The following is a 57671-nucleotide window of genomic DNA, read 5'->3' on the forward strand; positions in this document are numbered from 1 at the left end:
GATGAAGTAATAGATAATCGAGTTCATCTGCTGATATTGGACTTTTTTCGATGGTCTGTTTAATAGATTTAGCCACGTCTCGAATTGCAAAGTCAAAAACTGCTCTCCCATCCATTTTCAAGAAAACATCTGGTTCTTCTTGAATCGAAAATGGTGAAATCAATCCTGTCTGTCCATATGTGAGACACTCACCACGAGAACCATCGCTATTGAGACTTTCAGCTAAGAAATGTTCTTGGTCACTCGCCTCTAGTAGTACACCACCAGCTCCATCTCCAAACAAGACAGCTGTTGAGCGGTCAGACCAATCCAAAGATTTTGACATGGTCTCACTACCGATAACCAGACCCTTGCGATATGTTCCTGAAGAAATGAACTTTTCTGCAGTTGATAGGGCAAAGACAAATCCACTACAAGCAGCTGTTAAATCATAAGCAAAAGCCTTATGAGCGCCAATTCTTGCCTGAACACGAGCTGCTGTAGAAGGCATCATCGAGTCAGGTGTCATAGTAGCCAGAATAATAAAATCTAACTCTTCAGCAGAAATCCCTGCCTTGTCCAGAAGTTGTCTTGCAACCTCTGTAGCCAAATCTCCTGTTGATTCTGTTTTAGAAATATGACGTTCTTTAATCCCTGTCCGACTTGAGATCCATTCATCACTCGTATCCATGACCTGAGCCAAGTCTTCGTTAGTGATAATCTGCTCTGGAGCATAATGAGCGACCTGGCTTATTTTTGCAAAAGCCATTACTTCAAATCCTCCAAAAAGTGATAAAGATTAGTCAACCCTTTACCCATAACTTCCATCTCTTCAGGACTCATGCCTTCGATAATTCTTTCGACCATGGCCTTATGGAAACGTTTATGAACACGGTGAACGAGACGACCTTTCTTTGTCAAATGCAGATGTACTACACGACGATCTTGATCTGAACGGATACGTTCGATGTATCCTTTTCTCTCCAAATTGTTTAAACTCGTTGTCACAGTCCCTAGAGTTACCATCAACTCTTTGGAAACTTGGCTCGGAGTCACTTCTGGATACTTGCCGATAACATCAATCGTGTGCATTTCTTTGATAGAGATATCCTTGAAACGACTACCTCGCAAACTTACTTCCTCGATTACTAGGACGTTGTTAAAAATTGATGTTAAATAGTCATTGACTTGTTGGTAGTCCATTTCTCTTCCCTCCTTTACCAAAAAAAGTTTAATAATCAAAACATTTGACAAGAAAAGTATATCAAACTTCAAAGAATAGTGCAAGTATTTTTTATTTCCCGACAAATTTTGGACGTCTTCTTTCAGAATGTGCCCGAACACCTTCTTTAAAATCTTCTGTGTAGGATAGTGATTCTTGCAATTCTAATTCAAGTTTAGCGTATTCATGCCACTGTTTAAACTCACTTTCCCAAACAAGTTTCTTAATTGCTGCATAAGAATTTGAAGAACCACGTCTCAACTTCTTCAACAATTGTTCTCTTGTTTTTTCTAATTGTTCACTAGTACATAGACGATACAAAGCCCCTGCTTCAAAGGCCTTTTCAGCGGTAAAGGCTTCGCCTGTCATAGCCAATTGCGTTGCACGAGTTGCACCTAATGAACGAGTCAACAAGAATAATCCACCAGCATCAGGAGCTAAGCCCACACCAACAAAAGCCTGGATGAATTTAGCTTTGTCAGATGCAATACAGAAATCAACTGCCAAAGCCATATTTGCTGCAGCACCAGCAACTGCTCCGTCAACTTCCATGATAACTGGCTTAGGAATCTGTTTAATCTTATAAGAAATTGTATTAACCAATTCAGCAATTCGTGCAAGAGAAGCAATATCATCTTCATCGACAGCACGTTTCATCTCAACTAAGTCTCCACCGACAGAAAATACTTTTCCTGCAGCATTGATGAGAATATATGAAACAGAATCGTCTTTTTCAGCTAATTCCAGTGCTTCTAAAATTTCTTCACACATAGGAATATGGAAACCATTTGCCACCTCGGGACGATTTAAAGTAATCGTTGCTAAATCGTCTTGAATTTGAAAGATAATATGATTCATAGCCACTCCTTTAATTTAAAAAGCTGATTAAATTATTTTATCTTCAAAGTATATCTTTTTCTTTTTATTTATACAAGCAAAAATCGATTAAAAGTGTATCGGCCGATTTCGAAAGAAAAGTTTCTAACCTTATGGATACAGCTCTCTTATAAGATAACCCATTCGTATTCCAGATTGAAAAAAGCCCTTCTTTCTGCTATAATCGTATAAAATACTAACTGAGGAGTTTTTATGAAGGTTGTAAAATTTGGAGGAAGTTCACTCGCCTCTGCAAGCCAATTGAAAAAGGTTTTAAACATTGTAAAAAGTGACCCTGAACGTCGTTTTGTAGTTGTATCTGCACCAGGAAAGCGCGATGCTAAAGATACCAAAGTTACGGATGCTTTGATTAAATATTATCGTGATTATGTAGCAGGAAATGATATCAGTGCTAGTCAAAATTGGATTATCGATCGTTACGCTGCAATGGTTAGCGAACTAGGGCTTAAACCTGCTGTTTTAGAACGAATCTCTAAAAGCATCCGAACTCTCGCTACCCTTCCAATTGAAAACAATGAATTTCTTTACGATACCTTCCTTGCTGCAGGTGAAAATAACAACGCTAAACTGATTGCGGCTTACTTTAACCAAAATGGTTTAGAAGCGCGCTATGTTCATCCACGAGAGGCTGGGATTGTTGTTACAAGCGAACCTGGAAATGCTCGTATCATTCCTTCAAGTTATGATAAAATCGAAGAGCTCAATAATGGAACGGAAGTTCTGGTTATTCCCGGATTCTTCGGTGTGACTAAAGAGAATCAAATCTGTACCTTCTCACGTGGTGGATCTGATATCACTGGTTCAATTATCGCAGCTGGAGTTAAAGCTGACCTTTATGAAAACTTTACTGATGTTGACGGAATTTTTGCTGCCCACCCTGGTATCATTCACAAACCACACTCAATCCCTGAATTGACTTACCGTGAAATGCGGGAATTGGCCTATGCAGGTTTCTCTGTACTGCATGACGAAGCACTCCTTCCGGCCTACCGTGGTAAAATTCCTCTCGTTATCAAAAATACTAATAACCCTGACCATCCAGGTACTCGCATCGTTCTGAAACACAGCAGTGATGAATTCCCAGTAGTGGGGATTGCTGGCGATTCTGGTTTTGTCAGCATCAATATGTCTAAGTACCTGATGAACCGCGAAGTTGGTTTTGGTCGTAAAGTACTTCAAATTCTAGAAGACCTGAATATTGGTTGGGAACATATGCCAACTGGTATCGATGACCTATCTATCATTCTACGTTCACGAGAATTAACTCCTATTAAAGAAGAAGAAATCCTTCGTCAACTTGTTCAAAAAGCAGAAGTCGATCATGCTGAAATTGAACATGATCTCTCAATCATTATGATCGTTGGTGAAAAGATGAAGCGTCATATCGGGGTAACTGCTACTGCTACTCGCGCCTTGTCTGAAAATAATATCAACATTCAAATGATGTCACAAGGTTCTAGTGAAGTTTCTATCATGTTCGTTGTCCACAAAGACCAAGAAAAAGCGGCTCTTAAGGCTCTCTACCAAGCATTTTTCGGTGAAAGTAAGGAAGACTAAACATGGCACAATCCCTCAACAAAGTCATTGACCTACAAACAACTGGAACCTCCTATCTTTCCATTTCAGGAAAGGTCGGAAAGTTCCTTGTTGGAGATCAAGCACTAGAATTTTACGCAGACCGAAATGTCGAGGATTATATTCAAATCCCATGGTCTAGCGTTAATCAAATCGGAGCCAATGTTTCGGGCCGTAAGGTTAGTCGTCACTTTGAAGTTTTTACAGAACAAGGAAAATTCCTCTTTGCCTCAAAAGATTCTGGAAAAATTCTTAAAATTGCTCGTGAAAAACTAGGTAATGATAAGGTTGTCAAGCTTCCAACTTTAGTCCAAATCATTGGGCATAAAATTAAAAATCTATTTGCAAAAAAATAGAAACTTTAGTATAATCATAGAAACGGATAAGTAAGTTACGTTTATTTTTCAGAAAGTCTGCGGGTGCTGTGAGCAGATAGAAAACTTAATTGAAATTCTACCGTTGTTGCAAACTAAATACATAATCAAGTGCACACCTGTGAAGTTGGATGGAACCGTGGCCCTGCCACTCCAACGCTTTGTCAGGCGTGCTTTTTTCATAAAGGAGTTTATATGCTAGATATTAAACGAATTCGTACAGACTTTGATGCTGTCGCAGAAAAATTGGCTACACGTGGTGTAGACGCTGCTATCTTGAACGAGATGAAAGAAATCGATGCAAAACGTCGTGATATCTTGGTCAAGGTTGAAACACTTAAAGCAGAACGTAATACAGTTTCTGCTGAGATTGCTCAAGCTAAACGCAACAAAGAGAATGCAGACGATAAAATTGCTGCCATGCAAGCTCTCTCTGCTGAGGTAAAAGCTCTTGATGCTGAATTGGCTGAAATCGATGCGAAATTGACAGAATTTACCACAACTCTTCCCAACATCCCTGCTGATAGTGTTCCTATCGGTGCTGACGAAGACGATAATGTAGAAGTTCGACGTTGGGGAACTCCTCGCGAGTTTGACTTCGAACCAAAAGCTCACTGGGATCTTGGTGAAGACCTCGGCATTCTTGACTGGGAACGTGGTGGAAAAGTTACCGGTGCCCGCTTCCTCTTCTATAAAGGCCTTGGAGCTCGTTTGGAACGTGCTATCTACAACTTTATGTTGGATGAGCATGGTAAAGAAGGCTATACAGAAGTCATCACTCCATACATGGTGAACCATGATTCTATGTTTGGTACTGGTCAATATCCAAAATTCAAAGAAGATACGTTTGAATTGAAAGATACGAACTATGTCCTCATTCCTACAGCTGAAGTTCCTTTGACGAACTACTATCGTGATGAAATTCTTGATGGAAAAGACTTGCCAATCTACTTTACCGCTATGAGTCCATCTTTCCGTTCTGAAGCTGGTTCAGCTGGTCGCGATACTCGCGGTTTGATTCGTTTGCACCAATTCCACAAGGTTGAAATGGTGAAATTTACCAAACCAGAAGAATCATACGAAGAATTGGAAAAAATGACAGCCAACGCTGAAAACATCCTTCAAAAACTCAATCTCCCATACCGTGTGGTAGCTCTTTCTACAGGAGATATGGGATTCTCAGCAGCAAAAACTTACGACTTGGAAGTATGGATCCCTGCGCAAAATACTTATCGTGAAATCTCAAGCTGTTCAAATACAGAAGATTTCCAAGCGCGTCGTGCCCAAATCCGTTACCGTGATGAAGCAGATGGTAAAGTGAAACTCCTTCACACTTTGAATGGTTCTGGACTTGCTGTTGGACGTACCGTTGCTGCAATTCTGGAAAACTATCAAAATGAAGATGGTTCTGTCACTATTCCAGAAGTCCTTCGTCCATACATGGGTGGTGTTGAAGTCATCAAACCATAATTCAAAAAAAGAGGAAGCTATGCTTCCTCTTTTTAATTTACAAGAAAGAAAACAGGTAGAAACCTTTATTTCCACCTGTTATTTTTATATTCTCTAGTAACCACCCATCATAGATGGATCCATTGCTGGAGCAGGGGCTACTGGTTCTGGTTTGTTAGCTACAACTGCTTCGGTTGTCAAGATGAGACTTGCTACTGAAGCGGCATTTTGAAGGGCTGAACGACTTACCTTAACAGGATCGATAATTCCTGCTTCAATCATGTTAACCCATTCACCTGTTGCAGCGTTGAAGCCTGTTCCAAGCTCTGCATGCTTCAAACGATCGATAACGATTGAACCTTCATAGCCTGCGTTGTAGGCAATTTGGCGAACCGGCTCTTCTAAGGCACGAAGAACAATGCTACGTCCTGTTGCTTCATCACCTGTCAATTCTAAAGCTTCAACAGCTGGAATGACATTCACTAAGGCAGTACCACCACCTGCAACGATACCTTCTTCAACAGCTGCACGAGTCGCATTAAGAGCATCTTCGATACGGAGTTTCATTTCTTTCAACTCAGTTTCAGTTGCAGCACCAACCTTGATAACAGCTACTCCACCTGACAATTTAGCCAAGCGTTCTTGAAGTTTTTCACGGTCGAATTCTGAAGTTGTTGTTTCAATTTGAGACTTGATGACAGCGACACGGTTAGCAATTGCTTCAGGATTACCTGCGCCTTCTACAATAACAGTGCTATCTTTATCTACAGACACTTTAGCTGCTTGACCTAAAGCTTCGATGGTAGCATCTTTCAACTCAAGACCAAGGTCTTCGGTAATAACAGTTCCACCTGTCAAAATCGCAATATCTTCCAACATCGCTTTACGACGGTCACCGAAACCAGGAGCCTTAACAGCAACTACGTTGAAAGTTCCACGAATCTTGTTCAAGACAAGAGTTGGAAGAGCTTCACCGTCAACGTCATCTGCAATAATCAAGAGCGGACGGCTACTTTGAAGAATACTTTCTAGAAGTGGCAAAATTTCTTGGATGTTTGAGATTTTCTTATCAGTGATTAAAATGTATGGATTTTCAAGGTCTGCAACCATTTTTTCATTGTCAGTGACCATGTACTGTGATAGATAACCACGATCGAATTGCATTCCTTCTACAACTTCAAGCTCTGTTTCCATACCACGTGATTCTTCAATAGTGATAACTCCATCTTTACCAACTTTTTCCATGGCTTCAGAGATGTATTCACCCACTTTTTCAGAGCGAGAGGATACGGCAGCGACTTGTGCGATTGCTTCCTTGCTTGATACTGGAATGGCATTGTTCTTCAAGGCTTCTACAGCAGTTGCAACTGCTGCTTCAATCCCACGACGGATACCGATTGGGTTTGCTCCTGCTGTAACGTTCTTGATTCCTTCACGAACGATGGCTTGGGTCAAGACAGTTGCAGTGGTTGTCCCGTCACCAGCAATATCGTTGGTTTTAGAAGCTACTTCTGATACCAATTTGGCACCCATATTTTCAAAATGGTCTTCTAGTTCAATTTCTTTAGCGATTGTCACCCCGTCATTGGTAATCAATGGTGAACCAAATGATTTTTCAAGAACGACATTACGTCCTTTAGGGCCTAAGGTTACTTTAACTGTATCAGCTAGGATATCAACCCCACGGACCATTGCTGAACGTGCATCAGATGAAAATTTAATTTCTTTTGACATACTTACTTCCTCCTATTATTCTTCAACGATTGCTAAAATATTAGCTTCACCCACGATGATATATTTTTCATCACCATCTTTGACATCAATACCTACATGAGCTTCAACTAAAACTTGATCTCCAACTTTTACACTTGGAGCAACAAGTTCACCACTCAAGGTGCGAACACCTTGTCCAATAGCTACTACTTTAGCTGTTTTTGTTTTTTCTTGGGCTGATCCTGCAAGGACAAAGCCACCAACTGTTTGTTCTTTTTCTTCAATTTTCAAGACCACGCGGTCTCCTAATGGTTTCAACATCTGCTTTCCTCCATAAGATAATCATATTATTAGCACTCTTTGTATACGAGTGCTAAACCATAGTTCTATTGTATCACTTAGTCAGAAATAGTCAAGAAAAAAACACCTCAAAAATGAAAGAGATGTTCCTTTAATATTAATTGAGAATCGTCAACTTTTGATTGAAATCATCGATAACCTTTTGGAGATTGATCCGCCCGCGGTAGATACCATATCCAAAAACCACCATTCCTAATATTCCAATCAAGGCAAGTAAAATTCCGAAAATTAAGAGTGGGAGGAAGGTTTTATGAAAAAGATAAATCAATACCACACCAATACTAGCAGTGATAAAGAGCAAACTGAACCAACGACCCAAATTTTCAAGCATGTGGCGTTGATACTTAATTTCTGTTTCATATCCATTAACAAGTTCTTGTTTTGTAACCATGAAAATCCTCCTGATAAAAATTGAGAATGAAGTGTAAGAGAAGGAGATTAGTCTACTTCATTCTCAAAATTTTTACTAGTAAATATTGGGTTCTCTTGACCTTAGTAATTAAGATGTGGGTCAAAGATACCTAGAGCAACACCAATTAAGGCAACAACAACTAGAATTAACATGACTTTGTTTGGTGAAACTTTTTTCTTAGACATCAACCACCAGCAAATAGTGATGAAGGTTGCTGTCAAGAGACCTGGATAAACACCATCAATCTTTTCTTGAATTTTAAGGAAGGCTTCTCCGTTAGCATTTTTGAATTCGAGTGCTGTTGTAACAGAGACCCAAGTCGCTGCTACGGCACCAATAACCATACCACCAACAACGCTGATCGCTTTACGAAGAGCTTGTCCTTTTGGTCCTACAAGAAATTCAACGGCTTTATCCCCTAATTGATACCCTTTAAAGAAGGCAAAGCGCATACCAAAGTAGACTAGGAAATTCCACACGACGATGTAGAAGATAGCACCAGCGACGTTACCACCTTTTGAAAGACCAAGTGCAATCCCCAAAAGAACTGGAATCAAGGTACCAACTATCAAAGAGTCACCAATACCAGCGATTGGTCCCATCAAACCGGCACGCATCCCATTGATGGTTTCACCATCTACTGCATCTCCATTTGCACGCGCTTCTTCCAAACCAGCTGTAATCCCTACAACAAGGGATCCAAGTTGCGGTTCAGTATTGAAAAAGGCGGTATAGGTTTGCATGGCATCTTTTTGTTCTTCTTTTGTATCATACATCTCTTCTACAATTGGAAGCATTGAAGTTAAGTACCCGAAGGTTTGCATGTGTTCTTGAGAGAAACAAGTCAAATGGCCATAATACCAATGATGAAATGCTTTTGCTAATGTTTTCTTTGAAATTTTCTTTCTATCAGCCATCTTAAATATCCTCCTCATCATCGTCTACGTACACCACTCCAGCCGGAGCTGCTTTCATAGATTTAATCACTTCAAGTTCATAGTAGATTACTGCAAAGATTAATGAAACAACAGCACTAGCTACCAAGTTCAATCCTAGAGATTTAGCCAAAGTAAATCCAACAAAGAATGGAATGAAGTCAGTTGCTTTTGTAACAATTTGTTTCAACAAGATAGCAATACCGACACATGGGAGAAGGGCTCCAACTGTAAAGAGGGCTTTCATCCAGAAACCATCCATAGGAAGGTAAAGTTTCATCAAATCAACCATGTTTTCACCATATTTGGTGATAATCATAGTTGGAAGGAAAGAGAAGAGGAAGTGAGAAATCCAAGGATAAACCCAGTCAACTGCGTAGAGTTTTTTGAAGTTTCCTTCTTCAACGGCTTTCCAACCAATATGTTGCCAAAGCAAGTTCATTGTAGCTGTACCGTAGAAAAGAACAGTACCGATTGTCCCAACGGCTGCACCGATTGGAGCTGCAGCTGCTGCAATTCCAGCTTCGTCTGTGATGTGATTTGCATGCACAAACAAGATAGCAAGAGGAACACCGATATAAGAGATTGCACGAACGTCGGCAGATACGGTTCCACCAGGTGTTACCAAGGCGATATAAACGACTTGAAGGGCAACCCCGACCATAATACCGGTTGTCACATCTCCAAGAATTAAACCTGAGATCAACCCACCAATCAAGGGACGACCGAGTGTATAGTTCCCGATACTGGAACCACCCATACCAGGCATTGAAGACAAGCTGGCGAAAACTGCAAGCAAGATTGCTTGAATCCATGAAATTGTCATAACAAACGCTCCTTTTTGTTTGTAAATTTATTTACCTAACTAATAAAACTGTTAGGTTTAAAAACCAAATTTAGATTTGAAATCGTCCCAGTAACCAATCGAAACATCAGGCAACAATTGGAATTTAACCTTGTAACCTGTTGCCTGGATAGCCTGAAAGGCTTCTGCTTCTTCCTGTGTGATAGATTGGTTATTACCCAATTTCACTGCACCAGGTCGATCATTTGCAGGGCCAACGATGATTTCTTTAACATCTCCTGGGACAAAACCTTGATCCACCAAAATTTCCTTCATATCGATTGGGTTTTTGGTAATCAAGAAGTAACGACTATCTGATTCCGTTACTTTTGCTGATTTTTCTTTAAAGGCTTCTTTTGTCCATACAAAGGTTTTCTTGTCTGATGCACCCTTGTATGCCTGGATTAAAACCTTGTTTGATGCTGCTGCATCGTTTACGGCAATCAAACCATCACATGGTTTTTCCTTTGCCCAGCGTGTGACTGTTTGACCGTGAATCATGCGGTCATCAATCCGTACAAATGTTACTACCATAAGGTACCTCCCTATTAAATATCGTCATCATCTTCTTCAGCACTGGTGGCTGAAACTTCAAAAGGCTGTAGTGCAGATTGTGCTTCTGATAAGATGGTAGCTGACAAATCATCTCCATCCAACACATCCTTCATTACTACTGCTGTTAAAGCCATGGTAAGGTTCATTCCACCAAGAATCACGGCCCCCTCTAGCTTCCCAACTTCTTCTAGGACAGTTGCTGCTGTGGTTAATGGACTACCACCTACAATATCTGCCAAGACCAATACAGAATCATCTGCTGTCAATTCTGAAATGCTTTCTCTAAATTCAACCGCAAAATCATCGACCGATTTTCCTTCTTTGAGTCCAACTGCAATGACCTGGTTCATCTTATCACCAGCAAACATAGCTAGTGATGTTTTTAGGCCTTCTGCCAATCCTCCATGACTGACTAAAATGAGGTATTTCATTTTGCTACGCCTCCTTTATTTGACTCTATTGTAGATTATTTGAAAGCGTTTTTACATTGTCAAATGTCACATTATAAACATGACATTTAGCAATAAAAAAATGACATCTGTCACTTGACACGATGTCATCTTTTTTTCTTTAAAATCCTACCTGGAGACTACTTTCAATCTCCCTTTGAATTTGCGGCAGGCGGTTCTCAACATCTTGATTGCGCAAGGCATTGCCAATCAAGTAGTCCAGTTTTTCTAACACTTCTTTCGAGACATTCTTGGGACTACTTTCTACAGCTTGTTCCATGATTCGGTTCAAGGTCTGATTGGTTAAGGAATCTGCCCCAAAATCATCCACTTGCAGAAGGTCTTTACTAGAACGACTCTTGACTACATCAGGCATGACAGAAATCCCTTGAGATTCAGCAAAAAGAGTTTGTTGGATTTCTGGATCCTCTGTCAACACTTGCATCAACTCCCAAGCCAACTTTGAATGAGGAGTCCGAGCAGACATGGCAAAAGAAGTCGTCGTAACCAAGGTCGCCTTAGTGGTTTTTGACTTAGCAGGCATAGGAATACAGGTCCAGGTGAAGTTTGAATATTTGGAAACATGATAGGGATAAGGTTTATAAGTCCTATATTGAGCCAAAGTCATGGGGTAAAACGCTACTTTCCCCTGGTCAAAATCTTTGGAACTCACCTTATAATTTTTATTTAACTCTTCCAATTTTTGCAGAAAAGTCAAAGATTCTTTGACTTCTGGAGCCGTAAGTTTGAGCATCCCACCTTGAAAGAGACTACCCCCATTTGCTGCCAAAGCTTCTTTCCAGGTGTATTCTGTACTCCCAAACTGATCCAATTGACCATCTCCATTGGTATCTTTGGTTAGTTTTTTACAAATTGTATAGAACTCTTCCAAGCTCCAACCTTCTTTGGGAACCTCAATGCCTTCTTTATCCAGCAAATCTTTATTGACACACATCAAAATAGGATTACTTTCATATGGCAAGGCATAGGTTTGCCCCTGATAAACACCTGATTCAAATGCAACAGGATAAAAAGCAACTTGGTCTTCTTTATTCATATAGCCGTTTAACTTTTCTAAAACGCCACGTGCCGCCAATAAAGAAATATCTTGTTCAGAGACCATAAAGACATCCGGTGTCTTTCCTGAAACAATTTTTTCTGAGAGCCAGTTTGAATATTCAGACTGTGGAATTCCATTTTCATACTCCACACGGACATTGGGATGGGACTTTTCAAATTTTTCAATTGCTCGATCCAAAGCATGTGAACGTTGACTGGTTGGTACATCCCAACTAGAACCTGCATAAACTCCTATATGAAGTACGGTTGGTTGCCGTTTCCACCCATAAACCCCCGCACTTACACAGAGCATAATAAGGAGCCCAATCCCAAAATAAAGATGCTTTCGCTTTAATTTCATTCCGTATTCCCTTTTGAAAAATCGCGTCTGGTCACTCCTGTTTGGACTGACCAAATCGCTAATTGTGTTCGATCTCTTAGGTTTAATTTTGCCAAAATCGTTGATAAGTAATTGCGCACGGTTCCTTCTGACAAGAAAAGTTTGGCCGCAATTTCTTTGTTAGACTCACCATAACCAATTTCTTGAATAATTCGCCATTCCGTAGTGCTTAAATCTTTGACATTATCTTCATCCACAGTAATAGAAAAGTTGGATTTAGCCATCTGTGAAAAAATTTGAAAGACTTTGCTAGCGATATTAGGGTTAATCATAGCTCCACCCTGATACACCACCTTAATAGCTTCGTAGAGCTCGTCTGTCGAGGTCCCTTTTAAGAGATATCCTGAAGCACCATATTTGAGCGCACTATAGATAAATTCATCATCATCAAAGGTCGTTAAAATAATAATTTTGATATCCGGATAATGCTCTTTTACTTCTTTTGTAGCCAAAACTCCATCCATACCTGGCATCCGAATATCCATCAAAATTAAATCAGGATGAGTTTGTGGGATGCTCGACAAGACATGATTCCCATCTTCTACTGTTGCTACCACTTCGATATCGGAGTGAGCTGACAAAATAATTTTCAGAGATTCTCGAATCAAAGACTGGTCATCTGCCACCATTACTTTTATCACCATCTCTTATCTCCCTTCTTTTTATTTCGGTAAACTGACTCGTGTAAAAAATCCATCGCGACTTTCAAATTGAAGTTGTCCTCCTAGGATAGAAATACGCTCCATCATCTGCTTGAGCCCATATCCATAGGTCAAGGTTTCAAACCCAACTCCATTGTCCTGCAACTCTATTATGTAATCTGCTTCATCCTCAAAAAAATGAAGTTCCATTAGACTAGCATGGCCGTGACGAACCGCATTGGTCATAGACTCTTGAATCACACGAAAAATCGTATCTTCAATCATGACGTCCATATCGACATCAACCCATTCATAGATTAAATCAACCTGTAGATTTGAAAGATTCTGATACTCATGAATCATCTTTTCTAACGCATATTTGAGAGTTCGTCCCTCAAGAGCTCCTGGCCGAAGGCGATTGAGAGAGCCTCTCACATCTTGAATCCCTTCGCGGACGACTTCTGACACATTTTTCACCTGTTCTTTTGCCCGATTAGGATCGATATCAATCAAGACTCCAACTGCATCTAAACCAGCTGAGATTCCTGTTAATGCATGCCCCAAGGTATCGTGAATCTCACGAGCAATCCGCTTACGCTCCCGATCCTCTGCAATTTTCTCAGATAAGGCCATATAGTTGTTCAACTCCGTATTAACTTTGGATACCATGGCCAATTCCTCTTCCACTTCGTGGTTCTCCGCAAGGACATTCATAATATAAAACAAAAGCGAAATAATGAAGAACACCAAATTTGAGGCATAGAGAGAATTCTTCAGAAAAAAGGCCAAAATTCGGAGGGAGGACGGATAAAACTGAATATACGTATCCAAGGACGGAATCGGAAAGAAAAGTGAAAAGACGTCTGAGTTGGTCACAAGAAGCATCAGGAAACTCACTAGTATAAACGCAAACCAATACTTGCGGTCTCGTTTAGTATTCAACTCTTTAGAACCATAGAAAATATCCGCAAAAACCAAGAGAATAATCCCATTATAAGCTATATTTTGAACCCACATCAAGAGCAACATCAGGAGAATCTCTAGAATATTTCGTTTATCAAAGATAGACCATCGGCTCGTTTGAGGACGATAACGAGCCATCGATATCAAGGCAATCCCAGCAAATAAGAGCGCAGACAACCAAAAGGTCAGAGAAGGCGCAAAAGGAATACGCTCTAAGCGTTCTACTAACAAAGAAGCTTGTCGTTGGACGATGATATAGTTGGTTGCTTGAAGATAGATAATACTATTGAGCATGACTGCAATAAAATTCACGATCATCAGGAGGGTCAAACTGTATCGCACACCTCTAAATTTTCTCATCACTGCCACCCATTCACATCGAATCGATCGATGTTTTCCTTTGTCATCATTTGAACTGGAATGGTTACTTCTTCAGAGTAGCTCTTCCCATCAACAATATCCTGGATGACTTCCATCACGCGATCTCCCATCTGCAAAGGAGACTGAGCAACTGTTCCCACAACATCATCTGTTGAATGCAATAAAGATTTCATATCTGGTGAACCATCAATTCCATAAATCGCAATGGGGTAGCTAATTCCTTTCTCCTTAATAGCAGCTAAAGCTCCTATAGCTGAACGGTCATTTAAGGCAACCAAGGTATCGATTTTAAATTCTAGTTGCAAGAAGTTGCGTACAGTTGGCATCGCAATTTCTGTCTGTCCCTTAGTTTCTAGTTCCGAGACAATCTGATAAGATTCGTGTCCTTCGATAGTATCCTTAAATCCCTGAATCCGTGTATCTGCTGAAATTGTTCCTTTATGCTCCAAGAGGAGTATTCGAGCACTAGAAGAGCGTTTCATCAGCTCTTTCGCAATCAATACTCCTGCTTGGTAGTTATCGGATACAATACTAGCATCAGGTTTAAAATTCTTCAACTGAGTATCTACTGCAATAATCTTAATCCCTTGTTTTCTAGCTTTTTCAAGAGCCCTTAAAATCAGTTGACTATCCCCCTTGACCGGATTAATCACAATCACATTGACTTTTTGAGCGCAAAAATCATCGATTTGTTGGCACTGTCTTTCTTCGTCCAATTCTGGATCTCGGACATAAACCAGAGCTCCCCTCTCGTCAGCAATTCGACTAATTTCCGAATGAATACTTTTATAGAACTCATTATTCATGGTCATATAGGTGACACCAATCTTAGTCTTTTCATTCATACTAGTCGTTTGACAAACTGTATAGACCCACAAGAGAAGACAGGCCACTGGAATCAGCAGTAATATCCGTTTTATCAACCATTTCAACAATTCTTTTCTCTCTTTATTTTCCTTCAAATTTCATTCCTTTTCTGAAAACTCTGAATATATAATACTTTATTCTACTACTTTTTCAAAAAAAATGCTTGATTTTATTGTACAAGTACATTTATTTGACCTATTTTAAGAAGTAATTTCCGAACAATAAAACTAGAAACAATAGAAAAAGCTGGTCTATAAACGAACCAGCTTTTTCTATAATCAATCCTAGAAGGGAAGTTCCTCCTCTTCCAAAACCAGATCTGCTAAGTCTTGACCAGCATTATTTTCACGCATAGCACGTTGGGCGCGACTTTCCAAAAGTTGAAATCCTGTAGCAAGAACTTCGGTCACGTAGTTGGTCTGACCATTCTTCTCGAACTTACGGGTACGAAGTTCCCCATCGATAGAAATGAGACTGCCTTTAGTCGCGTAGCTAGCCAAGGTTTCAGCCAATTTCCCCCAGACAACAATATTGATGAAGTCCGCTTCACGTTCCCCATTTTGGTCCTTAAAACGACGGTTAATAGCAATCGTCGCACGAGCTACAGACTTATCATTGTTGGTTTTGTGCAATTCGGGTGTAGATGTCAAGCGTCCAATCATAATCACTTTATTATACATTTTTCATCCTCCTACTTATCTATTCGAAGGAAAAGAAAAAAAGTTACAAGATTTGTAACTTTTTTAAAAATAATATTAATCTCTATGAATCATAAATCCAGTTGCTTGTTGATTGGCCATGATGGTCATATCTGTGATTTGTACTCGTCGTGGTTGACTGGTCACATAAACTACAGTATCAGCGATATCTTGCGCCTGCAAAGCTTCGAGTCCCTGATAGACCGTCGCCGCCCGTGCCTCATCTCCATGGAAACGGACTTTTGAAAAATCAGTTTCTACAATTCCTGGCTGAATAGTGGTCACCTTGATATCTGTCGCAATGGTGTCAATCCGAAGCCCATCTGAAAAGGTTTTGACTGCAGCCTTGGTTGCTGAATAGACTGCTGCACCAGCATAGGCGTAAATACCTGCAGTAGATCCCATATTGATAATATGCCCTTGATTAACTGCTACCATGGAAGGTAAGAGGCAACGCGTAACCGCCATTAAGCCCTTGACATTGGTATCCAGCATGGTCAACATATCCAACTCTTCATATTCCTGATAAGGTGCTAAGCCGAGAGCCAGTCCAGCATTATTGACTAAAATATCAATCTGACCTACAGTTTCTAAAATTTCTGAACAAACCGTTTTAACCATTGTCATGTCTGTTACATCTAGCGAAAAGGTCCAGATTTTTTGATTTGGAAAGGCTTCTGCGAACTCTGTTTTTAGAGCTTTGAGTCTTTCTGTTCGGCGACCTGTGAGAACGATATTCTCACCTTTTTCTAGATAAGCACGCGCAATAGCTTCACCGATACCTGATGTTGCACCTGTAATCACTACATTTTTTGCCATCTTATTTCCCTCCAGCGAACAGCATAGATAACTGTTACCAATTAAGCTGTCCAGTGTTTAGCCGGATCGAATGGAGTTCCTACAACTTGGTCTTCTGATAATTCAATGACACCACGTTTTTGGGGAGCATTTGGCAAGGCAAGTTCACGAGGACTACACATCATCCCAAAACTCTTTTCCCCACGAAGTTCCCCTGGGAAAATGAGATTGCCTTTTGGCATCATGGCTCCAGGAAGAGCAACAATGGTTTTCAAACCGACACGTGCATTGGGAGCACCTGCCACGATTTGTACTGTTTTGTCATTCCCAACAGCAACTTGACAGATATTCAAGTGGTCACTATCTGGATGTGCAACCATTTCTACAATCTCACCAACCACAAATTTTGGTTCCTTGTCGTTAATGATTTCTTCAGTAAACCCTTGAGCCTGCAATTCTTGGTTCAAACGAGTTACTTGGTCGTCAGTTAAAAAGACTTGCCCGCGCTCAGCGATCTCAAACATGCTAGAAACTTCAAAAATGTTCCAAGCGACAGTTTCACCAGTTTCCTTTAGAAAAACACGGGCAATATTGCCTTTACGCTCAGCATCTAGCTTGGCGTCACCACTGTTTTTCACGATGACCATAAGGACATCGCCGACATATTCTTTATTGTATGTAAAAATCATTCTTTTCTCCTATTTCAAACTTGCTAAAAAGTCATTGATTTGCCCCTTGGTTTTACGGTCACGATTGACAAAACGTCCAATTTCCTTGTCCTTGTCTAAAACAACAAGACTTGGAATCCCGTATACATCCCAAAGTTTAGCAAGTTCCATGTACTCATCACGGTCTACCCGTATAAAAGTGAACTCTGGATTTGCCTCTTCAATCTCTGGCAAGGCAGGATAGATATAACGGCAATCGCCACACCAATCCGCAACAAAAAGGAAGACCTTCTTGCCATCCTGCTCTACTAAATCCGCTAATTCTTCTAAACTCTTAGGAGAAATCATAAGACTTCCTCCTCGTAGATGAGATCTTCATCTTCATAGACAAAGGTATAGTGACGGCCATCTTCAAAAATGACACCACCAACAAGACGTTCTAGGCTACTTTCGTATACTTGGACATAGAGAGTCCCAATCTCACCCATTTCTGAGAAATAGTCACGCACAATAGCCGTTAACTCTTCCTGTGTTTTCATGAGTTTGTGATCATCGGCTACTTTCTTAGCTCCAAAGGCAAGTGCTCCAAGCCCTGCCACGACTAAACCTGTTTTAATAATATTTTTCGTTTTCATGCTAACATTGTAACACAAAAAGGCTCAAGGAACAATGAAAAAGGGAGTTCCACTCCCCTTTCCATTTTCTACAATTTAATAATTTCTCTCGCCAAACAAACCTTCTGGTAAATCATGGAATCCCTTGCCTGCCTTGAAGTTTTCAAATTTACCTAGTAAGAACTGGTAGGCGTCCAAGCGACTCTCGTAGCGAATCATGGCATCTTTAGCGCGCTCATCTTGATCTTCTTCATAGACCTTTTGACTTTCCTTGTGTGCCATATCGTTAATCATGATTTGGGTATTAACCCAGGCTTCAAATTCCTTCATAAATTCTTGCTCGTAACTCATTTTTTCTCCTTATTCTAATCCACGGAAAAAGTCTGTATCAATCTCACGGTAGGGTTGGATGTCCTGAACATATTCCAAGACTCCTTGAAATTCCCCATTTTCATCATGTACTGCAGCGTAGGTAACATGGACAAACTTACCTCGTGACTCGGACTTGAACCACATCTCGTACTTGTCTTTTTTTCCCTCACGAAGACCTTGCATAATCGTTTTGACTTTATCCAAATATTTTGGCGGGTGGCAGAGTTCGACATTTCTTCCAACTTGAGACGGTGTCCTCTTGAAAATCATCTCATCTGCTGGCGTATTATCGTTATAATATTGGAAGATATCATCCTTATTAACAAAGGTAATCTCCATCGGCAAATGATTAAGGATAAGATTCGCCTGTTCAACTGAGAGATAGCCATTGCCAAAAGCCTGCTGGCTATTGCGATCTAGCACCGTTTCCTTTTCCTTTGGTGTAAAGGTGATAGTAAACTGACCTTCTGGTGTATCGATCACTTGCTGAACTTGTCCATCTACAGTTTCTGGCTGAGTTGGTTCTTCTACACTTTTTTCCTCAACAAAACTTTGACGTTCAGGAACCCATTTCTCAGACGGACGGATAATAGCATATCCATAGGCATCACTTTCCTCAGCAATCTGAATCCAGTCATCCTGGGTAAAGGATTCAAGCAGAATCATGAGAAGGATTGATTCCTCCTTAAAAATCATACTCTCAAACTCTGTCGCAAACGCTTCAAAAACTTCCTTTACAGCGGAAATTGTCACTTCTGGGAGCGACTTAGTTGCTACTAAGGCTGTTTGAAAGAGATCCCTAATCTGATCATCCACTCCCCACATAACTTTGGGAGGTGAATCATGGCCATAACGTTCCATGATAGGAAAGAAGAGCTCTTCCTTGCGCTGGTAGTGGATATCAAATTGACCAACAAGCCCCATCTGACGTACCAAGCCTTTGCGCATTTCTACCAGCATCTCCTCATCGTCCACAGATTCATAAGTCGAGAGCAATCTACGGACCCGAATCAAAGCAGCTCGGAGAGCTAGATTTTCATCCTTAAAGACTCGCACAGGGTGACCAGGATGCTCGGTATCCTCAACTTCTACGCCTTTAACAGCATTTTTAAAGAGATTAGCATGCACATCACATAGCTCCATGACATCTTCAAAGGTAACGCCTGAGTCAGAGTTCATCAACTCATGCTCCATAAGAGAAATCTCGATAGCTGATACACCAGTAAAGGTCGTATCAAAGCGTTCCTGAACGGACTCTGGAGAGGCTCCATTATGCAATTCTAATAAAATATCCCGCAGGATATGAATACGTTCATCTGTCATTAGTCTAACCCGATCACTTCGTAACCATTTGCTTCAAGCGTACGCACAATCTTATCCATAGGAGTCCCTTCAAGCTTTGAGCCTTGTTTGAGCGAAACTTTTCGCCCTACAGTATTACGCATCAAGGGATTTGCAAGAGGTTTAAAACCAAGCTCAACCAAAATATCTAAAACTTCTGGATGTTTATCCCCCACTTCCGCAACGGGAATTGATACATCGATTATATTGTCCATGAGAACCTCCATTCTGTTTTCACACTAGATTTTCTTTTTTTATTATACCACAAGGGCTAGGATAAAAAAACTAGCAGTACAAGCCTACTAGTTTCTTCCCATTACTCTGCTTCGATGATTTCTGCTTCTTTTCGAATCGTTTCTACATCTCTTTGATACTGAGCTTCACTATAATTGACTAGTTTGGATAATTCTCTTTGCAAACTTTTACCCATAGGTTTCATAGTCGTATAGGTTAAACCACCTGAAACGACACCTCCTAGGATTGGGATAAATTTGCCCATTCCTTTTGCAAAGCCTCCCTTTGTCAGATTCACCCCAAAAATTTTCAAAACTTTTTCTAAAATGGGATACCACAAAGTCTTAGCCAAAGCCTTCTGGGGAACTGTCTTCATGACATGTTTAGCAACTGATACTCCCCCAGCTCGAAGGAGGGCTCCAGCACTATTGACCCCAAGCATGACCCCGAGATAGAGCAAGAGCGTATTTTTGGCTTCTTCACTCAATTCATTTCGTGAAGCCCAAAGATCATCATAGCCATAAATATATCCCAATTCTTGCGCTAGTTTTAAGGAGAAAGCATAAAACTGAGCAACATCAGTTGGAATGGTGATTGCAAGGGCTAGACCACCAGGAATACCTGCAAGAACAGAAGTTCCACTCGCCAATAGAACATTATCCTTAATACAAGAATCGGCAACTTTATCTAAAATATCCTGGGATAACAAGGCTGTTGGTCCCTCTTCTAGTAATCGAGGAATATCTTTTGGGTCTAATAGTTTGGAAAATTTATCTACTAAAAATTTTGAACGATCAACTTTAACAACAGGGAGTTTCACGACTTGTTGCAATACTTGCATAGCTAAATCTTGTTTAGACATCTAGTTTCTTCTCTTTTTCTTTCAATTTGAACTATATCATATCACATTTGCTCCATAAAAGAAATTTTAAGAACTTATTTTTTCTTTCTGATTAGCCTTTAAGCCTAGAATACCCTCCTTCTTCTAAACAAAAAAGAGGGTTACCCCTCTTTCTTATTTCTTATCCAGATTGCGTAACATTTCGTCAACTTATAAGTCCATAATCTCTTTTTTCTTTCGATCAAACTCTTCTTGAGATAATATACCTGCATCTAAAAGTGATTTGAGTTTAGTAAGAGCTTCGATTTGCTCATCAAATGACAAACTTGGTTTAGTTGCTTTTTCATCTAACTGTTGTGCCATATTCATACCGAAAATCATTCCAGCACCATCTCCTAGACCGTGTTGTTCGATTCCTGATGCGACTTTTTGCTGTGCAGCAATGTTAGAATCTTTCTGCGATACATCATCAAAGGCCTTTAAATTCATCTTATTTGATGAAAACTTCTTAACCAATTCCTTAGATTCTGGCGAGAATTCTATATTAGCAATCGCAACTTTTACAATTTCAAATCCAAAACGTTCTTTCCAAGTACCAGCATACTGCTCATCATTCGAAACTTGTTTCGCAAGTACTGATGCTTGTGAAGGTAACTGTGAAATACGATAAGTTGTTGACAACGAATTAAGGGCAACGGTAAAGGATTGAAGAAATTCCGTGACTATCTGAGCCCTTGCTTGAGCACTATCAAAGCTATAGTAGGTTACATTTGCAGGAAGGAAATTTTTTACAAACTTGATAGCATCCGTAATTTGAATAGAGAAAGTTCCAAAAGCGCGTACTTCTAAGTCTGTTCCATAAAACAAGTCGTTATACATAACTGGACCACGAGTACCAAACCTAATATCGCGAATTTCTCTCAAATTGACAAAACAAATCTGTTTTTGCTGATCACTTTGTCCGCCAAATCCAACACGATTAACAACATTATCAAACAGTGATTTTTTTAGCCCATCGCCATTAAAAACACTACTCTCCCCATTTTGATATTCATATCCACCTGGTTCAGTGATAATTTCTTCTATTCCAGACTGACTAAAAATAAAAGCAGCAGTATTTTCAGGAATAAATATCTTAGACCCATTTGAAATGACACCTATAGACCCCTGACTATTAACTCCTCTACCATTATTACTGACTTGAAGAACACCTGGACTTACAGCTGTATGTTCATCAAAAGCCTGAACTGTAATAATCTCCTTCCATTGATCTGCAAAAGTGCCACTAATTGAATCTGTAAATGCTTTAATTATTCCCATAATTTATCTCCTACAAAGTCTGTTCCATATCGCAAAAACTACATTTGACAGTTTGTTTCACGATCCCAGACAGAGGAGCTCCACAAAAACTGCACTTAGTAGATAGTTTCTCTGGTTCTGCATCCTTAATACCAAGACCTGCTTTGAAAGTATCAAACGTATCTTTTAGAGTCTCTGCCAAAATTTCTGCACCAAATAAGCTACTATCTCCCAGAGTTGCAAAGTTACTTGTATCACCAGAGATTAATTTAATAATATTCGTTGCCCACTTTTCAGTATCTTTAGTATTAGAGAATGAGAAGATAACTTGTCCACCATTATAATAGATTTCTAATCGTTTCGTACTATTAGATTTCGTAACTGAAACTTGGGGTTTCCCCTCAAAAACCTTAATTTGGTTAATTGGAATAGTAGTTTGAGCTTTTTTTCCTCCAAAAATACCTTTTTTGATATATATCAAGTGTAAATTTGTTAAAATGAGCTCATCAGTATACATACTATTTTTCCCAAAACTCACACGATCACTATTCATAATCATGTATTCATGAGGTAACAATTGATAGTCCATCCCGAACTCCATTCTTATTTTTAAAGACTAGCTTTCCATTGTTCTACTTGTTCGTGTAGAGAATCACGATATTCCTTTAGAAACTTAATTATTTCTTCTTTGCCTTGAATTGGTGCTTTCTTCAATGGACCATATTGTTTTTTCTGTTCTTCCATTTCTTTTTTAGTACTATCTTTTAATTCTTGGATAGAAGCACTGTCTTCTAAAGCAGTTCCCTTAAAAGCTTCATCTGCTTCGGTATAGTAATTATCAACAATTTTCTCATACATAGTCAAATAATCTTCATAGGACTGGATAGATTCAATTGTCTCATCACTGACATCTTGTGGATTAAAGTCACTTGAACTAAATTTGTCTTTTGCTTTATCTAAAATTCCTTTTTTCTCAGAACTTTCCGTTTTATTATCACTAGATGCATTACTTGTTTTCTCAGTTAGTGCACTACATGCAACTAAAGTAGACACAGACAAACAAATCAAGCCCAAACGACAAACTTTTTTTACAATATTCATAAGAAAATCCCCTTTATTTTTCTTTGAAAATATTATACAACATAACAAAAATAAAATAAAGCGTTTTCATATACTATCTTGGATTTTTATTATATTTTTCAACTTTTTATGGTCTTTTTAATCAAAAAAAGAGGGTTAACCTCTTTCTTATTTCTTATCCAGATTGCGTAACATTTCGTCAATCTTGTTTCCATACTCGATGGATTCGTCTTTGACGAAGGTCAAGTCTGGAATTTTATACAATTTCAAATTGTGACCAAGCTCACGTTTGATAGTTCCAGTTGCTTTTTCAAGCCCGATTTGAGCCTTTTGATTATCTGAAGCAAGATTACTCAAAATGGTGTAGTAAACCTTAGCTACAGACAAGTCACCTAGCATCTGAACATCTGTGATGGTCACTCCTTGGACACGAGGATCACGGACTTTCTTTTGTAAAATCTCATTGACTTCACGTTTGATTTCCATGCCTACACGATCCGTACGGAAATGATTTCCCATGCTATTTCTTCCTCTCTATTGAATCAAAAGCTAGGCCAGCAGACCTAGCTTTGTCTAGTAGATAGAGGAACTATAGCCATTTGAATCTAGGAAACAAGCCTTAGATAGAACTACGGGTTCATCAAGGCGCTGTTGACGACGAGTCAAATCGGCTATCGTTTCTCTATTATCGTTTGATTTCTTCCATGATATAGGCCTCAATCACATCATCCATCTTGATATCATTGTAACCATCAATCATGAGACCACCTTCACGGCCGTTTGTAACTTCTTTGACGTCATCTTTATAGTGTTTCAAGCTTGCAAGTTCACCATCGTAAATAACGACACCGTCACGAATAACACGGACTTTAGAGTCACGGGTAACTTTACCGCTAGTAACCATAAACCCACCGATTGTTCCAACTTTAGACACTTTGAAGGTTTCACGGATAATTGCTTCACCGATAACTTTTTCTTCAAATTCTGGATCAAGCATACCTTTCATGGCTTCTTCCATCTCTTCGATAACCTTGTAGATAATGCTGTGGAGACGGATTTCTACATCGTCTGCTTCTGCTTGTTGGCGGGCTTGTGGTGTAGGACGTACGTTGAAACCTACGATAAAGGCATTTGAAGCTTCGGCAAGAGTCACGTCAGATTCGTTGATAGCACCAACTGCTGAGTGGACGATGGTAACTTTTACACCTTCCACATCAATCTTTTGTAGTGAGGCAGAAAGGGCTTCAACTGAACCTTGTACGTCGGCTTTGATGATGACGTTAACAGACTTAAGTTCACCAGCTTTAAGAGTATCAAAGAGGTTTTCAAGACTTACACGCTGTGTAGCTTGACGTTGTTTCATAAGAGCACGTTTGGCACGTTCTTCACCAGCTGCACGAGCAGATTTTTCATCTTCGTATACAGCAAAGTGATCACCCGCCATCGGTGCTTCGTTCAAACCTGTAATAGATACTGGTGTTGATGGTCCTGCAACCTTAACACGACGTCCAAGGTCATTAGTCATGGCACGGACACGTCCGAAAGTATTACCAACAACGATTGGGTCTTGAACATTCAAGGTACCTTGTTGAACAAGAAGGGTTGCAACCGCACCTTTTCCTTTATCTAAACGTGCTTCGATAACAGTACCGATGGCGCGAACTGTTGGGTCTGCTTTGAGTTCTTGGATTTCAGCTACAAGAAGAACAGTTTCCAAGAGTTCATCGATATTTTGGTTGAATTTAGCTGAGATTTCTACAAACTCAGAATCTCCACCCCAAGCTGTTGACATAACACCGTGTTCAGCCAATTCGCCGATTACACGTTCTGGGTTGGCACCTGGTTTATCAATCTTGTTAATAGCAACGATGATTGGAACATTAGCTGCTTTTGAGTGGTTGATGGCTTCGATAGTTTGAGGCATAACCCCGTCATCTGCCGCTACGACCAAGATCGTAATATCGGTAACAGAGGCACCACGTGCACGCATAGAAGTAAAGGCCGCGTGTCCTGGTGTATCAAGGAAGGTAATCTTCTTGCCATTTTCCTCAATCTGGTAGGCACCAATATGCTGAGTGATACCACCTGCTTCTCCTGTAGCGACACGAGAATTACGTAGGGTATCCAAAAGGGTTGTTTTACCATGGTCAACGTGTCCCATGATAGTTACAACTGGTGGACGTTCAACCAACTTGTCTTCATTTAGATATCCATCTTCTACGAAGAAACGTTCGATATCCGCATTGTCCACTTCTACCTTTTGCTTAGCTTCAATTCCATAATCAACCATGAGGAGTTCGATTGTTTCTCCATCCAAAGATTGGTTTTGAGTGGCCATAACGCCCATCATAAATAGTTTCTTAACAATCTCAGCTGGTTCACGTTTGATACGTTTTGCGATTTCCGCAACAGTCATACCATCTGTATATTCAAATTCTGTTGGCAATTCATGGAATTTACGCTCTGTAATAGGTTTTGGAGCCTGATTACGGTTATTTTGTTTATTGCCTTTTTTATTTTTCTTATTGTTATTCCAGTTACTATTTCTTTGATTTCTCACTTGATTCTGACTACTTCGATTCTTTTGTTGTTTTCTAGGACCATCTTCCTCATGATCGTAATCATCACGATCTTTGTCTGGTCGAGCTTGCTTTTTACGACGTGTATCCACTACAGCCTCTTTGGCTACAGGAGCTACTTCAACTACAGGCTGAGTTTGTTCAGCTAGTTTAGCAGCTTCCTCAAAGATTTCCTCTGGCTCCTTGCGTTTATTAGCTTGAGCCAAGGCTTCTTTGGCAACTTGAGACTGTTTGAAGCGTTCCTCGCTTGAGCGTGCGTATTCTGCATTTTGCTCAGCCTTCAGAGCTGCTGCTCGAGCTTTAAAGTCAATACGAGGACCAGCTTGGTTGGGACGATTATCAGCTTGTTGGCGATAATCATTACCACGATTCCCTTGGCCTTGTGGTTTCTTCCCTTGGTCGTTAAAACGACGATTGTCACGGTTCCCTTGACCAGGTTTCCCACCATTACGGTTATCGTTCTTTTGACGGTTACCGTTTTGTTGTTGATCGCGGTTGTTACCTTTGTTTTGCTTGCGTCGTTCCGCTTGCTCTTTGGCACGCGCTTCACGTTCCGCCTTAAAGTTTCGACTCTGCGGTCTTGCAGCTACAACTTTTTCTTCCTTAGGAGTTGCTGGCGTAGTTGGTTTACTTTCTACCTTCGCTTCATTTGCTTTTGGTGCTACAGGTTTTGCTTCTGTTTTTGGAGTAGCAGGCTTAAAGCTGGCTACAATTTTTTCAGCAGCAGCAGCCTCTACGCTTGATGCATGGTTTTTCACTTCCAAGCCCAGCTCTTTTGCACGCGCGACAACTTCCTTACTTTCTTTTCCAAGTTCTTTTGCGATTTCGTACAATCTTTTCTTAGACAAATCATGTCCTCCTCTTCTATTCCATAAGAGACCTCATTTTCTTTGTAAATCCAGCATCTGTTACAGCCAAAATTTTTCTTGATTTTCCGACTGCTATGCTTAATTCCAGTGTTGAAAACACGGTAATAACTTCTACTTGATAATAGTGGCTTTTATCCTGAATCTTCTTGGTTAGATTTGAGCTAGCATCATGAGCTAGAAATACCAATTTAACTTTCCGGTCTTGAATGGCTTTGACAACCATTTCTTCACCCGAGATGATTTTCCCTGCTCGCTGAGCCAATCCCAAGAGATTACTTACTTTTTGCTTATTCAAGTCCTAACTCTCTTCTTTTTACTTTGTGATCAACATAGGCGATCAACTCGTCATAAAAGCTTTCTTCAACTTCCATATTAAAGCTACGGTTAAAGACTTTTTTCTTTTTAGCCTCTAGGGCTTCTGCATTGTCTAGCTTGATATAAGCGCCCCGGCCATTAGCCTTGCCTGTAGGGTCGATAAAGACCTGCCCTTCTTTGTTCTTGACAATACGAAGTAAATCTCGCTTGTCAATCACATCGTTGGAAACAACAGACTTGCGCAAAGGGATTTTTCTTGTTTTCATCTTTCCCTCCTCTTGCAGATCTTATTCTTCAGTCAATTCGTCTGTTTCAGCGTAATCCACTTGACCTGCTTCTTCCATAGCTTCAAATTCACTTGCAGACTTGATATCGATACGGTAACCAGTCAAATGTGCTGCCAAGCGAACATTTTGTCCACGACGACCGATAGCAAGAGATAGTTTGTTATCTGGCACAACCACCAAGGCACGTTTGCTATCATTTTCATCAAAGATAACTTGGTCAACTTCGGCAGGAGCAATGGCATTGTAAATAAACTCAGCTGGATCTGCTACCCACTCGATAACGTCGATGTTTTCTTCTACAGGTACCATGCGGTCGCTCTTAGCATCGTAGCGAGCTGGGTGGAATTTGCTGGTAATTTTCTTGATGTTTGCACCACCACGTCCAACGATTGTTCCGATAGCATCCACGTTAGGATTGTGGCTACGAACAGCAACTTTCGTACGGTCACCTGCTTCACGGGCTACGCTCATGATTTCAACAGTTCCATCATATACTTCTGGAATCTCTTGTTCCATCAAACGTTTGATCATCTCTGGGTGGCTACGACTTACAAAAACGTTAACTCCACGAGGGTTGTCTTCCACTTTGTAGACATAAACTTCGATACGATCATGGGAAGCAAACACTTCTCCAGGAATTTGGTCTTGTTTTGACAGCTGTGCTTCGATACTACCAAGGTTGACATAAATGAAGCGGTTATCAAAACGTTCAACTGTACCTGACATGATTTCTTGTTCATGCTCTTTGTAAGTATTGTAGGTAATGGCACGTGTTTGCTTACGCATTTTTTCCATGATGGTTTGTTTAGCAGATTGGGCTGCTACACGACCAAACTCTCCTGGTGCTTCTTCAAATTTGATTTTGTCACCAAGCTCATAGGCTGAATTAATAGCAAGGGCATCTTTTAAACTGATTTCCAAACGGCTATCAAATACTTCATCAACAACTTCTCGAACTGTGTAGACTGTAAAGTCACCTGTTTTTTCGTTGAAGTCGATAGCTACGCTGTCTGATTGACCATAGCGTCTACGGTAAGCAGAGCGAAGTGATTCTACGACTGCATCGATGATATCTTCTTTCTTGATTCCCTTGTCTTCTTCCAAAATGCGGAAGGCCTCTAGCATTTCTTTACTCATGTTCTTTTTACTTTTGAATTCTCAAAAGCTATCCTTTCTTTTCTATAATTTTACTGCTAAACGTGCTTTTGATACTAAGTTATATGGAATTTGGACTGTTTTCTTGCGCGTTTTATCCATATATTCCATTGTCAACTCATCCTCTTCAAAGGACAACAAGGTTCCTTCAAAAACCTTTTGCTTGTCGATGGCTTGGTAGAGCCCGACATGGATGTATTTCCCAACAGCTCCAGCGACTGCTTCCTTGGTTTTCAAAGGGCGCTCCAATCCTGGACTTGTAATTTCTAGGAAATATTGTTCTGGGAAGGGATCCGGCTTGATAGTATCCAGGACAGGACTGATAATTTCAGTCAAGTCTGCCGTATCATTCAAGGTGATTCCTTCAGGCTTGTCTACAAAAATACTAAGAATCATGTCACTGCCAATCTTTCCGTACTCGATATCTACGAGTTCAAAAGGAGCTTCAATAACAGGTTCTACGACTTCTCTGACTAATTCAACGATAGTTGCGATTGCGTCCACCTCCTCATAAGCAAGAGGCGAAGATATCTCCCCGCCTCTCTTTCTTATATTCTTGTTATTAAGTATAGCACTTTTTAGTAATAATGTAAAGCATAAGCACTCAAGTAGCCTGACTTCAAGCTTTTTCTTAAAATTCTGCTTCAACTCTGTAAATGACTTGACCCTTGCTTGAAAACTTTTGCTCATACTCAGTCATGACATTTCCTTCAAAGTCGCTGGCATGTAAATCTAACCAAACACCATTGAGTTTCATGCCATATTGTGAAAAGCTCACTAAGCTATATTCAAACAAGCCACGATTATCTGTCTTGAAATGAATTTCACCGTGTTCAGGCAAGATTCGTTTGAAAGTATCCAAGAAGTTCTTATAGGTCAAACGACGTTTTTCATGACGTTTTTTAGGCCAAGGATCCGAAAAATTCAAATACAAGCGGTCAATTTCACCATCTTCAAAATAATTGGTCAATTCTGAACCATCAACCCATAAAAGTTTGATGTTGGGAACTCCAACTTCTAAGACCTTGTCTAAAGCATAGCTTAATACAGACTTTTGAATATCAATCCCGATATAGTTGATGCCAGGATTTTGTTTGGCCATTCCTGTTACGAAAGCACCTTTGCCACTACCAACCTCTACATGGATTGGATTGTCATTGCCAAACAAATCTCGCCACTTTCCTTTAGCTTCTGCGGGGTTTAAGACAACATACTGCGGATTAGCTTCTAACAGTTCTGTTGCTCCTTTACGATTTCTAACTCTCATTTTTTCTTTCCATACTTATCTCGGAAGCTACGCAAAGCATAGATTTCCCGATTTACATTATCCAAATCTTGATTTTCATAGTATTTGGTAATGAGGCTCAAAAATGACAGTTGAGCATACCAATATAACTTATTCAAGACAGTTTGATTATACTTATAGCCATAATTAGTTAGCCATTCTTGCCACTGATACTCTGGAATATAGTGACAAAGCAGATAGGCCACATCAAACATACGATCAGTCAAGCGAACGGAATCCCAATCTACTAAATAAATCAAGCCACTCTCTGTCTCAAACCAGTTGCTATGACGGACATCCCCATGGACTATAGTTGCATAATCTTCTCTAAACCCAGGAAGATTCTCACGTAAATCACCTAAAACCATACGTAGATACTGGTTGTTTCTTAAAGCATCCGGAGCCTTGTTTACCCATGACTGAAGTAAATCCAAAGGTGTTTCCATTGCATATCCCAATCGTGTCAACTGGGTCATTAAGGGACGTGAACAGTGTAAACGTGTCAAAATATCGATAATTTGTTTACGGTTCATATCGCTTGGCATCAAAATTTTTCCTGTCAACCATTCCTGAGCAGACATATCACGACCGTCTGGCAAACGACGGCTCCAGAGCAATTGCGGCGCAATTTGCTCTCTAGCTAAACCAGGCAGGATTGGAGAAGTATTCATTTTTATAAAAACACGTTTTCCATCAGGATAACTTCCCATATAAGCTTTTCCGCTCTTCCCAGATATCGGGGTTAGCGTTAGCTCAATATCACCCAAGTCCATTTCTTTCCTCCGAATAAAGTTTCCTTATTATTCTACTAATTTTTATGCTATTCGTCAACCAATCTTCTCAGTTGATATGGCAAATAAAGAAATTGCAAGACAAGACTTGCTCCCACAAGTGCTAGAACAAGAATTTTGTCCTTAAAAACAAGCAATCCTATGAGACTTTCCAAGATTAAGACAAATATTCCAATTGCTCTCAAAATTTCCTTCAAGCCTTTCTCTTTTTGCCCCTTACCTACTGGGAATAATTGCGTCAAATATTGATAGTCAAAGGCATGATAGAGGGCTAGAAGCTGGAATAACAAAAGATAATTGAATAAAATTACAATTGCGACTGCAATCCAAGCTTGCTCAATGAAGATGAGAGCGGTCAAAGATAGGATTATGAGTCGCAGACTAAGGGCGAATAAATCTCCATTTCTCAGATAGGAACGAAGATAGAGGTTCTGCCAGATTTTTCCTGGCACTTTCTGAACTCCCTTGAGGATAAAGTCCAGATAAGCTCGGCGCTTAACACTATTTGAAATCCCCTTGACCTGTGTAAAGAGGGCAAAGAATCGAAGCAAGAACTGCTTACGTTTACTTTCTTGTGCAATGACATAATCCCAGTCAAGTCCATTTCCAAGGAAAAAGTTGCTAGACTTTTGGCGAAAAATCACATATTTTACTATCCCCAAGACAAGGAGGTAGACTCCAAAAATCGGCAAACCAAGGTCCATGGCTAAGAATAAAGGCGCAAACAGGAGCAAAAAGAGAGTCTGTACACTGACCCAAAAGATGAAAGAAATCAGACTTTGCTTCTGGATGTGTTCTCTCACTTCTTCTTCAGCAACTAAAAGAAATAGTTTGTCAGGTGCTTCTAGATAGGTCGCAATACCACCCCAAAGCAAAAGTAAAATAGACATCATCCCAATCAAAATTAGGATTGGGAAATGATTCTCAGGAAAGTGTTGGAGCAACTGGTTGTACTGGTAGGCCAAAAATCCTAACAACACCAACAAAAATAAGACAAAATGATCATTGAGCACATAACGAAGATAGCCCAAGCATTCCTTGCGAAATTCCTGCTTTCGTTTTAAAAACAAGTCCTTCATAGCTCCTCCTCTTTGGTCAGAGCCAAATAGATATCATTGAGGCTTGCTTCTGGCATATCAAAGGCTTCTCGGAGTTGTTGGAGATTTCCTTTGGCTCTTACTTGACCTTTGTGAAGAATGACAAAAGAGTCACACATCTTTTCAGCAGAATCAAGAACGTGGGTACTCATAAGGATAGACTTTCCTTTTTTCTTTTCCGCTTCTAGAAGTTGAATCAAATCTGAAATCGCCAAAGGATCAAGACCAAGGAAAGGTTCATCTACGATAAAGAGACTAGGATCCACGACAAAGGCACAGATAATCATAACCTTTTGCTTCATCCCTTTGGAAAAATGAACTGGAAACCAATCCAATTTTTGATCCAAACGGAACATTTTTAAAAGCGGCTCTACACGTTCAAAAGCGATATTTTGCTCGATACCATAGGCCATAGCAACTGTCTCAATATGCTCTCTGAGAGTCAATTCTTCATACAAGCTAGGAGTTTCAGGGATATAACCAATCTTCTTGCGATAGCTCGTAGCATCCTCTCCTAGAGCCAATCCGTCAATCTTAATCTCCCCACTATATGGCGTCAAAAGACCAATAATTTCATTGATAGTCGTAGATTTCCCCGCACCATTCAAACCTATCAAACCTACCAACTGTCCACTCTCAACTGTAAAGGACACATCTTTCAAGACAGGGACATGAACATAGCCTCCTGTCAGATTTTTAATTTCTAACATATTTTCTCCGAATCTGGTATAATGTAGCTATATTATATCAAAATTCAATACACTAGAGGTGGTTTTTATGTCAGATTGTATTTTTTGTAAGATTATCGCAGGAGAAATCCCTGCAGCCAAGGTTTATGAGGATGAGCAAGTCCTTGCCTTTCTTGATATTTCTCAAGTAACACCTGGTCATACCTTAGTGGTACCTAAAGAACACTATCGCAATCTTTTAGAAATGGATGCTTCGAGTGCTAGCCAACTCTTTGCTAAGATTCCATTGGTAGCACAAAAAGTCATGACTGCTACTAAAGCCAAGGGTATGAATATCATCGCCAACTGTGAAGAAATCGCTGGACAAACCGTTTTTCATACCCATGTCCACCTCGTTCCTCGTTATGGTGCCGAGGATGACCTAAAAATTGACTTTGTTGCCCATGAACCTGACTTTGACAAACTTGCCCAAGTCGCTGAAACGATCAAAAACGCTTAAGGAGTTCCTATGAAACTATCAAATTTACTACTTTTTGCTGGATCAGCAGTCGGATCTTACCTCCTCGTTAAAAATCGTGAAGTTATCACCGAAGAAGTTTTAGATACAACTGATCGCGTTGAAGCAATCAAAGGCGATTTAGATGTTATCCAAAATAGCTTACAAATTATCAATCAACAAAAAGAAGTCATCAAGGAGTATCAAGAAGACCTCACTTACAAATTTAAAGCCTTAGAGAAAGACTTCCAAGCAAGACTTGCTGTGATAAAAGAACTACGAGAAACTGAAGAAAACTAAAAAAGAAGCATCCAACTTTCCTTATATCCCCTTAAATCCATCTTGGATTACCAGCTCGGGAGGGACTAAACATGAAACCATTTTTAAAAGTCATCTTGATTATTTCTGGTTGCTTCTGTCTTTTTGTAACCCTAGCATTTCTACTTGTGGCCAATCTTTTCAAGGCCTCACCAAGTGACATCCGAGAAGGAAATGAAGCCTTAAAACAAATCTTTATCTCCCTTGACATGCCTCCTGAGAAAGTAGAATCAAATGGAAGTTATCAATATGAGGGAGGAGGCTTAGATTTTTATGTGACTTTCTCAGACGAGGTTATCAATAGCCACCCCGTCCTTAAAGAAAGTCCAAACCTCACTAAAAACCGACTCAAAGTCTATGTCCTACAGACAGGAGATATTTCTTACTATAAAGTAGGGGATAACTTGTTCAATCACGGCTTATTGCAATTTTTAGAGAAAGAAAGTAGGAATTATTTACAAGAAATCGGAAAGAAACCAAATCCTAATTACTCAATTCTATATTGGAAGGATCAGGAGAGCCTAAAAAAGGGTGTCGCATTCTATGAAAAAGCGTTGACCTTAGTAGATATTCAGGATAATTCGGCGATTAAGCATATTGACACTGTCACCGTGAAACCTGGCAAAGAAGCGGAATTCAAGCAACTCATCCAGGAAATGGATGCAGCCGGCTTGCTCATTCAAAAATATCAATAGCAGATCAGTCAGAGAATCTTTTCTCCTATACTAACTACAAACAAAAGAGCCTTATGGCTCTTTTGTTTTATTCACCCTCAAAGGCATCTTTTATATGGTCAAAGAAGCCTTTTTTCTTTGGATTGACTTTCAAGTCACCTGCAGCTGCGAATTCTTTCAAGGCTGCTTTTTGTCGTTCGTTCAAACCTGTAGGCGTCACGACATTAACCGTCACGTATTGGTCACCAACAGCACCACCACGAAGACTTGGAGCTCCCTTACCACGTAGACGGAATCGTTTACCGGTTTGAGTTCCCTCTGGAATCACCAATTCAACATCACCGTGAACGGTTGGGATATCGACAGTATCACCAAGAGTTGCTTGGACGATATTGAGGTTTAACTTGTAGAAAATAGTTGTTCCTTCACGTTCAAATTTATCGCTGGCTTCTACAGAAACTACTACATACAAGTCTCCATAAGGACCACCGTTAAAGCCTGCCTCCCCTTGACCAGCTAGACGAATTTGTTGACCAGTTTCGACACCTGCTGGAATTTTCACATGGACACTGTGGGCTTGTTTTTCATGACCTGTTCCATGACATGTTGTACATGGATCTTTGATTTCTTTTCCGCGACCATGACAGACATCACAGGTTACTTGGCGACGCATCATACCAAGCGGTGTTTGAGTATCGACGTTGATAACACCAGAACCGTGACAGCGTCCACAAGTAACTGGACTTGTTCCAGGCTTAGCACCTGATCCGTTACAAGTACGACAGCTTGATTCACGATTGTATTTGACTTCTTTTTCAGTACCAAAGATGGCCTCTTCAAAAGTCAAATTGACGCGATACTGGAGGTCATCACCTTGACGAGGAGCATTTGGATTGCGAGAAGAACCACCTCCGCCGAAAAAACTTGAGAAGATATCTTCAAATCCACCAAAACCGCCTGCACCATCGAAGCCACCGAAACCGCCTGCACCACCAAAGCCACCGTTGGCTCCAGCCGCACCATATTGGTCATAAGCTGCCCGCTTTTGTTCGTCACTTAAAGTCTCATAGGCTTCTTGAACTTCCTTGTACTTTTCCTCAGCACCAGGTTCTTTGTTGATATCTGGGTGATATTTTTTAGATAATTTCCGATAGGCTTTCTTGATCTCATCTTGAGATGCATTCTTTGAAACGCCCAAACGGTCATAAAATTCAGTATTGTTCATAATTCAAGATACAAAGGGCGTTAAACGAACACAGCCATCTAGGAGTTTTGACGACGGACGCTTGCGTCCTAGAAAAAACTATCTTTTTGGCACAGTCCGTAGCCCGTGTTCAATTTCCTGAACACACTTGTTCCTTTCTATAATTTTCATGTAAAACTTTAGAGGGTGTTTTCTATACTTTGCTTCACTTGATCAAACTCTTCATCTGATAGAGTAAATATCAAATCCTCTTCTGCATACTCGTTTTGTTCTTTAAAATAGTTGTCCGTATTCTCTGCCAGCCCTAAACTTAGAATCACTTTTCTTGCAAACTCTTGATATGCAAAACCGATAGCCGTAATGATTTGTTTATCTTGCACAAGAACTTTCGGTTGGAAATTTTCGCGTGGAAGAAATTCAAAATAGTCAAAGAAGTTTTGCCAAATTCCACCTGTGAATTTCGTGTCCTTCAACAGACCTGCTTTCGCTAATAAAAGAGGCGCTGAAGAAATGGCTGCAATTAGGATATCTCGCTCATCAAGACTTCTCAAAAACGAGATCAATTTCTCATCTTGTAGAGCAGGACCTATATTTACCATTCCTGGCAAAATCACACAAGAATACTCTTCTATACGGATTTGATCCAATGTTTTCGTCGGTTGACAGGGCAAACCATCCTCAGAGACCACCATCGAATGCTCAGAAGCTACATAATCAATCGTGATATCAAAAGACAGAGCTAAAGTACTCGTTAAAGCAGTTATCTCATACAGAGAAAAATTAGGATAAATGATACAAAGTACTTTTTTCATACGCAACATCCTCTATTCTACCGAAAAACAGAGGCTGGGTTGCAACCTCTGGATTTCTTCCTATCATTACGACGTTCTAAAGCAAAGTCGGTTATACTTTGTTTTTGAACTAGTAAGGCTGAATTGAGTTTCGGCTAAAAACTTCGAAAAAAGATAAGCCATCTTTTGTGCATCGCACAAGGCGATGGCTTCCTATTTTTCTTTCGTTTTCTTAACGCCTCAACATCTTACTTCTCAGTAAACTCTCCGTCTACGACGTCATCGCCTGCGTTTCCTGTTGCTTGTGCACCTTCTGCTCCTGCTTGAGCTTGTTGGGCTGCTGCGGCTTGTTCGTAAAGTTTCACAGCAAGTCCTTGTGCTTTTTCGTTCAATGCTTCAAGTTTTGCTTTCATTTCGTCCAAGTTGTTGTCTTCTTGAGCTTTCTTAAGATCATCAAGGGCAGCTTGTGCAGCATCACGTTCTGCATCGAAGCCTTTGCCTTCAGTTTCTTTGATTGTCTTTTCAGTCGCAAAAATAGCTTGGTCTACTTCGTTACGAAGGTCTACTTCTTCTTTACGTTTCTTATCTGCTTCAGCGTTTGCTTCTGCATCTTTCATCATGCGATCGATTTCTTCGTCTGTCAAACCTGAGTTAGATTGAATAACAATTGTCTGTTCTTTTTGAGTTCCAAGATCTTTGGCCTTAACAGATACGATACCGTTCTTGTCGATGTCGAATGTTACTTCGATTTGTGGGATACCACGAGGTGCAGCTGGGATATCTGTCAATTGGAAGCGTCCAAGAGTCTTGTTATCTGCTGCCATTGGGCGTTCCCCTTGAAGAACGTGGATATCAACGGCTGGTTGGTTGTCTGCTGCAGTTGAGAAGACTTGTGATTTAGATGTTGGAATAGTAGTGTTGCGATCGATAAGTTTTGTGAAGACTCCACCCATTGTTTCGATACCAAGTGACAATGGTGTTACGTCAAGAAGGACAACGTCTTTGACATCACCAGTGATAACACCACCTTGGATGGCAGCTCCCATAGCAACTACTTCATCAGGGTTAACTGATTTGTTTGGTTCTTTACCAGTTTCAGCCTTAACAGCTTCAACAACGGCAGGAATACGAGTTGAACCACCAACAAGGATGACTTCGTCGATTTCTGACAAGCTCAAACCTGCATCTGAAAGAGCTTGGCGAACTGGAGTTTTTGTACGTTCTACAAGGTCACGAGTCAAATCGTCGAATTTAGCACGAGTCAAAGTCATTTCCAAGTGAAGAGGTCCAGCCTCACCAGCAGTGATAAATGGCAAGCTGATTTGAGTTGAAGTCACTCCAGAAAGGTCTTTCTTAGCTTTTTCTGCTGCATCTTTCAAACGTTGAAGAGCCATCTTGTCATTTGACAAGTCGATACCATTTTCTTTCTTGAATTCTGCTACTAAGTAGTCGATGATTTTTTGGTCAAAGTCGTCACCACCGAGTTTGTTATCCCCTGCAGTTGCCAATACATCAAAGACACCATCACCCAATTCAAGGATAGATACGTCGAATGTACCACCACCAAGGTCGAATACCAAGATTTTTTCTTCTTTGTCAGTCTTATCCAAACCGTAAGCAAGAGCTGCTGCAGTTGGTTCGTTGACGATACGTTCTACTTCAAGACCAGCGATTTTACCAGCGTCTTTAGTTGCTTGACGTTGAGCATCGTTAAAGTAAGCTGGAACTGTGATAACAGCCTTGGTTACTTTTTCACCAAGGTATTCTTCAGCGTAACCTTTCAAGTATTGAAGGATCATTGCTGAGATTTCTTGTGGAGTGTATTCTTTACCATTGGCAGAAACTTTTTCAGAAGTTCCCATCTTAGATTTGATAGAGATAACTGTATCTGGGTTTGTTACTGCTTGACGTTTTGCAGCGTCACCAACGATGATTTCACCGTTTTTGAATGATACTACAGATGGTGTTGTGCGGTTTCCTTCTGGGTTTGCGATGATTTTGCTTTCAGTTCCTTCAAGAACTGCTACTGCTGAGTTTGTTGTACCTAAGTCAATACCGATAATTTTAGACATGTGTTTTTCTCCTTAAATTTTATCTTTTTTTTTGATACTTCCCTTAAGTGGTGGGGACGTGAGCAACTCCCTTCGGGATTTCATCACTTATTTTTGAGCCTACTGTCTCAAAAATCCCCTGTTTCAGTAGCACACGCTACTGAAACTTTCACCACGGCGGAAAATATCTTCCTTGCAAGCCTCCGGCTTGCTTCTTATCTTTCTTTCATAGTTTAGTGTCATTTCGGACAAGGTTTTTTAAGTCCTCTAGCCTAGTTATAAACCACTACCATGGCTGGGCGTAGGATGCGGTCATGGAGTTTATAGCCTTTTTGGAAGACTTGTGCGATGGTGTCTGCTGGATGTTCGTCATCTGCTGGAACTGTTTGAATAGCCATATGGTAGTTATGGTCAAATTCTCCATCTGCTGGAATTTCTTCAATCCCTTCTTCTTTCAGAGCATGAATCAAGCTTTCTTGGACCATTTCTAGTCCTTTTTTGACATCATCTGTCAACCCTTCAACGGCAAGGGCGCGTTCAAGGTTATCAAGTGATGGCAAGATTGCTTTTGCCAAATCTTGGCTGCGATAACGTTGCAAAAGTTGGCGTTCTTCATTGGCACGGCGCTGAATGTTTTGCATTTCTGCGTGGGCACGAAGATATTTGTTTTCAAACTCCTCGGCACGTTCATTAGCCAAGTCCAATTCCGACTTCTCGGGAGTTGTTTCTTCTACTGGTTCAACAACTTCCTCTTTTTTTACTTCTTCATTTTTTATATCTTGGGCCATTTTCGCCTCCTTTAATGATTTCAATCTTAATTCACTTCATAGTGATTGCTGCTGAGATAGCGGTAAAAATCAGTCAACTTCATGGTTAGAACTCGATTGACAACATTGAGTTGATTGACCAATTGTTGATAATCCAGATTAACTGGACCAATAATCGCAAGGATTCCAAACCCACGATAGGGAATCAGGAACTTACTGCTAATTACTGCTAAGTCAGCAAGACAAGATTCTTGGCTATCCGCAACTCGGACACTTTGCATCTGGTCGCCAATCAGATTCTCTCGAATTTCCAAAGCTACCTTTTGTGGCTGATCAAAAAATTGATAGGCCGCTAAATTAGCGAAATTCAAAAGATTGACTTTGCCAGAAACCACGATATTTTCATTGAACATTTCTTTGAAGATATGCTCAATAAGATCCATAACGTTATCCGTTGTTGTGAAGTAACGTTGGATAATTTGCGGAATCTCTGTCCGAATCTTGTAGTGAATATCCAAAACAGTCTGATCCAGGAAACGTTCTTGAATCATGGTCTTGAGGCGATTTAAATCCTCCTGCAAGAAATTTCTCGGAATCAAAAACTGACTGGTAACTGTTCTAGACTCATCAAGCGTAAAAACAGCAAGAGCTGTATGTTGCCCGAGGACAACAATATCAAAAGCTGTTAGCTTCTGCCTACTTGGTTCAACATCCAGCGCTACAACCGTACAACCACTCAAGTCTGACAAGATTTTCGTTGCCTCTTGAAGAATATCCTCAAGCTTGAAGAATTCTTGATCAAAGGCTTTTACAATCTCATAAACTTGATTTTCAGCTAAACGGTCAAAGGATAGGGAGTGTTTGACATAGTATTGAAAACCAGCCACACTCGGCATACGACCACTGGAAGTATGAGCCTTTTCAAGTAAACCTTGCTTTTCTAAAACTGCCATATCATTTCGAATGGTAGCACTACTAGAGTTGATAGACTCTTGCAAGGCCTTAGATCCAACAGGTTCGTGCGTTTTGGTAAAGATGTCAATAATCAGATTTAAAATATTCTGCTGACGTTCTGTAACCATCTCGCTACTCCTCTCTGATAGATCTTTTTAGCACTCGACGCATCCAAGTGCTAACTTATGATTCTATTATACACCCTTAGTAAAGAATGTCAAGACAAAAACTCAAAAAATTAGCACTCTTTTAACAAGAGTGCTAAAAATCAGTCTGAGGACCTAAAAAATCATCTTACATTCTCAAGATATTTCTTTTTAAGTCTGTAAAAACTATAGATTAGGTAAGAAATCATGAGGGCATAAAGGGCAAAAATAAGGAAGAAAGATTGAGAGAGACTTTCGCGAAACAAGCTCATACAAATAACTAGACCGCCAGAGATAGAAACTGTAGATGTACGAAGTCTAGATTTCACATCAGCCCATTGAAGACGATTGTCCACGAAAGGTTGATCATTTAAATCTACATCACAAGTTACTTTTCGAAAAATAGAATAAGAACAATTTTCCACAAATTCCCATCCTCTATCCTTAATACTTTGTAAATCTACCTCATTTTTTCTAAGGTAGCTAGTATTCCACACACGGTAAATCACATCATCTGGTCGACATTGTTCAAAATAGAAAAAGCCAAAACGATTCGATTTAAATTTCCAACCTTTCAAATGCATCTCATGCAAATAATCTTCTATCTTATCCAAATCAAAAATGGTAAACATTCGAAATTGTACTTTGCTATTCATTGTCTAACCTCCAAAATGGTTTTATTTATCAGATAATTCTTTCCACTTTTGAAACAATCTCCAAAAAATATAAGAAATCTGAATCGCGAAAACTATCAATAAAGTACAGTCTATGATAACAATCAAAAACATTCCCCAACTGAAAGAACTACCTCCACTGAGTAACTTTGAGAAAACCGGTAGTAGCGCTAAAAAGAGAAGCAAAATAGGAAGCATCCGCATTGTTAAAATTTTCTTGACCATTGCTAACTTCCCGACCGCGTCATTATAAATTTCAAACTCGGCATCCGACTCAACTCCAGAATAAGGCTTTCTAAAGTAGGAAAAACCATTAAAGTCTGTAATATGCTCCCACCCACAATCTTTAAATAGTTGTAAATAGGAAGCTCTCTCTGACTTTTTCATAGGATAAAAGTCCAACTGATAAACCACCTGCTCCGGTTGGCACTTTTCAAAAGTATACTTAACCGCAACTACTAAGTTAGAGTAACTTACTTCCTTAAGTTTCCAGCCCTGAGCATGCATTTCTCCGAGATAGAGAGCCTCTCTATCATAATCCGCAATGGTAGCAATTCTATAAACAACTTTCTTTTCCATCAAAGCTCCTCCCGACTGTTTCTATAGAGCCGCTCAATACGTTTCAACTCAATCTCTAAAACTTTTCGACCCAAGTCTGTTATCTGATAGATTTTACGTTTTTCCTCTTCTCGAACAAAGGAAACCAAACCATCTTTTTCCATCTTCGATAGGGTTCCATACATAGTTCCAGGACTAATGGATACTTGCGAATCTGTCATCTCTTTGACCTTTTGTGTAATACCATAGCCATGGTTCTCCTTTTGCAGACAGAATAGAATATAAAAACCCGTTTCAGTCATGGGAAGGTAGACTCGCCTAATCTTATCTGTTAATTCCATTTAAGCAGACCTCCAATTCAGTTCGATATATCGCACTTCGTTATATAAACTATATCACACCTCGATATAAAATGCAAGAAAAAAAGATTGTCCTCACGGACAATCTTTCTGATTTATCATTAGTAAAGATCTAGGTAATTATCAATTTCCCATTGTGAGACAAAGGTTGCGTAACTTGCCCACTCGATGCGTTTGGCTTCAAGGAAACTAGTGTAGATGTGTTCACCTAGAGCTGCTTTAACCACTTCGTCTTCTGTCATAGCTTTCAATGCGTTATGAAGAGTTGATGGAAGGTCAGTAATGCCAGCCTCTTTACGTTCTTCTGCAGTCATAATGTAGATATTTTCTTCGATTGGAGCTGGTGCTTCGATTTTATTTTCAATACCGTGCAAACCAACTTCCAAAAGGACAGCCATAGCAATATATGGGTTTGCCATTGGGTCTACTGAACGCAACTCCAAACGAGTTCCCATTCCACGAGTAGCAGGAACGCGCACCAACGGAGAACGGTTGCGACCTGCCCAAGCGATGTAAACAGGCGCTTCATACCCTGGAACCAAACGTTTGTATGAGTTAACTGTCGGGTTCATGATAGCAGTGTAGTTGTAAGCATGTTTGATCAAACCACCAAGGAAGTGATAAGCTGTTTCTGACAACTGCATTCCTTTTGGATCATTTGGATCAAAGAAAGCGTTGTTCCCTTCATCATCAAACAAGGACATATTGCAGTGCATTCCTGAACCAGCGATACCAAATTTAGGTTTAGCCATAAAGGTTGCATACAAACCATGTTTACGCGCAATTGTTTTTACAACAAGTTTAAAGATTTGAATCTTATCACAAGCACGAAGAACTTCATCATACTTAAAGTCAATCTCATGTTGACCTACGGCCACTTCGTGGTGACTGGCTTCTACTTCAAATCCCATTTTAGTTAAGACATTTACAATCTCACGACGGGTATTATCGGCAAGGTCTGTAGGCGCCAAATCAAAGTAACCACCCTTGTCATTCACCTCGAGAGTTGGGTCTCCATTCTCATCAAGCTTAAATAGGAAGAATTCTGGTTCTGGACCAAGGTTGAAAGATTTGAATCCTACTTTTTCCATGTGATGAAGAGCTCGTTTAAGGTTGCTTCGAGGATCTCCAGCAAATGGCTCTCCTTCTGTTGTATAGACATCACAGATCAATCCTGCGACACTACCGTTCTCATCTCCCCAAGGGAAGACAGTCCATGTGTCTAGGTCAGGGTACAAGTACATATCTGATTCATTGATACGAACAAACCCTTCAATAGAAGATCCATCAAACATAGCCTTGTTTGACAAGACCTTGTCTAGTTGTTCATCTGTAGCAGGAATTTCGACGTTTTTCATTGTTCCCAAAATATCTGAAAACATGAGACGGATAAAGGTTACATTTTTTTCCTTAATTTCACGACGAATATCTGCAGCTGTGATTGGCATGGTTTTTCTCCTTATATATGACGACTAGCGGTTGCCTAACCGCGACCAAAAGGTGATTGTTGAGAAGCAAAGCGACTTTGTTGAAGAACCTCATTCCGAAGGGCTCGACGCACCTCAGTTTGACTGACTGGTTTTTTAGCTTTCGCCTCACGTTCGGCATATTTTTTCTTGATAGCAGCAATGTTCAGACCTTCAGAGATATAATCCTTAATCTCAAGCAACCGATCCATATCATTTAAAGAATACATCCGGCGATTACCTTCGTTGCGATCAGGTTTTATCAACTCCTGATCTTCATAATAACGAATTTGACGCGCCGAAAGATCGGTCAGCTTCATAACACTACCAATGGGGAAAACTGCCATATTGCGACGAAATTCTTTTTCCTTCATGTGCACTTCCTCTTCTTTCTGTCTATTATAGTCTAAAAAAATTCAATCGTCAATTGTTTATGTTATATCTTGTGACATTATTTTATTTTTTCTGTATGAGACTCCGCAAGCGATCAATATCATAATTTACTAGAATTGCTACAAAAACACCCATAAAAGTCTCAAAAACTCGAGCAAACACGTACAAAACAGTTTCTCCGTTTGGAATCGATAGGGTAATAATCAACATAGCTGCAACTCCGCCTATGACACCCGCCTTATTGTTCATGGCAACGTTTGTCATAATGGTTAACATGGTACAAATTGGAACAACAAGAAGAGTTACCCAAAAGGCTCCTTGAAAAAAGTTATTTAGTAGGAAGAACATCAGCGCATAAAAACCACCAATACTATTCCCTAAAATACGAGAAGTACCAAAATGGACACTCTTATCAAAGTCTTCTCTCAAACTAAATACAGCCGTTAGCGCTCCGATTTGAAGTCCCTTCCATCCAAAAAAACCAAAAATCATTAGGACCAAAAAAACAGCGATTCCTGTTTTAAACGTTCGCATCCCTAACTTAAACTTAGATTTATCAAATGTATACTTTTTAAAATAACTCATAATCTCAACTTTCTTTTTTCCATTTTACCATATTTTTACTTTTTTGAGAAAAGGATTCATCAATTGAAGAAAATAGGAACTAAAAAGAGAAGGGTATAAATCCTTCTCTTTTATAGTCCAATATTCTATTTTAGAATAAATACACGAAAGCCAAGGTCACGAGACTAGCAAGCAAGCCCACTCCCCAGAAGAAGAAATCGACCTTCCACTCACTCCAGGATTGACCTTTACCAGAAAATCCACCCAACTCAAAATGGTGATGAACTGGTGTCATCCGGAAGATACGTTTTCCTCCAGTCAACTTAAAGTAGGTAACTTGCATCATGACAGATGTTGTTTCAAAAACATACACTATACCAATCAGGAGTAGCGTCCATTCTTGGTGCAGCGCCATAGAAATAGCGGCCAACATTCCTCCAAGAGCAAGACTTCCGACATCTCCCATAAAAACTTTAGCAGGCTTATGGTTAAAGACAAAGAAACCAAGAAGACCACCAATCATGGCAAGAATCACTAGGAGAATATCCAATTGGTTTTGTACATAAGCAATGACTCCATAGGCAGATAGGCTAATCACTACTGAGATACTTGCCAAGCCATCAATTCCGTCAGTCAAGTTAACAGCATTCGAAAAACCAACTAACCAGAAGAGAGCAAAGAAAATGTAAAGAACGCCTAGGTGCAATGGATACCCAAATACATTTAAAACATCCCCTCCTCTTTCATAAAAGAGATAGAAAATAACTCCTCCTACTAATTGAAGCAGGAGCTTTTGTTTAGGATTAAGTCCTTCATTGATTTTACGGAAAACCTTGAGGAAATCATCTAAGAAGCCAACCAAACCATACAAAACGAGAATAAAGAGGATCATTCCGACATTGTTGGTTAGTTGATTGGTCAAAAGCGCAAGAACTAAACTAACTAAAACACTTGTTACGAGAAAGACAAGTCCTCCCATTGTTGGCGTCCCAGCTTTTGCTTGGTGTTGTTTCACATCCTCATGCATTTGTTGACCAGTAATTTGTGCTTTACGGTAAAAACGGATAAAGGCTGGAATTCCTACTACTGTAAGAACAAAAGTAAGGATTCCAGGAAAGATAGAAACTAGCATTCTAATCTCCTAATGTTATTTTTATTTTCTGTAAATCTTTCAAAGCTGTATTAGAACGAACATTTTGTTTTTTAACAATTTCTCCTGTACCTTCAAATTCAACTTCAAGATTTAACCATTTGGCAAAGGTTTCAACATTTTTCTTAGACCAGCCATATAAGTCAGGCATTTCTTCTACCTTGTCTGAAAGGAGTAAGATTTGCTCATTAGCGTCTAGATTTGTTCCTTCTGCCACTGAACTGTCCTTGATTTTTGTTCCTGAACCGATAACGATTGGTTGAACAAGATTGCGTCTCAGTTCCTCTGCCATATCTCCCGGACTATAGTCCTTGGTCGCTGGCATTGCATAACTAGTTGTTGTTGTAACTTGATCCAGACTTTTAGCAGTTAATTGAAGATTGAGAGATTCTTTCATCGCAGAAGCACGCTCCAAGATAGGGTTGGCGAACTCACCCAACTGAATCCCAGAATAATGCTGAGGTTGTTGAACTGTTACATAGAGGATGAAATCGGGATTTTCTGCTGGATGCATAGAGACTACAGAGAAAATATAGTTTGTTTCCCCTCGGAGGTATCCTCCATTTTTCTCATCTGCAATCTGAGCAGTCCCTGATTTCAAGGCTACATTATAGCCAGGAACATTGACTGTTCCCTTACCTGTACTATGGTTGTACATCGTACCATAGGTAGGATCCGTCCCAACCATAACCATGTGATCTCGAGTCAAGCTAGCTGCTTCTTTAGAGACCGGATTTCCCACGACTTCTTTTTGTGATTTACGAACCGTTTGATCATTTGGATCATAGAGGGCACTAATAAACTTCGGTTCCAACATAATCCCATCATTAGCTATCGCAGTAAAGGCACGAAGCATCTGAGTTTGTGTAACGGAAATACCTTGACCAAAGGAACTCATGGCAATATTAACGATATTGTCCTCAGGTAATTGCCCAGCATACTCATCACTCATACCAAAACGAGTCGGCACTCCAAATTTGAAACGATTGAGGTAATCTAGCCAAGTAGTGTCCCCCATCTTTTGTTCAAGGAGAGTCATACCGATGTTACTAGAGTGAGCAAAACCTTGTGAGAAGGTCATCATTCCACCGCTTGTCAAACCTTCGTTAACGTCCCAGTCCTTGATAGTGGCATCAGCCACCTTCAATTCGCTACTGTTGAAATATTCTCCTCCAGGGAAGGTATTATTGTCAATTGCTGAAGCTAAAGTAATCACCTTCATGGTTGAACCTGGTTCATAGTTACTTTGGTAAAGGATATCACGCCAGACAAAGTCCTCTGTAATCCCTTCTTTGGTATCAGCATCAAAGGTTGGCCTTTGAGTTGTAGCGAGAATCTCTCCCGTCTTGGCACTAACCAAGGTCGCAGTCATATATTTACCCTTGACTTTTTCTTGGAAGGCATCCATTTGACTTTCCATGAAAGATTGTAAAGGACTAGATAGGGTCGTATAGACGTCTTTCCCGTTTACAGTCTGTCGGGTAACTTGCTCCGTACCTGGAACAATATTACCTAAGCGGTCTTTTTCATAGGTAATGATACCATCTGTTCCCGCTAACAAGCTATTCAAGGAACTCTCGACACCAGACGTCCCAATGAGACTCTTTGAACCATCCTCATTTTCATGCAACTGCGCTAGTCCGATGAAAGATGAAGCAAATTTCCCATTAGGATAGCTTCGATTTGGACTTGTTGTAAAATCAACTCCCTGAACCTTAGCTGTTTCCAAATCCTTTTTTATGGACATCATATTGGCATAGGTAATACCATTTCCCTTTACACCAAAGGAAACTTGCTTAAGATTAGGTTGAGAAAGTTGTTCCTTGACGTAGGACTCATCCATATCTAGATATTTATGGAAGACTTCTGCAACCTTGCTATACTGAGACTCCTCTACATAAAGAACTTTCCCATTTGCAGATTTATATTCCTTATCGATAATCGCATAAACGTTGTAGGATGTTGCATCTTCTGCGATTGGTGTACCATTACGGTCATAGATAGTTCCTCGTTTTGCAGGAACTGTCCGAGTTGTTTGGTGGACCTTTCTTGCTTCCTTAACTAGGTCAACACCAAATTTTGAGCCTGTACCAATAATTACCGCAAAGTTAACCAAAAAAACAGCAAAGAGAAAGACGGCCAGAAGGCTCAAATTCTTTCCCACTAGTCTGCGGTTTTCTGTTGGAGATTTGCGATTTTTAATGGCAAAGCGTATGATTCGTTCTTTCCAGTTTTTCATTTACTACTCCGCCGATCGGATATTTTCATTATTCAATTGCAAGTCTTGTGAGTCTGCAATTCCGGTCAAACGTTCTGATCGGATCAATTCATTAACTTCTTGTTTAGCATCATCCAGCTCTGTCTTTTTTTCCTCAATTTGTGAATTGACTGTTGTCAAATCACTCTGGACCTGAAAAAGTTTTGTCTGCATATAGACTACACTAATTGCTAAGACAAGAGCTGTGATGGCAATTGAAAGGTAAAAGGCCTTTTCAACACGTGAAAATTTTTTTATACGAGCTTGTAGCAATTGGCTCGTTGTTCCTCTGTTTTCTGCCATTATTTCCTCTTACTTGTGAATTTTTCTTGCCACTCGAAGCTTGGCTGAGTGGGAACGATTATTGGCTTCCAATTCTTCCTTGCTTGGTAAAATCGGTTTCCGAGATACCAATTCCATTTTGGGCTTGAGATCGTCTGGGATGAAAGGCAAACCTTTAGGAACTTCAACTGTGGAAGCTTCCTTAAATAACTGTTTGGTCAAGCGGTCCTCCAGCGAATGGAAGGTAATCACTGATATTCTGCCGTCTAGAGCCAGCATATCCATAGCCTGCTGGATTGATTCATCTGCAGCACCCAGTTCATCATTGACCTCTATACGGATAGCTTGGAAAATTTGTTTGGCTGGGTGGCCTTTTTTCTTGAGCTCCTTTGCCGGTTTGGCAGATTTAATAATCTCTGCCAATTCCGTCGTGGTCTCAATCGGTTTCTGTTCACGCACCTGTTCAATTTTTCGAGCAATCTGTTTGGAAAACTTTTCTTCTCCATATTTGAAAAAGATTCTTACCAAATCATGGTAGTCGTAGTGATTAACGACTTCATAAGCGGTCAAACTAGCTTCTTGATTCATTCGCATATCAAGCGGAGCATCTTTTTTATAAGAAAAACCACGTTCACGTTGATCTAACTGCGGGCTTGACACACCTAAGTCATAACAAATTCCATCAATTTCATTCACACCTAAGTCATGTAAGCAGTCCTTCAAATGACGGAAATTATCCTTGATGAAGGTGACCATGCCCTTTTCGATATAGGGAGCCAGACGTTTTTGCGCATTATCAATGGCATTCTGGTCTTGGTCAAAGGCATAGAGATGGCCTTTCTCGCTTAACTTACTTAATAAATACTCGCTGTGTCCTGCTCCTCCCAAGGTCGCATCAACGTAAATACCATCAGGTTTCACATCTAGCATATCAATAGTCTCATGGAGCATGACCGTTACATGATGAAATTCTTTTGTCATATCTTATCTATTTTACCACAAATCCGACTAGCTTGCACCCACTAAAGCTAAAACATTCCTCTGCTAGTTTATTCCTTATATTCAACTGGCTTTTCAGCTACTTGAGCTAGCCCTGAGTCTACTTCTGGATTCAGGTGATGATGAACTGCTTCTGCCACTGCTCTTGGTATACCAACGGCGACAATCTCATCCACGCTGGCTTCCTTGATTTTTGTCAGAGATTTGAAATATTTCATCAAATTCTGCTTGCGTTTTGGACCCAAACCTTCAATTCCATCTAATTGAGAAGAGAAGGAATTTTTAGAACGTAGTTGACGGTGGAAGGTGATTGCAAAGCGGTGGACTTCATCCTGAATGCGTTGCAGGAGGAAAAATTCCTGTGAGGTCCGTGAGAGTTCGATGACTTGGAGAGGATCGCCAAAGAGCAATTCATGGGTTTGGTGCTTGTCATTCTTTTGCAGACCTGCGATTGGAATATCTAACCCTAACTCTTCTTGAATAACCTGCTTGGCAATATTAACCTGACCTTGACCACCATCAATGACAATCAAATCTGGCGGTGTCAAACCATCACGCTGGACGCGTCCATAGCGTCTGCGGATGACCTCACGCATACTAGCATAGTCATCTGGTCCGACCACAGTCTTGATTTTATACTTACGGTAATCCTTCTTGCTAGGTTTTCCATTGACAAAAACAACCATAGCAGAGACTGGACTAGTCCCCATGATATTGGAATTGTCAAAGGACTCGATACGGACTGGGGTTGGAATCTTGAGCAATCGTCCTAAGTTTTCAATAGCCCCTTGGGTCTTTTCAACCGATTTCTCCAACAGATTAAATTTCTGCTCTAGACTGACACGAGCATTTTTGATGGCGAGATTGACCAGTTGCTTTTTCTCCCCGCGCTGAGGTTTAAGAACCTTGGTATCCACCAAAGCCTTAACTGCTTCTTCATCAATATCCTGAGGAATCAGAATCTCATTAGGAACCAAGTGTGATTTTTCTTGATAAAACTGCCCAACATAGGTTAAGAAATCTTCATCTGGATCATTGTAGTATGGAAAAAGGTTGACATCACGCTCAATGAGCTTACCTTGGCGAACAAAGAAAACCTGAACGCACATCCAACCCTTATCCACATAGTAACCGAAGACATCACGATTTTGGAGATCCTTGGCCATAACACGTTGCTTGGTCCGAAGGGTTCCAATGGCCTGAATTAAATCACGGTATTCAGCTGCACGTTCAAATTCCATGCTCTGAGCCGCCACATTCATCTTTTCCTTGAGGTCATCGATGATTTTATCATCCTGCCCCTTGAGAAAATCAGAAACTTCTTGGGCCATGGCTTTGAAATAGGCCTCGTCTTTATGGCAAACAGTATGTGCCATACACTGACCTATATGGTAATAAAAACAAACCTTCGATGGTGGATTGGTACATTTACGAAAAGGAAAAATCCGATCCAATAGCCGTTTGATTTCATTGGCCGCGCCCACATCCGGATAGGGACCAAAATAGAGTCCTCCGTCTTTCTTGACCTGACGGGTAATAATCAAACGAGGATAACGCTCATTGGTAATTTTGATAAAAGGATAGGACTTATCGTCCTTGAGCATAATATTGTATTTAGGCTTGTTTTCCTTAATCAGGTTGATTTCAAGTAGAAGAGCCTCAATATTGGACTCCGTAACGATAAACTCAAAATCCACAATTTCAGATACTAAGGCTTCTGTCTTGGTATCATGACTTCCACGGAAATAGGACCGTACACGATTACGCAGATTTTTAGCCTTCCCCACATAGATGATGGTCCCATTCTTGTCTTTGTGGATGTAACAACCTGGACTAGTTGGCAAGAGCTCCAGTTTTGATTTGATCAAGTTATTCATAGTTCCATTATAGCAAAAACTCCTTACCATTGCTGACATCAAGAAGTCCTATTTGAGCTTAAAAACACTTATTCTCCAGAGCCGTAAAGTTTCTGAACTGCTTGAACATCTTGAGCCTGAATACCATAGTATGACCCCGCTGGCTGCATGACCGAAACTTCATTGGTATGTTCCAAACCAATGGCATGCCCTAGCTCATGCTCTGCTGTATGCAAGATGCGGTCGTAGGTATAGCCATAGTTTTGATTAGATAAATAATAATGATTCAGGCGAACGGTCACTGAAGTGAATTGTTTGGTTAGGAGATTTGTCTGACTCTCCGCCTCACCAGCAACGGCTGTCGAACCATCATTCATTTCAGTCGCAAAAATATTGGCCTGATCCGGTTCGGTTACAATTTCAAAATGAAATACTCCAGTCTGATTCCAGTTAGCAATAGCTTCAAGATAGGCCCTTTGGAAAGTCGCATCCATTTGAGGATCGATATAGATAGTCGCTTGCGCCTTTGGCCATTTTGCCCCTGAACCTTGATGATTATCGGTCTGAGACAGACCTTGTAATTTACCAGTTTCTTGCCATTGTTGCCAACCTGCTTGGCCGACTTGAACTACTTTGCTAACTTGATTTAAAGTAGCAGGTAAATCACCTGTCACATACCAGAGAATCCCAAAAGTGATGAGAATTAAGAGGATAAGTGTCCATACAAGGCGCCAAAAAATGCGCAAAATCCCTAATAAAAATCGACATAACACACGAATAATCCAGCCCATAATTGCCCACCTTTCTAAAAAAATAAGAACCCATCTTTAAGCCATGGATTCCCATTCTAAAGATAGGTTCTCTATTTTACTGAAGAAAACTGAAAGAAAGCTAAAATTAAGACAAGCGTTCTTCCAAAACGAAATCAATTGGTAAAGTAGCCAAAAAACGTTCCAATTGCTTTTCCCAATAATACCACTCATGGGTTCCTGCACTATGACTATAGGTCACATCGAAACCAAGTTTCTTCAGATTTTTAACTGCCAGATTATTGGCAGAATAGAGATAATCTTGTTCCCCACACCAAACCCAGAGCTTGGTTTTCTTATCAGACTTTTTAGCGAGTGTTTCAAGTGAGTAAGGGCTATTCACCCAATCATTAACTTTACCAAAAACACCTCTCCAGTAGGCACGCGTCCCTAAATCTTGACTCTCAGGAGAAAACTCCTCGAAACTAAGTGCCCCAGAAAAGCTAGCGGCATGCGAGAAACGGTCAGTTGACAGTGCCAATTTGAAGGAACCGTAGCCTCCCATTGATAAACCAGCAATGAAGGTTTTTTCTCGCTTACTTGTCATATTAGGGAAGAAGCGTTTGAGCACCTTAGGCAATTCTTCTGCTAGAGCTGTATAGTAGTTATAGCCATACTGAGTATCTGTATACCAACCATTGTTTGTATTTGGCATGACAACAATCAGATTGGTTCCTCGCACCAAGCGCTCCACATTGGTTCGCTTGAGCCAGCTGTTATGATTTCCTGACATCCCGTGAAGGAGATAAAGAACAGGGATATCTGTAGAGTCTGGTTCTGTCACCCGAGATGCATCAGGGTAGAGAACATTTACACCCCACTCCATATCTAAAACTTCTGAGTAATACTCAATCTTCATTACTGCCATAACTTGCTCCTTAATTATTTAAGATAAGAAAAAGCCGAAACTCGACTTTCTCTACTGTTATTTAATCCTTATTTTGCTTCCATGACTACTGGTAGGATGGCTGGACGACGCTTGGTTTGGTCAAAAAGGAATTTGGCCAAATTATCACGGACCTTCCCTTTAAGATCAGCCCAGTCAAAGTCCTCACCTTGGAGGTAATCTTCAACTGTTTGGTTCACCAACTCTGTACTTTCACGTAAGATATCACGACTCTTTTTAAGATAGACGAATCCACGCGTATGTACTCGAGCTTTAGCAATGATTTTCTTCTCACGACGGTTAACAGTGATAGCTACTATAAAGATACCATCTTCTGACAAGACCTTGCGGTCACGAAGAACAACGTTCCCAACATCCCCAATGGCATTACCATCAATCAAGACATCACCTGCAGTAACAGCACCGGATGGAACGAAGTCTCCATGCTCATAAGACATGGTTGTCCCTTTTTTAGGGATAAAGATACGCTCTGGTAGCATACCAACCGCCATAGCAGCCTTGGCATGAGCATCCAACTCACGGTATTCTCCCTGGATTGGGAAGAGATACTGAGGATGTAAGAGATTAATCATTAATTGAAGATCACGCGCATTCCCATGTCCTGATACACGCAAGCTTTGAGTAATCGGTTTCACGACACCACCTGCTTGGTAGACCATGTTTTCTACACGTGCCATCACAGCTTCCTTAGCAATTGATGGCGTCGTAACGATATAGACCAAGTCACCATCTTTGATTTCAACATAGCGGTGACGACCAATGGACATTTTGCGGAGTCCGTTAATTGGTTCACCCATACGTCCAGTTTCAAGGATGATTAATTCATGGTCCTCAAAACGAGACATATCTTTTGGTTTAATCAAGAGATTCTCATTTGCTAAAGACAATTTTTTCAAACGGATAGCTGTACGAACGATATTTTCAACGTCAAAACCAGTCAAAACAACACGACGACCTGTATCCGCAGCCGCATCAAACACTTGCTGAATACGAGAAAGGTTACTTGCAACTGCAGCAACGATGATACGTCCATCCCAGTCGGAAATAGTTTGTGTAATTTCGTCTCCAACTTCACTTTCGCTGGCTACTTGGATATTGCTGTCAGCATTTGCTGAATCACTTAGAAGAGCCAAAACTCCTTCACGACCAATTTCAGCTAGACGTCCGAAATCGGTTGCGTATGATTCACTTGCTGTTTGGTCAAATTTAAAGTCACCTGTATAGACGATGTTGCCTTCAGATGTTTTCAAAACAACACCAAGACTCTCTGGGATAGAGTGAGTTGTGCGGAAGAAGGAAACTTCAGTACCACCAAAGTCAATTTCGGTGTTTTCATCGATAACATGGAAATCATCAAATTTCTTAACGCTATCATTTCCCTTTACAAAAAGCTTAGCAAGTTCGATGGTCAATTCTGAACCAAAGACAGGAACCTTCACTTCTGACAAAAGATAAGGAAGAGCTCCGATCGCATCCGCATGTCCGTGCGTTAAAAAGACTCCTGCAATACGGTCGCTGTTTTCAAATAGATATTCCATATTTGGAATAACGACATCGACACCCAACTGCTCATTTTCAGGGTATTTCAAACCTGCATCTAAAACGAAGATAGAGTCGTTAATTTCTGCGATGTACATGTTTTTACCATTTTCACGAACACCGCCCAAAGTTGTTAATTTAATATTGGTCATTTTTCCTCCGAAGTATTACTATAACGTGTTTATAGAGTCTTCACAACTCTCTTTTTTTTTAAAGTCCAATATACTTTTATCCGAATCTTTTCCTCTCATTATACCATTTTTTTACTAATTTTCAAAATGAAGATAGGATTTCAACTAGAGAACATTCACTCTAATAGCCACAGCGGCTTCCTTTGTTCTTTTTTAAGCTTCGTCTAAGATCATTAAACGATTAAATCGAATGAAGCTCCGAAATTTCTAGCTGACCAAAATCCTAAAAACTAGGCTTGAGTACTTAAAAAAAGATTTAGAAATTCTAAATCTTTTTAAGTATTCTTAGTTTGGATAAATGTATCTTACAGTACCTCTTGATGCAGTCGGATTAAACCATCCACGATAGTTTCCGATTGGTTGAGTTCCACTGCCATCATAGTTACATTCCAATACCTGGATAGAAGTCTCACTTTGTACATCTGTGACATATGCAACATGTCCATATTCACCACCGTCCCACACGGCGATTGCTCCTACTACAGGTACATTTCCTGTCTTAAAGCCATGTGCACTAGCGTAGATTGCCCAAGTATTGGCATTTCCCCACCAGTTACTAGCCCAAGGTGCCAATTCTTTTACGCCCCATGTACACTGACCAATAGGATATGAGTTCCCGTAGTTTGTAGGAGTATTTACGACAACATCCTCAACTGCTACCGCATTCGCAGTACTAGGTGCTTCATAAGCCGGAGCATTGTATGAATAGCTAACTTGAGTTGGACCACTCACTTCTAGCACATCACCTGGGTGGATGGTATCAAAAATGCTTTTCCCATTATTAGCTGCCAACTCATAAGGATCCATACCATTTGCAGTAGCAATAGCAAAAAATGAATCACCGTCTTGAACAACGTAAGAGTCTGCGCTAACAGTCTGAGCACCAACTGTCGCCAAAATAGCTATAGATGTTAAACCAAGAGTCAGTTTAGCAACTGTTTTTTTCATAACAATTTTCTCCTAAAATTTTATTGATTATTTTTAATTTTAATGTTGATAAGAGAATCATACCTGATTTACATGTCAGTTGTTTTAGATTTATGTTGTAGTCATGTTACAAATCTGTATACTTTTACTACATAAAGTTAAAAAGCACTTACAAAAAGAGACTGAAATAGTTTACTTCAGCCTCTTTGTATTTATTTTTTCATCAAGAAATCATAGATTTCCTGCACTGTTCCTAGTGCCATCATTTCTTGGTCTTTAACAGTTTGCTTGAGATTTTGATAAATCTGACTTTCAGCAATATCCCGTTTAGCCGCGTCTTTATTAACCCTCATCACACCATTTTCAATGGTGATAAAACCAAGCTCTTCAAAAATCTGAATCATCTTAACTAGTAAAATTTGCTCAATTTTGAGATAGGTTGATAAGTCCTTGAGTTTGTAGCGAATATCAAATTCTGGAAACTGGTAAATCGTCTTATAAAGCTTAGCAAATTGGTCTCTTGTCCCATAACCTGTCAAATAGTAGGGTTTATCAATATCGTTTTTAAAGTAAATAGCTGAGAAATCATGTTGCTGGAAGATGTCTTTAAGAATAGTGATGTCTTCTGGAAGATTTTTGACCGCAACCGCTAGACTTTTAGAGATATCAGGCAATTCTCCTGAAAAATCAAGTACGGGTACTCCATCTGGCAGAGCAGCGCTCTTACTACGAATATTAAAGAGTTGAACACCGTCTACACGAGCATCTACCATCATCAACTGGAGGGTTGTTTGGCCATTCCATTGGTTAACGGAAAGGGTAACTGCCAATTCCAGTTGTTTGGTCTGCGCAAATTCTGTCGCTTTCGACCCTTGACCAAAAGCAACCACTTCAAAGTTCGCATTCCCTTTGGATATTTTCAATTTCAGATGACTATCTCCCGCTCCCATAGAACGAGCATTTTCAACTTGAAAATCTCGAATGTAGAAGACAGGCTTTTGATTGTCCATTCCAAAAGGAGCTAACCGTTCGAAACTTTTAACTGTATCTAAACTCAGATTTTCCAAATCTAGTTCTTCATCTAGATATAATTTACTCTTACCCTTGGCATCTATCCTTTTGTCTTTTACATAGGTTTCTAAAATATCTGACAAGGCATCTAACTGTTCAACTTCGAGCGTCATGCCTGCAGCACCTGCATGGCCACCAAAGGCGATAAATAGAGCACGATGCGGATCCAAGGCTTCAAAAATATCGACAGCTTCAATACTCCGCGCACTTCCCTTAGCACGACCGTCTTCAATATTCAGAACAATAACTGTCTGCCCTAATTCTTCCAACAAGCGACCAGCTACAATCCCAAGTACTCCTGGATTCCAGCCCTGTTTGGCCAAAACTTGAACACTTTTGTTAGGGTCTATCAAGCTTTTAGCTTCTTCATAGATAGCCTGAACGATTTCCTTACGTTCTTCATTTTTTTCTTGAATCATGAGGGCAATCTCATGCACCTCTTCATCATCAAATCCAGTCAGTAAGTCAATAGCTGGATTGGGATCGTCCAAACGTCCTAGGGCATTCAAACGAGGAGCTAATTGGAAACCAACCGTCTCTTCTGTAAGGTCACTGCTAGAAATTCCAGCAACTTCAAAGAGTTCTTGGAGACCTAGTCTTTGGGTATTTCGCAAAACTTCTAGACCATATTGAACCATGATACGATTTTCATCTGTCAAGCTGACCATATCCGCAATCGTTCCAATGGCAACCAAATCAAGCAACTCAATCTGCACTTCCTCCAAGAGGGCACAAGCTAGTTTGAAAGCAACGCCACAACCTGCTAAATGTTTAAAAGGATAATCTGCTTTTGGGTGTTCAGGATGGACGATTGCATAAGCATCTGGTAAAACCTCTGGCATGGAGTGGTGGTCTGTCACAATGACGTCCACGCCCATAGACTGAGCCAAGTCAATAGCCTCATGCCCGGCAACACCATTGTCCACCGTCACAATCAGAGACACTCCCTGCTGCTCGATAAAATATTTGTAGACACTAGCATTTGGTCCGTAACCATCTGTAAAGCGATTAGGGAGATAGACCAGACACTCTGCACCTAATTGTTCCAAACTCTCCTTGACAATCGAAGCCGAAGTCATCCCATCCGCATCATAGTCTCCATAGACCAGAATCAATTCCCCTCGCTCAATGGCCTGGCGAATACGATCAACTGCCTTATCCATATCATGTAAGAGATAAGGATTATGTAAATCTTCCAAAGAAGGTTCTAAAAATTTCTTCAGGCTGCTTTCATCCCTGATTCCTCGTTGATACAACAAACAAGCGACTTCAGAACTCAAGCCTGCACTCTTGGCTATTTTTGTAAAATCCGCATCCTCAACCTGCGGAGAAAATTGCCAATTATAAGTAGGAATTATCACTCAAACATCCACTCTTTCTTACGATTCTATTCATTTATTATAACATGATTTTTGTTTTTCTCCTCTTTATTTCCTTAACTCTTTCAATCAATATCCCAAAATACTCCGGTCCTTATCAAGGTTAAAAAAACTATACACCAGTTGATAATTCTATCCCTTTTCAACAAGACGTAGCCAAAATTTTAAAACATCTTCTCTTTATGCTACACTATTGACATGGAACATCATTTTAATCATCGAGCAGAATCTTTCGATTCTCCCAAAAATCAATTTCTAGCAGACCTTGTAAATGCAGAGATCAAGCAACAAGTCTCTGAGCTATCTACCAAATCAATCCTAGATTTTGGAGGAGGAACTGGACTTATCGCTCTTCCTCTAGCCAAACAAGTCAAGTCAGTGACCTTGGTTGACATCGCAGAAAAAATGCTGGAGCAAGCTCGTATCAAGGTTAAAAACCAAAAACTTGAAAATCTACACTTGATTCAACAAGACTTATTACTTAAGCCATTAGAGCAAACATTCGATCTCATTATCGTTAGTCGTGTTCTTCATCACATGCCTCATCTTGATTCCAGCCTAGCTATGTTTCAGGAACATTTGACTCCCGGAGGTCAACTATTTATCGCTGATTATACCGTACCAGATGGAGAAAACCATGGTTTTATTATTTCGGAACTTGAGGAGACTCTTAAAAATCATGGCTTCTCAGACATTCAGACCCAAATACTTTATAGTTCCGACAATCTTTTCCTTGATAAACCTTCTCAACTATTTCTCACATCGGCGATAAGATAATCACTTCTTAGAACAAGCGCTGAAA

General features: G+C 40.2%; 64 protein-coding genes (1 of these 64 running past the window's edge). 7 read left to right on the plus strand and 57 right to left on the minus strand.

All coding sequences use genetic code 11. The features are described from left to right. From QM857_RS02840 to QM857_RS02850, 3 genes are all read right to left on the minus strand, one after another. On the minus strand, positions 1-748 hold the 5' portion of the coding sequence (locus QM857_RS02840) for a beta-ketoacyl-ACP synthase III (protein WP_414275005.1). 227 nt of this gene lie to the left of the window's left edge; the window shows 748 of its 975 coding nt (coding positions 1-748); its start codon is at positions 746-748; its stop codon lies off the left edge, out of view. After that, complete coding sequence (locus QM857_RS02845) at positions 748-1182, minus strand: MarR family winged helix-turn-helix transcriptional regulator (RefSeq protein WP_414259542.1); 435 nt, start codon at positions 1180-1182, stop codon at positions 748-750. The genes QM857_RS02840 and QM857_RS02845 overlap by 1 nt, the downstream gene beginning before the upstream one ends. A 91-nt stretch (positions 1183-1273) precedes the next feature. Then, positions 1274-2059 carry an enoyl-CoA hydratase gene (locus QM857_RS02850; protein ID WP_414275006.1) on the minus strand — a complete coding sequence of 262 codons (786 nt, stop codon included), beginning with the start codon at positions 2057-2059 and terminating at the stop codon, positions 1274-1276. Positions 2060-2290: 231 nt separating this feature from the next. Here QM857_RS02850 and QM857_RS02855 point away from each other — a divergent pair, with 231 nt between their 5' ends. From QM857_RS02855 to serS, 3 genes are all read left to right on the plus strand, one after another. Further along, positions 2291-3655: an aspartate kinase gene (locus tag QM857_RS02855; RefSeq protein WP_006151997.1), complete on the plus strand. Its 1365-nt coding sequence runs from the start codon at positions 2291-2293 to the stop codon at positions 3653-3655. Between the two features lie 2 nt (positions 3656-3657). Then, positions 3658-4029 carry a DUF956 family protein gene (locus QM857_RS02860; protein WP_414275007.1) on the plus strand — a complete coding sequence of 124 codons (372 nt, stop codon included), beginning with the start codon at positions 3658-3660 and terminating at the stop codon, positions 4027-4029. A gap of 213 nt (positions 4030-4242) precedes the next feature. Further along, the gene (gene serS / locus QM857_RS02865; RefSeq protein ID WP_414275008.1) at positions 4243-5517 is read left to right on the plus strand and encodes a serine--tRNA ligase; all 1275 of its coding nucleotides are present in this window, start codon (positions 4243-4245) and stop codon (positions 5515-5517) included. Positions 5518-5610: 93 nt separating this feature from the next. Here serS and groL read toward each other — a convergent pair whose 3' ends face one another. From groL to QM857_RS03030, 33 genes are all read right to left on the minus strand, one after another. Then, a complete protein-coding gene (groL, locus tag QM857_RS02870) occupies positions 5611-7230 on the minus strand; it encodes a chaperonin GroEL (protein WP_049494251.1) in 1620 nt (539 codons plus the stop codon). 15 nt (positions 7231-7245) lie between these two features. Then, complete coding sequence (groES, locus tag QM857_RS02875; protein WP_049494252.1) at positions 7246-7530, minus strand: co-chaperone GroES; 285 nt, start codon at positions 7528-7530, stop codon at positions 7246-7248. A gap of 136 nt (positions 7531-7666) precedes the next feature. Continuing rightward, positions 7667-7960: a hypothetical protein gene (locus QM857_RS02880; protein ID WP_000256768.1), complete on the minus strand. Its 294-nt coding sequence runs from the start codon at positions 7958-7960 to the stop codon at positions 7667-7669. Between the two features lie 101 nt (positions 7961-8061). Beyond that, positions 8062-8916, minus strand: a complete 855-nt coding sequence (locus QM857_RS02885) for a PTS system mannose/fructose/sorbose family transporter subunit IID (protein ID WP_029689583.1) — start codon at positions 8914-8916, stop codon at positions 8062-8064. Further along, complete coding sequence (locus QM857_RS02890) at positions 8900-9742, minus strand: PTS mannose/fructose/sorbose/N-acetylgalactosamine transporter subunit IIC (protein WP_006151610.1); 843 nt, start codon at positions 9740-9742, stop codon at positions 8900-8902. The genes QM857_RS02885 and QM857_RS02890 overlap by 17 nt, the downstream gene beginning before the upstream one ends. A 57-nt stretch (positions 9743-9799) precedes the next feature. Continuing rightward, the gene (locus QM857_RS02895; RefSeq protein ID WP_195183841.1) at positions 9800-10294 is read right to left on the minus strand and encodes a PTS system mannose/fructose/N-acetylgalactosamine-transporter subunit IIB; all 495 of its coding nucleotides are present in this window, start codon (positions 10292-10294) and stop codon (positions 9800-9802) included. Positions 10295-10308: 14 nt separating this feature from the next. Continuing rightward, on the minus strand, positions 10309-10746 hold the full coding sequence (locus tag QM857_RS02900; RefSeq protein WP_301559773.1) for a PTS sugar transporter subunit IIA: 438 nt from the start codon (positions 10744-10746) through the stop codon (positions 10309-10311). A 139-nt stretch (positions 10747-10885) separates the two neighbouring features. Next, positions 10886-12184 (minus strand): ABC transporter substrate-binding protein, encoded by a 1299-nt coding sequence (locus QM857_RS02905; protein WP_414275009.1) that lies wholly within the window; start codon positions 12182-12184, stop codon positions 10886-10888. Continuing rightward, the gene (locus tag QM857_RS02910) at positions 12181-12864 is read right to left on the minus strand and encodes a response regulator transcription factor (RefSeq protein ID WP_025173290.1); all 684 of its coding nucleotides are present in this window, start codon (positions 12862-12864) and stop codon (positions 12181-12183) included. The genes QM857_RS02905 and QM857_RS02910 overlap by 4 nt, the downstream gene beginning before the upstream one ends. A 21-nt stretch (positions 12865-12885) precedes the next feature. Beyond that, positions 12886-14187 (minus strand): sensor histidine kinase, encoded by a 1302-nt coding sequence (locus QM857_RS02915; RefSeq protein WP_414272662.1) that lies wholly within the window; start codon positions 14185-14187, stop codon positions 12886-12888. Further along, on the minus strand, positions 14187-15170 hold the full coding sequence (locus QM857_RS02920) for a substrate-binding domain-containing protein (RefSeq protein WP_414275010.1): 984 nt from the start codon (positions 15168-15170) through the stop codon (positions 14187-14189). The genes QM857_RS02915 and QM857_RS02920 overlap by 1 nt, the downstream gene beginning before the upstream one ends. A gap of 189 nt (positions 15171-15359) precedes the next feature. After that, a complete protein-coding gene (locus tag QM857_RS02925) occupies positions 15360-15755 on the minus strand; it encodes a single-stranded DNA-binding protein (RefSeq protein ID WP_004251844.1) in 396 nt (131 codons plus the stop codon). A 75-nt stretch (positions 15756-15830) separates the two neighbouring features. Then, a complete protein-coding gene (locus QM857_RS02930) occupies positions 15831-16592 on the minus strand; it encodes an SDR family NAD(P)-dependent oxidoreductase (RefSeq protein ID WP_414275011.1) in 762 nt (253 codons plus the stop codon). A 41-nt stretch (positions 16593-16633) separates the two neighbouring features. After that, complete coding sequence (gene ytpR / locus QM857_RS02935) at positions 16634-17260, minus strand: YtpR family tRNA-binding protein (protein ID WP_004251839.1); 627 nt, start codon at positions 17258-17260, stop codon at positions 16634-16636. A 9-nt stretch (positions 17261-17269) separates the two neighbouring features. Next, positions 17270-17587: a thioredoxin family protein gene (locus QM857_RS02940; protein ID WP_074324362.1), complete on the minus strand. Its 318-nt coding sequence runs from the start codon at positions 17585-17587 to the stop codon at positions 17270-17272. After that, on the minus strand, positions 17584-17874 hold the full coding sequence (locus QM857_RS02945) for a DUF4651 domain-containing protein (protein WP_024053819.1): 291 nt from the start codon (positions 17872-17874) through the stop codon (positions 17584-17586). Before QM857_RS02945 ends, QM857_RS02940 begins: the two co-directional genes overlap by 4 nt. 75 nt (positions 17875-17949) lie before the next feature. Then, positions 17950-18204, minus strand: coding sequence for a DUF1912 family protein (locus QM857_RS02950; RefSeq protein ID WP_000119707.1), 255 nt, complete (start codon positions 18202-18204; stop codon positions 17950-17952). Positions 18205-18213: 9 nt separating this feature from the next. Beyond that, entirely contained in the window at positions 18214-19548 is a 1335-nt protein-coding gene (locus tag QM857_RS02955) for a DUF438 domain-containing protein (protein WP_414275012.1), read from the minus strand. After that, a complete protein-coding gene (locus tag QM857_RS02960; protein ID WP_414275013.1) occupies positions 19548-19781 on the minus strand; it encodes a DUF1858 domain-containing protein in 234 nt (77 codons plus the stop codon). Before QM857_RS02960 ends, QM857_RS02955 begins: the two co-directional genes overlap by 1 nt. Positions 19782-19882: 101 nt before the next feature. Then, positions 19883-20662, minus strand: a complete 780-nt coding sequence (locus tag QM857_RS02965) for a hypothetical protein (protein ID WP_414272667.1) — start codon at positions 20660-20662, stop codon at positions 19883-19885. A 189-nt stretch (positions 20663-20851) separates the two neighbouring features. Further along, positions 20852-21961 carry an SPFH domain-containing protein gene (locus tag QM857_RS02970; RefSeq protein WP_414275014.1) on the minus strand — a complete coding sequence of 370 codons (1110 nt, stop codon included), beginning with the start codon at positions 21959-21961 and terminating at the stop codon, positions 20852-20854. Positions 21962-21971: 10 nt separating this feature from the next. After that, complete coding sequence (locus QM857_RS02975; protein ID WP_414275015.1) at positions 21972-22529, minus strand: hypothetical protein; 558 nt, start codon at positions 22527-22529, stop codon at positions 21972-21974. A gap of 20 nt (positions 22530-22549) precedes the next feature. Continuing rightward, a complete protein-coding gene (locus QM857_RS02980; RefSeq protein WP_414275016.1) occupies positions 22550-23041 on the minus strand; it encodes a hypothetical protein in 492 nt (163 codons plus the stop codon). 147 nt (positions 23042-23188) lie between these two features. Continuing rightward, a complete protein-coding gene (gene rbfA / locus QM857_RS02985; RefSeq protein WP_004251823.1) occupies positions 23189-23539 on the minus strand; it encodes a 30S ribosome-binding factor RbfA in 351 nt (116 codons plus the stop codon). Positions 23540-23705: 166 nt separating this feature from the next. Continuing rightward, a complete protein-coding gene (infB, locus tag QM857_RS02990; protein ID WP_414275017.1) occupies positions 23706-26447 on the minus strand; it encodes a translation initiation factor IF-2 in 2742 nt (913 codons plus the stop codon). Positions 26448-26463: 16 nt separating this feature from the next. Then, positions 26464-26763, minus strand: coding sequence for a YlxQ-related RNA-binding protein (locus QM857_RS02995; protein ID WP_414275018.1), 300 nt, complete (start codon positions 26761-26763; stop codon positions 26464-26466). Next, positions 26756-27049: an RNase P modulator RnpM gene (gene rnpM / locus QM857_RS03000; protein WP_096406104.1), complete on the minus strand. Its 294-nt coding sequence runs from the start codon at positions 27047-27049 to the stop codon at positions 26756-26758. The genes QM857_RS02995 and rnpM overlap by 8 nt, the downstream gene beginning before the upstream one ends. 21 nt (positions 27050-27070) lie before the next feature. Continuing rightward, entirely contained in the window at positions 27071-28207 is a 1137-nt protein-coding gene (nusA, locus tag QM857_RS03005; protein WP_006147911.1) for a transcription termination factor NusA, read from the minus strand. A gap of 42 nt (positions 28208-28249) precedes the next feature. Continuing rightward, complete coding sequence (gene rimP, locus QM857_RS03010) at positions 28250-28729, minus strand: ribosome maturation factor RimP (protein ID WP_004251813.1); 480 nt, start codon at positions 28727-28729, stop codon at positions 28250-28252. A gap of 127 nt (positions 28730-28856) precedes the next feature. Next, positions 28857-29492: a tRNA (guanosine(46)-N7)-methyltransferase TrmB gene (gene trmB / locus QM857_RS03015; protein ID WP_414275019.1), complete on the minus strand. Its 636-nt coding sequence runs from the start codon at positions 29490-29492 to the stop codon at positions 28857-28859. Next, entirely contained in the window at positions 29489-30283 is a 795-nt protein-coding gene (gene ccrZ, locus QM857_RS03020; RefSeq protein WP_414275020.1) for a cell cycle regulator CcrZ, read from the minus strand. Before ccrZ ends, trmB begins: the two co-directional genes overlap by 4 nt. A 47-nt stretch (positions 30284-30330) precedes the next feature. Further along, positions 30331-31380: an ABC transporter permease gene (locus QM857_RS03025; RefSeq protein WP_414275021.1), complete on the minus strand. Its 1050-nt coding sequence runs from the start codon at positions 31378-31380 to the stop codon at positions 30331-30333. Beyond that, a complete protein-coding gene (locus tag QM857_RS03030) occupies positions 31377-32108 on the minus strand; it encodes an ABC transporter ATP-binding protein (protein ID WP_414275022.1) in 732 nt (243 codons plus the stop codon). Before QM857_RS03030 ends, QM857_RS03025 begins: the two co-directional genes overlap by 4 nt. A 67-nt stretch (positions 32109-32175) precedes the next feature. On the opposite strand from QM857_RS03030, the gene QM857_RS03035 reads away from it, so the two are divergent. From QM857_RS03035 to QM857_RS03045, 3 genes are all read left to right on the plus strand, one after another. Then, positions 32176-32586, plus strand: coding sequence for an HIT family protein (locus QM857_RS03035; RefSeq protein WP_414275023.1), 411 nt, complete (start codon positions 32176-32178; stop codon positions 32584-32586). 9 nt (positions 32587-32595) lie between these two features. Next, entirely contained in the window at positions 32596-32883 is a 288-nt protein-coding gene (locus QM857_RS03040; protein ID WP_414275024.1) for a hypothetical protein, read from the plus strand. 71 nt (positions 32884-32954) lie between these two features. Then, positions 32955-33596 carry a hypothetical protein gene (locus tag QM857_RS03045; protein ID WP_049494155.1) on the plus strand — a complete coding sequence of 214 codons (642 nt, stop codon included), beginning with the start codon at positions 32955-32957 and terminating at the stop codon, positions 33594-33596. A gap of 67 nt (positions 33597-33663) precedes the next feature. Here QM857_RS03045 and dnaJ read toward each other — a convergent pair whose 3' ends face one another. From dnaJ to recJ, 21 genes are all read right to left on the minus strand, one after another. Beyond that, the gene (gene dnaJ / locus QM857_RS03050) at positions 33664-34800 is read right to left on the minus strand and encodes a molecular chaperone DnaJ (protein ID WP_049494154.1); all 1137 of its coding nucleotides are present in this window, start codon (positions 34798-34800) and stop codon (positions 33664-33666) included. 158 nt (positions 34801-34958) lie between these two features. Beyond that, the gene (locus QM857_RS03055; RefSeq protein ID WP_414275025.1) at positions 34959-35591 is read right to left on the minus strand and encodes a DJ-1/PfpI family protein; all 633 of its coding nucleotides are present in this window, start codon (positions 35589-35591) and stop codon (positions 34959-34961) included. 227 nt (positions 35592-35818) lie between these two features. Then, positions 35819-37642 (minus strand): molecular chaperone DnaK, encoded by a 1824-nt coding sequence (dnaK, locus tag QM857_RS03060; RefSeq protein ID WP_036754815.1) that lies wholly within the window; start codon positions 37640-37642, stop codon positions 35819-35821. 251 nt (positions 37643-37893) lie between these two features. Further along, the gene (gene grpE / locus QM857_RS03065; protein ID WP_414275026.1) at positions 37894-38409 is read right to left on the minus strand and encodes a nucleotide exchange factor GrpE; all 516 of its coding nucleotides are present in this window, start codon (positions 38407-38409) and stop codon (positions 37894-37896) included. Positions 38410-38435: 26 nt separating this feature from the next. Further along, positions 38436-39470 carry a heat-inducible transcriptional repressor HrcA gene (gene hrcA / locus QM857_RS03070; protein ID WP_178895437.1) on the minus strand — a complete coding sequence of 345 codons (1035 nt, stop codon included), beginning with the start codon at positions 39468-39470 and terminating at the stop codon, positions 38436-38438. Positions 39471-39631: 161 nt separating this feature from the next. Beyond that, positions 39632-40144 (minus strand): DUF2812 domain-containing protein, encoded by a 513-nt coding sequence (locus tag QM857_RS03075; RefSeq protein ID WP_414275027.1) that lies wholly within the window; start codon positions 40142-40144, stop codon positions 39632-39634. Between the two features lie 21 nt (positions 40145-40165). Beyond that, the gene (locus QM857_RS03080; protein WP_414275028.1) at positions 40166-40741 is read right to left on the minus strand and encodes a DUF2812 domain-containing protein; all 576 of its coding nucleotides are present in this window, start codon (positions 40739-40741) and stop codon (positions 40166-40168) included. Continuing rightward, entirely contained in the window at positions 40741-41061 is a 321-nt protein-coding gene (locus QM857_RS03085) for a PadR family transcriptional regulator (RefSeq protein ID WP_000423982.1), read from the minus strand. Before QM857_RS03085 ends, QM857_RS03080 begins: the two co-directional genes overlap by 1 nt. 119 nt (positions 41062-41180) lie before the next feature. Further along, positions 41181-42527, minus strand: coding sequence for a type I glutamate--ammonia ligase (gene glnA, locus QM857_RS03090; protein ID WP_414275029.1), 1347 nt, complete (start codon positions 42525-42527; stop codon positions 41181-41183). A gap of 35 nt (positions 42528-42562) precedes the next feature. Beyond that, positions 42563-42919, minus strand: a complete 357-nt coding sequence (gene glnR, locus QM857_RS03095) for a transcriptional repressor GlnR (protein WP_000659542.1) — start codon at positions 42917-42919, stop codon at positions 42563-42565. A gap of 82 nt (positions 42920-43001) precedes the next feature. Beyond that, positions 43002-43523: an FUSC family protein gene (locus QM857_RS03100; RefSeq protein ID WP_414275030.1), complete on the minus strand. Its 522-nt coding sequence runs from the start codon at positions 43521-43523 to the stop codon at positions 43002-43004. 130 nt (positions 43524-43653) lie between these two features. Next, positions 43654-44634 carry a phospho-N-acetylmuramoyl-pentapeptide-transferase gene (mraY, locus tag QM857_RS03105; RefSeq protein ID WP_414275031.1) on the minus strand — a complete coding sequence of 327 codons (981 nt, stop codon included), beginning with the start codon at positions 44632-44634 and terminating at the stop codon, positions 43654-43656. A 1-nt stretch (position 44635) separates the two neighbouring features. Further along, positions 44636-46891: a penicillin-binding protein PBP2X gene (gene pbp2X / locus QM857_RS03110; RefSeq protein WP_414275032.1), complete on the minus strand. Its 2256-nt coding sequence runs from the start codon at positions 46889-46891 to the stop codon at positions 44636-44638. Positions 46892-46894: 3 nt separating this feature from the next. Continuing rightward, positions 46895-47212: a cell division protein FtsL gene (gene ftsL, locus QM857_RS03115; RefSeq protein WP_414275033.1), complete on the minus strand. Its 318-nt coding sequence runs from the start codon at positions 47210-47212 to the stop codon at positions 46895-46897. Positions 47213-47221: 9 nt separating this feature from the next. Then, positions 47222-48172 (minus strand): 16S rRNA (cytosine(1402)-N(4))-methyltransferase RsmH, encoded by a 951-nt coding sequence (gene rsmH, locus QM857_RS03120; protein ID WP_414275034.1) that lies wholly within the window; start codon positions 48170-48172, stop codon positions 47222-47224. Between the two features lie 68 nt (positions 48173-48240). Beyond that, on the minus strand, positions 48241-50067 hold the full coding sequence (gene uvrC / locus QM857_RS03125) for an excinuclease ABC subunit UvrC (RefSeq protein ID WP_414275035.1): 1827 nt from the start codon (positions 50065-50067) through the stop codon (positions 48241-48243). 68 nt (positions 50068-50135) lie between these two features. Beyond that, entirely contained in the window at positions 50136-50837 is a 702-nt protein-coding gene (locus QM857_RS03130) for a M57 family metalloprotease (RefSeq protein ID WP_025168598.1), read from the minus strand. 106 nt (positions 50838-50943) lie between these two features. After that, positions 50944-51723, minus strand: a complete 780-nt coding sequence (locus QM857_RS03135) for an alpha/beta hydrolase (protein WP_414275036.1) — start codon at positions 51721-51723, stop codon at positions 50944-50946. Between the two features lie 68 nt (positions 51724-51791). Beyond that, complete coding sequence (locus QM857_RS03140; RefSeq protein ID WP_178895448.1) at positions 51792-53453, minus strand: ribonuclease J; 1662 nt, start codon at positions 53451-53453, stop codon at positions 51792-51794. Between the two features lie 324 nt (positions 53454-53777). Then, positions 53778-54440: a COG3942 and LysM peptidoglycan-binding domain-containing protein gene (locus QM857_RS03145; protein ID WP_414275037.1), complete on the minus strand. Its 663-nt coding sequence runs from the start codon at positions 54438-54440 to the stop codon at positions 53778-53780. Between the two features lie 191 nt (positions 54441-54631). Further along, positions 54632-56851, minus strand: a complete 2220-nt coding sequence (gene recJ, locus QM857_RS03150; protein ID WP_414275038.1) for a single-stranded-DNA-specific exonuclease RecJ — start codon at positions 56849-56851, stop codon at positions 54632-54634. A 216-nt stretch (positions 56852-57067) separates the two neighbouring features. Between recJ and QM857_RS03155 the strand changes: the two genes are divergently transcribed. Further along, on the plus strand, positions 57068-57646 hold the full coding sequence (locus QM857_RS03155; protein ID WP_414275039.1) for a class I SAM-dependent DNA methyltransferase: 579 nt from the start codon (positions 57068-57070) through the stop codon (positions 57644-57646). Positions 57647-57671: the final 25 nt, after the last annotated feature.

The sequence above is a fragment of the Streptococcus infantis genome, assembly GCF_047463315.1.
Taxonomy (GTDB): domain Bacteria; phylum Bacillota; class Bacilli; order Lactobacillales; family Streptococcaceae; genus Streptococcus; species Streptococcus infantis_AB.

Coding starts and splice junctions, on each gene's coding strand:
- QM857_RS03030 (WP_414275022.1), bottom strand. CDS start 32,108: ATGTTAGAAATTAAAAATCTGACAGGAGGCTATGTTCATGTCCCTGTC.
- QM857_RS02895 (WP_195183841.1), bottom strand. CDS start 10,294: ATGGTAGTAACATTTGTACGGATTGATGACCGCATGATTCACGGTCAA.
- trmB (WP_414275019.1), bottom strand. CDS start 29,492: ATGAGAGTTAGAAATCGTAAAGGAGCAACAGAACTGTTAGAAGCTAAT.
- QM857_RS03135 (WP_414275036.1), bottom strand. CDS start 51,723: ATGGCAGTAATGAAGATTGAGTATTACTCAGAAGTTTTAGATATGGAG.
- QM857_RS02860 (WP_414275007.1), top strand. CDS start 3,658: ATGGCACAATCCCTCAACAAAGTCATTGACCTACAAACAACTGGAACC.
- QM857_RS03085 (WP_000423982.1), bottom strand. CDS start 41,061: ATGGAATTAACAGATAAGATTAGGCGAGTCTACCTTCCCATGACTGAA.
- dnaK (WP_036754815.1), bottom strand. CDS start 37,642: ATGTCTAAAATTATCGGTATTGACTTAGGTACAACAAACTCAGCAGTA.
- rbfA (WP_004251823.1), bottom strand. CDS start 23,539: ATGGGAAATCATTTCCGTACGGATCGTGTAGGCATGGAAATCAAACGT.
- QM857_RS02905 (WP_414275009.1), bottom strand. CDS start 12,184: ATGAAATTAAAGCGAAAGCATCTTTATTTTGGGATTGGGCTCCTTATT.
- QM857_RS03045 (WP_049494155.1), top strand. CDS start 32,955: ATGAAACCATTTTTAAAAGTCATCTTGATTATTTCTGGTTGCTTCTGT.
- QM857_RS02965 (WP_414272667.1), bottom strand. CDS start 20,662: ATGTCTAAACAAGATTTAGCTATGCAAGTATTGCAACAAGTCGTGAAA.
- hrcA (WP_178895437.1), bottom strand. CDS start 39,470: ATGGTTACAGAACGTCAGCAGAATATTTTAAATCTGATTATTGACATC.
- ytpR (WP_004251839.1), bottom strand. CDS start 17,260: ATGATTTTTACATACAATAAAGAATATGTCGGCGATGTCCTTATGGTC.
- QM857_RS03055 (WP_414275025.1), bottom strand. CDS start 35,591: ATGAAAAAAGTACTTTGTATCATTTATCCTAATTTTTCTCTGTATGAG.
- QM857_RS02945 (WP_024053819.1), bottom strand. CDS start 17,874: ATGAAAACGAAAAATATTATTAAAACAGGTTTAGTCGTGGCAGGGCTT.
- QM857_RS03155 (WP_414275039.1), top strand. CDS start 57,068: ATGGAACATCATTTTAATCATCGAGCAGAATCTTTCGATTCTCCCAAA.
- mraY (WP_414275031.1), bottom strand. CDS start 44,634: ATGCTAGTTTCTATCTTTCCTGGAATCCTTACTTTTGTTCTTACAGTA.
- QM857_RS03075 (WP_414275027.1), bottom strand. CDS start 40,144: ATGAATAGCAAAGTACAATTTCGAATGTTTACCATTTTTGATTTGGAT.
- QM857_RS03145 (WP_414275037.1), bottom strand. CDS start 54,440: ATGAAAAAAACAGTTGCTAAACTGACTCTTGGTTTAACATCTATAGCT.
- QM857_RS02950 (WP_000119707.1), bottom strand. CDS start 18,204: ATGAGTTACGAGCAAGAATTTATGAAGGAATTTGAAGCCTGGGTTAAT.
- QM857_RS02925 (WP_004251844.1), bottom strand. CDS start 15,755: ATGTATAATAAAGTGATTATGATTGGACGCTTGACATCTACACCCGAA.
- QM857_RS02890 (WP_006151610.1), bottom strand. CDS start 9,742: ATGACAATTTCATGGATTCAAGCAATCTTGCTTGCAGTTTTCGCCAGC.
- QM857_RS02915 (WP_414272662.1), bottom strand. CDS start 14,187: ATGAGAAAATTTAGAGGTGTGCGATACAGTTTGACCCTCCTGATGATC.
- uvrC (WP_414275035.1), bottom strand. CDS start 50,067: ATGAATAACTTGATCAAATCAAAACTGGAGCTCTTGCCAACTAGTCCA.
- QM857_RS02930 (WP_414275011.1), bottom strand. CDS start 16,592: ATGGCAAAAAATGTAGTGATTACAGGTGCAACATCAGGTATCGGTGAA.
- glnR (WP_000659542.1), bottom strand. CDS start 42,919: ATGAAGGAAAAAGAATTTCGTCGCAATATGGCAGTTTTCCCCATTGGT.
- pbp2X (WP_414275032.1), bottom strand. CDS start 46,891: ATGAAAAACTGGAAAGAACGAATCATACGCTTTGCCATTAAAAATCGC.
- glnA (WP_414275029.1), bottom strand. CDS start 42,527: ATGCCAATCACAGCTGCAGATATTCGTCGTGAAATTAAGGAAAAAAAT.
- QM857_RS03035 (WP_414275023.1), top strand. CDS start 32,176: ATGTCAGATTGTATTTTTTGTAAGATTATCGCAGGAGAAATCCCTGCA.
- grpE (WP_414275026.1), bottom strand. CDS start 38,409: ATGGCCCAAGATATAAAAAATGAAGAAGTAAAAAAAGAGGAAGTTGTT.
- QM857_RS03080 (WP_414275028.1), bottom strand. CDS start 40,741: ATGGAAAAGAAAGTTGTTTATAGAATTGCTACCATTGCGGATTATGAT.
- QM857_RS02900 (WP_301559773.1), bottom strand. CDS start 10,746: ATGAAATACCTCATTTTAGTCAGTCATGGAGGATTGGCAGAAGGCCTA.
- QM857_RS03140 (WP_178895448.1), bottom strand. CDS start 53,453: ATGACCAATATTAAATTAACAACTTTGGGCGGTGTTCGTGAAAATGGT.
- QM857_RS02980 (WP_414275016.1), bottom strand. CDS start 23,041: ATGAATATTGTAAAAAAAGTTTGTCGTTTGGGCTTGATTTGTTTGTCT.
- groL (WP_049494251.1), bottom strand. CDS start 7,230: ATGTCAAAAGAAATTAAATTTTCATCTGATGCACGTTCAGCAATGGTC.
- rnpM (WP_096406104.1), bottom strand. CDS start 27,049: ATGAAAACAAGAAAAATCCCTTTGCGCAAGTCTGTTGTTTCCAACGAT.
- ccrZ (WP_414275020.1), bottom strand. CDS start 30,283: ATGGACTTGGGTGATATTGAGCTAACGCTAACCCCGATATCTGGGAAG.
- QM857_RS02850 (WP_414275006.1), bottom strand. CDS start 2,059: ATGAATCATATTATCTTTCAAATTCAAGACGATTTAGCAACGATTACT.
- QM857_RS02970 (WP_414275014.1), bottom strand. CDS start 21,961: ATGGGAATAATTAAAGCATTTACAGATTCAATTAGTGGCACTTTTGCA.
- QM857_RS02880 (WP_000256768.1), bottom strand. CDS start 7,960: ATGGTTACAAAACAAGAACTTGTTAATGGATATGAAACAGAAATTAAG.
- QM857_RS03025 (WP_414275021.1), bottom strand. CDS start 31,380: ATGAAGGACTTGTTTTTAAAACGAAAGCAGGAATTTCGCAAGGAATGC.
- groES (WP_049494252.1), bottom strand. CDS start 7,530: ATGTTGAAACCATTAGGAGACCGCGTGGTCTTGAAAATTGAAGAAAAA.
- QM857_RS02955 (WP_414275012.1), bottom strand. CDS start 19,548: ATGACAGATGAACGTATTCATATCCTGCGGGATATTTTATTAGAATTG.
- ftsL (WP_414275033.1), bottom strand. CDS start 47,212: ATGGCAGAAAACAGAGGAACAACGAGCCAATTGCTACAAGCTCGTATA.
- QM857_RS03040 (WP_414275024.1), top strand. CDS start 32,596: ATGAAACTATCAAATTTACTACTTTTTGCTGGATCAGCAGTCGGATCT.
- QM857_RS02975 (WP_414275015.1), bottom strand. CDS start 22,529: ATGGACTATCAATTGTTACCTCATGAATACATGATTATGAATAGTGAT.
- QM857_RS02960 (WP_414275013.1), bottom strand. CDS start 19,781: ATGGACAATATAATCGATGTATCAATTCCCGTTGCGGAAGTGGGGGAT.
- QM857_RS02855 (WP_006151997.1), top strand. CDS start 2,291: ATGAAGGTTGTAAAATTTGGAGGAAGTTCACTCGCCTCTGCAAGCCAA.
- serS (WP_414275008.1), top strand. CDS start 4,243: ATGCTAGATATTAAACGAATTCGTACAGACTTTGATGCTGTCGCAGAA.
- dnaJ (WP_049494154.1), bottom strand. CDS start 34,800: ATGAACAATACTGAATTTTATGACCGTTTGGGCGTTTCAAAGAATGCA.
- rsmH (WP_414275034.1), bottom strand. CDS start 48,172: ATGACAAAAGAATTTCATCATGTAACGGTCATGCTCCATGAGACTATT.
- QM857_RS02885 (WP_029689583.1), bottom strand. CDS start 8,916: ATGAGGAGGATATTTAAGATGGCTGATAGAAAGAAAATTTCAAAGAAA.
- QM857_RS02940 (WP_074324362.1), bottom strand. CDS start 17,587: ATGATTTCTCCTAAGAGTTTAGAAGAATTAGCGGATTTAGTAGAGCAG.
- nusA (WP_006147911.1), bottom strand. CDS start 28,207: ATGAGTAAAGAAATGCTAGAGGCCTTCCGCATTTTGGAAGAAGACAAG.
- QM857_RS02845 (WP_414259542.1), bottom strand. CDS start 1,182: ATGGACTACCAACAAGTCAATGACTATTTAACATCAATTTTTAACAAC.
- QM857_RS03130 (WP_025168598.1), bottom strand. CDS start 50,837: ATGGGCTGGATTATTCGTGTGTTATGTCGATTTTTATTAGGGATTTTG.
- QM857_RS03100 (WP_414275030.1), bottom strand. CDS start 43,523: ATGAGTTATTTTAAAAAGTATACATTTGATAAATCTAAGTTTAAGTTA.